Origin of the sequence: Clostridium frigoris (assembly GCF_018861865.1) — a bacterium.
Classification (GTDB): domain Bacteria; phylum Bacillota; class Clostridia; order Clostridiales; family Clostridiaceae; genus Clostridium_AD; species Clostridium_AD frigoris.
Genome location: NZ_JAHLDV010000029.1, coordinates 1 through 46766 on the forward strand (window position 1 = coordinate 1; position 46766 = coordinate 46766).

A 46766-nucleotide genomic window follows, 5' to 3' on the forward strand; every position below is an offset into this window, starting at 1 on the left:
GAATCCTATCAAATTTAAATTGCTAAACTACCATGCTTTTCTTTATTATACATAAAAATACCCTATCGGGTAGACTTTTTTTAAATTGTCTACCCGATAGGGTACATTATAGCATTTGCTGATCTTTTAATATTAGTACCAAATTGATAAAATTATTAGTATATTTTGCAATGTAACACACATAATATTATTATGTGGAAGAAATTTATTATATATGGACTTTTAGGTCTTTTAGGAGAGGTATTTTGGAATGGTTTTGGAGCAATGCTTAAGGGAGATATATTACTTAGGGGCTCAACTTGCATTTGGATGTTTCCTATCTATGGTCTTACTGTGTTTCTTGAACCAGTCCATAATAGGATCAGGCATCTTCCGCTTATTGTTAGGGGAGGCATATATATGGTTCTTATATTTGCGGTAGAATTAATTAGCGGACTATTGCTTAGGTTAGTTTTAGGGGAGTGTCCATGGAATTATGTAAACAAAACATTGTCAATATGTGGAATAATAACATTAGCTTATGCACCAGTATGGATCGCTTATGGAATTGTGTTCGAAAAAATACATGATGTTATTGTAGGTATTGAGAACAAAATTAATCGTAATACTAATTAGGATTAGACTAGATATTATAAATTACAAAAAAATGATGTGGTAAGTTTAATTTTAAAATACATTAAACTTGCTACATCATTTTTATAGCTTATGGTTAGAAGTTAAATTTAATAATAATGAATTAACATCTTCCTTAAGGGTAATCGCATTCTCAAGTGAAAGGCCAGTCGAACAAAAGATTTTTTTTGGTATACCAATAGCCAGTTTTTTTAATCCAGTACCGGAAGGAGTTAAGGTAATATATACATTTCGCTCATCTACAGTATCTCTAGTTCTTTTTATTAGGTTCATGCACTCTAATTTTTTAAATAGAGGGGTTAAAGTGCCAGAATCAAGATGTAAATTTATTCCTATTTCTTTTACGGTTATATTATCCTTTTCCCATAATACTAGTAGAGCGATATATTGGGTGTAGGTTATACCTAGTTTATCTAATTCTGGTTTGTAAAGTTTTGTTATTTCACGGGAACAAGCATATAGAGTGAAACATAATTGATTATCTAATTTAAGGGATTCATCTGTCAAACTTAATCATTCCTTTTCATTTAAAGTAAATTTTGAGTTTATGTTCAATACTCATTAGTTTAATAGGAGATTCAAATCTTACTACCACATTTACAATTAATATCTTTACTATTTTAGTTGATTTTATTCAATTACATAAAATCAAATTGAATAAAATCTAATTATAAATTAAACATATCATGTTAGTTACAAAATGTCAAGTATTAGTCTTACTTGGTTGTCAATATAATTCTTAATCTAAGATAATAAATATATAAAATGATGTTAATTTATCATGGTATAGGTTTTAGTAGCACCAATTTTAATTAGTGGGTTTTGTAACATTAATTTTATTTACCATGAAGCCTGATACATAATCAAATTGGTACCATTTTTCAATTTGAGTTTTATCACCTAAGTAAGTTGATTCAACTGGTGAACTATTATTAATATATAAGTTGGAAGTGGAGTTAAATAAGAATATTCCATCAGCACCAGCTTCATATACATTATTAGCCCGTAATAAGTACTGTGCAATATCTAAATATTCCTTGTTGTTTATATATAATCCTTGTTTTACTAACTCTTCTTCTTCTTTTGTTATATCATGACCACTAACATCTGCAGAAATACCTATATATAATTTTACATTTGTATTTTTGACTATAGATACATAAGAATCAATGGGAAAAGTTTTGTCTTCGCTACCAATGCTTGAAGGTATCAATGTATCGAGTAAACCCTCCTTAACCCAAGTGTTAACATCAAAACCATATTGAATGGGATCTTTCCAAGGTACTCTTATAGTAATAGTTTTATTTTTTGGTAGTTCTTTTCGCAAAGTTCGTAAAAATTCATTCATAATGACTACTTTTTGATCACTTAGAGTTTCACTTCCAAAAATAGTTGGATACCTACAAAAATCTAATGTTACGCCACTTACATTATTAAAAGAACCTGCTTCTATAAGTATATTTTTTATATAATCTCTAACTTTTGGATAGTAATAGCTTAGAGGAAAATTCCCAGGTTGAGAGTATTGTTTGAATTCATTATACATTGATCCGTTTAAAAATCCATAAATAGTTGGATTATAAAACACATCCATCCTAAGTGAAGCATTAACTTTTATGTCTTTATTTGCACCTCTATCAGCTACAACCTCGAGTGGCGACCTTCCAGAGGCTAATATATTTAATATTTGGGATTTTGCTAATTTATCTCCATCTCTAAGCTCAGAATCAAATTCTTCAGTGCCTTCAAATGCATTGCCAGCATATTTACTATTATAATTTAAAGCACCTGTAGTTCCTAAACACCAATTTATTATCCCGACATTTTTGCTGCTAAGCCTATCCACAGTTTTATTTTCAAGTGTTTCTACAGTAGGATATTTACCAGAAAAGAAATCAGAATATCCATCAAAATCATAAATAACTGTTTGAGTGTTTACATTCTGTTTTTGATATAAAGTAACCTGATCAGTTGTTAATCCTATTAGTTTAATATAGGCAATCCTAGCATTTTTGTAAGGAATTGCATTGATTTGAATCGAATTATTACTAAAATTTGATATTATTGTAGATTTTTCATTAAGCCATTGATCACCATATAACTCATTAGAATTAAGAGAAACATCACCCTTTATCTGGGTCATTGATGTAGTATCTGTAGTTCCTATCCTAAAACTATCCGTACCAGTCACATAACCTACATAAACCCTAAACCAGCCATTGAGTGTTACGGGCATTTTTAATGTTAGGGCATTTTCTCCATTGTCAAGTATTGATCCATTTTTATTGTTTTCAGAATCTGCGTATGACCCTAAAGTCCACCCGGAATTCACAGCATTAGTATGTCCTGTTGCTGACATCTTATCCATTTGTGTATATAAATATACGCTTCCTGGGGTTGAACTTATAGTTTGACCTGGATCCAAATTAACTGTTGAAATATTCATTTTTAGATTCTTTGTTGTTTCTTCAATTATCTGGTTACCTGTCACAATTTTTATCACAAGTTTCATATCGCCTGATTGAGTTATATTACTGAGTGTCGATAAAATAGTTTTGCCATCGAGTACGGTTGTAGCTTCTGCTATAATATTATTGTTTTTGTATAGATATGATTTAATACTATACGCCTTAATATTTATAAGAGTTGTATCATCAATAAGTACATTTGTTGAAATATTTATACTCTGGTTCTTTTCGTCAGTGATTACAGTAGAACTTTTTATTACTAAAGGTTTTACTACTGCAAAATCGTCTATATATACTTTATTGGTACCAGTAAGTGAATCAGTCATATCACTATAGAGTATAACCTTATCGGCAAGTCCACCGGCGGATAGTTCTGGATTAGTAAAGTTACCTATAGTTTTTCCATCTAATAATATTGATATAGTTTTGTTGCCATCATTCTTGACTGACCATCTATGAATGTTATTATCATTAGGTAAATATGCATTGAATGTTTGAAAAGGATTTGTTCCTGAACTTTTGCTTAATAAGTTTATGTTTACTTTGTTGTTAGAGTCTTTACTATTAATGCTAAGACGATATCTTTTATTGTTGGCAATTATATCTAGAGCAAAACCTCTCCAACCTTCATTTGTAGAAGGAGTTTGTAAATCTGTTATTTTAGCATCAAATTCTACATTAAAAGGTCCAGCACCTATTGATACATCTTTACTTATTTTTGAAATAGAATTTTGGGTGTTACCATAAAATAAATATTGTCCATAAGGAATATGAGTATTATATTTTTCGCTTTCACTAGTATCTGCTATAAATGAGTCATTAGAATCATTACTTTTACTCCAACCACTAGTAATAATGTTATTGCAGTAATCGTTAAAAATAGTTTTAACATTTTCATTATTTACTGCAAGTATATTATTATTGATTTTAAAAGTCATCTGCAAAGCAGTTTGCAATTGTGTATCGTCTGTTGAATAAATTTCTTTATCCATTTTTAAAGTATACGTTTCGCCTAGAGTGTATCCTTTTACTGGTGGATTAATTAAAATGGATTTTTTATCAATACCGAGCTCCGTTGTTATAGCCGGAGATTTCCCTGTACTATCGACTATAGTTATTGATTTTTTTAAGGTATCATCAAATTTAAGCTCTTTGTTAAATTGGATATTCCAGACCTTATTTGCGCTCACAACTTGATTATTAGTTGGTTCAAAAGCATATGAATTATGAGTAGATATTAATAAAAAACAAAACAATAAAACAAATGTGGTTCTTAATAGTTTTTTCATCTCTTGTAATCCCCCTGTTTAACTTACTTTTATATTTATCTGTATTTTAACACAATTTACCTTATTATATAATAAAATTGGAAAATATTAAATTTACAGATATATATTATTATTGTAACAATATTCAAATTATTTATTGGATAAAATGTTAAACAAAGTTATTTTTTTGTTAATATTAAAAGGAAATATAGGCCAAGATTTAATGAACAAGGCAGTTGTTAAAAGATAAATTAAAAATAAGTAAATAACATATCATAAGTATAATAAAGTAATAAAAAAGCTAAAAGCCCAACTATAACCCAAAAAATAACTAGCTTAAAATTTGTTTTTTTAGGTTTTTTTGTAAAAACATCAATAATTTTATTGAGTGGTTCACTGATTTCAGCATGTATTATTTTCTTTAAATCATCATTCATTTAAGACACCTCATAAATTACTTACTTATATATATTATCTAAATGCAATTTAATATACCTTATATTTAAAATTTGATCAGTAATTAACTGAAACAAATAATTTAGTGAAAGTTTTTTAGCAAATCATATAAAAATAGATTTTAGGTTAAATTACTACGTATAATATTATAAATTTGGAGAGAAAATAATAAAGCAAATGGTTTTGAATGTAATTTAACAAAAGGGGGTTTTAATAATGCCTGATCATCAACATGTTGGTGGTAGTAAAAATAGTAATATCGATATTAAACGTGATAATATTCATAAACCTAAGAAAAGCAATGGAGATAAGAAAAATCAGCCTTTGTATAAAAATTTTAATGGAGAAATTATTGACTAGCTCATAAAATCTGTAGTATGAATTTGATGTGTAAATAAAACATTTGAAAAATATTATCTAAAGGGGCGACGATGATATGCAAAAGGGCAAAGAAAGTGAAACTAATAGTAAGAAGGTTAATATTGGTACTAAAAGAACAGAACCTAGCGATAGACAGAAAAAGGGTGAAAAAGCAAGAAAGAATTAAAGTTAATATATATATGTGTGGAAGTAAAAGGAGAGTGATTTAATGGTTAACAAATGTGATCATTTTATAGATGAAGGTTATAAAATAATGAAATTTGAGAGGGATACTGACAAAATAACTGGACAAGAAATAGGGACAATTGAGGTAAAGGCGTTAGATGGTCAGAGGCAGTATATAACATTAGATGATAACGGTGCTGATGAAATAGAGAAAAGTTTATTTGAATATTTAAAAAACAAATAGAATCATGAAAATAAGGTATGTTAATAATTTGCATACCTTATTTTTATTTATTGTTATTTATAAAATTTCATAAATAAAAGATGTAATTTTTCCAGGTATATTGTAGAATAGAATTTGTTTGTAAAATTCAAACATAAAGTATTAAGCGTAAATATTTACGATTATTTTATTAGATACTAAGATTAGATACTAAGATTAGGAGGTAATTTAAGTGAAAAAAGTTGCGGTTATTTTTAATGGCGGCACAATTTCGATGACACTCGATCCAAGAATAAAGGCAGCAGTTCCAACTCTAAGTGGAGAAGAAATAATGTCTATGGTTACAGGAATTGAAAAGTATGCGCAAGTAGAATCATATACTTTCTCAAGCATGCCAGGTCCTCATATGACGCCAGAAATCATGATGGACTTGTCTAGGTACATACAAAAATTTTTAATTCGGGAGGATATATGCGGGGTTGTAGTGACTCATGGTACGGACACACTTGAGGAAACAGCATATCTATTACATCTAACTATTGATAATTCAAAGCCGGTAATTGTTACGGGTTCAATGAGAAATGGATCGGAACTAGGGTATGATGGTCCTGCAAATTTATCTGCGGCTATTTGTACTGCTATTTCGAAAGAGGCACGTAATAGAGGGGTATTAGTGTGCTTAAATGATGAACTTAATTGTGCGAGTGAAGTTACTAAAACACATTCAATGCATCTAAATACTTTTCAGAGTCCAGAGTTTGGACCCATAGGAATTATAGATAACAATGAAGTAATATTTTATAGAGATAGTTTAAAAAAAGAACATATAACAACAGATAAGATAGAAACTAGAGTGGATTTAATAAAGGCTTGTGCTGGTATGGGTTCAAAACTAATTGATTTTTGTGTAAAGGAAGACGCAAGAGGAATTGTTATTGAAGCTATGGGAAGAGGAAATATTCCTCCAAAAATGGCAGAAGGAGTAAAAGCAGCCATTGCAAAGGGCGTAGCAGTTGTTATGGTGTCTAGGTGCTTTAAAGGAAGAGTACTAGATTCCTATGGGTACCCTGGTGGTGGAAAAGAACTTAGGAATGCTGGCGTTATTTTTGGAGATAGTCTGCCAGGTCAAAAGGCTAGAATTAAACTTATGCTGGCACTTGCGAGTACAACAAATTTAAAAGAAATAAAGCACATGTTTGAAGATGGAAGGTATAAAAGCCGAATTTAATGAGTAGAATATGATTAAATATTCGCCATGGTATTGACGTAAACTTACGTTTTTGATATTATGTTTGTATAAAAAATAAAATACAGAATAGGGGAGAAACATGAAATCAGCAGAAAACATTGAAAAAAGTTCTATATTTGAGAAGCTTTTTAAATTAAGAGAAAATAAAACAACAGTTAAAACAGAAATAATGGCGGGGATAACTACATTCATTACTATGGCATATATTATATTTGTAAATCCTAATATTCTTAAATTTGCAGGAATGAATTTACCTGGAATAAAGGGTGACGGTGCAGCCGGTTTCAACGCATTAAATGATCCAGTTGTAGCATCTGTTTTTGCAGCTACCTGCATTGCAGCAGCTGTGGGTACATTTGTAATGGCTTTTTATGCTAATTTGCCTTTTGCACAGGCACCAGGAATGGGATTAAATGCATTCTTTACTTATAGTGTATGTTTGGGACTGGGATACACATGGCAACAAGCGTTAGCAGCGGTTTTTATATCAGGAATTTTATTTATAATAATAACACTTACATCAATACGAGAAAAAATAGTGGATGCATTGCCACAAAATTTAAAACTTGCTATTTCAGGTGGTATCGGACTCTTTATAGCACTTATAGGATTTAAAGGTGGCGGAATAATTGTAAGTAATAAAGAAACTTTAGTAGCCTTTGGTAAGCTAACATCTCCAAGTGCGATAGTTACATTAATAGGTATAACTATTACGGCAATATTAATGGCTAGAAAAATAAAGGGGTCTATACTATTTGGAATTGTTATAACTGCTATAGTGGGTATTCCTTTTGAAATTACAAAACTAGCAGGTGTTGATGTATTTAGTAAACCACCATCTCTTGCACCAACATTCATGCAGTTTGATTTTGCAGGTCTTTTAGGAGCAGGCGCTGGTAAGGGGATATTTTCAGCAATAATGAGTGTAGTAATGGTTGTAATAACATTTAGTTTAGTGGATTTATTTGATACAATAGGAACACTCGTAGGAACAGCAACAAAAGCTAAAATGCTCGATGAGAATGGACGAGTAAAAAATATGAATAAAGCATTAATGTCTGATGCATTAGCAACTACTGCAGGAGCAGTTATGGGAACAAGTACAATAGTAACTTATGTTGAATCTACGGCAGGAGTTGCAGAAGGTGGAAGAACAGGTCTTACATCAGCTACAGTGGGACTCTTATTTTTATGCTCATTATTTTTTAGTGGACTTGTAGGAGTAGTACCAGCTGAGGCTACGGCCCCAGCACTTGTAATAGTTGGAGTACTTATGATGAGCTCGATTACAAAGATTGATTTTGAAGATTTTACGGAAGCACTTCCAGCATTTCTTACAATAGCAATAATGCCATTTAGCTATAGTATAGCAAATGGAATAGCTGCAGGAATTATTTTCTATCCTATAGTAAAAGTTGTAACAGGAAAGTATAAGGAAGTAAGCCCTATAGTTTATGTTTTAGCATTCTTATTTATAATTAGATTTATTATATTACCTTAATGTTTAAATTATATATTAATATATTAATACGCAATGCAATAAAAAAACATTAAGAGGTTAAACTGGTACTTATAAAATAGATATTTTAAATATCTATTTTATAAGTACCAGTTTATAATTTAAGCCTCTTTTTACTGAAATATTTTGAATGTAACAAAGTTAGCATTATCCGAATAATATAATAAAAACTATATAAAGGATGATACTATGAAAATAAATAATAGACTGTCTAATGTATCCGAATATCATTTCAAAAGAATTGATGATATTAAAAATAAAGCTATTACTGATCATAAGAAAATTATTGACCTTAGTATAGGGGATCCAGATTTACCAGTCAATTCAAAAATCACAGATGCACTAATAGAGGCTCTAAAATGTAAAAAATATAATAATTATCCCCCTTATGATGGAATAATTGAACTGAAAAAAGCAGTTATAAAATACTATAATCACGTTTATAATGTATGTCTAGACTTAGATGAAGTAATAATTCTTATAGGATCAAAAGAAGGTATAAACAATATCATTCCGGCTGTATGTGATATAGGGGATTGTGTAATAGTACCTGAACCTGCATATCCAGTTTATAGCATTTGTTCAAAACTATGGGGCTGCGTGCCATATACTGTGCCATTAACACAAAGCAATGGATATATGCCAAGGCTTGATGATATTCCTGAAATTATTGTTAATAAGTGTAAACTGATGTTTATAAATTATCCTAATAACCCTACAGGCGCAGTAGCGAGTAAAGAGTTCTATAAGCATATTATAAAGTTTTCTTATGATAATAATATTGTTTTATGCAATGATTCAGCATATAATGAGATAATTAGGCAAGATAAAGAACCAATTAGCCTTATGCAATATGACATATTAAGGCGAAATGTGGAATTTGGAACTTTATCTAAGACTTATAATATGACAGGATATAGAATAGGGTATGCTGTAGGTAACGCTGAAGTAATAAATGCTCTTTTAAAAATAAAAAGCAATTGTGATTCTGGTCAATTTATACCAGTTCAAGAAGCTGCAGTTGCTGCTCTTAATTTAGAACGTGATTATGTTCAGAATATAAGAAAAATATATGACGAAAGACGTGAAGTTGCTAAAAGTGTTTTACTAGAAAAAAACATAAAATACTTTGATGCGGAAGCTACTTTTTATTTATGGTGTAGAACACCTAAAAACTATACTACAAATGAATTTTGTGAAGAATTGCTGATTAATCATGGGATTATTGTTACACCTGGTAATGTTTTTGGAAAAATTGGGTATGATTATTTCCGTATAGCTCTTACAAAAGATAAGCATATTATTGAAGAGGCTTTAAAATCTTTAAAAAAATGTGGTGATTAATATTATTATTGGTATAATATAAGTTATATAGGAAATATTTTATTAATAGTATAAGCTGATTTTTAAATATATAAAATTACAGCTTGATGGTATTTTTTAAAATTAAAATCGTAATAAAAGTAAAAACTTATAATTTTAGCTTGAAATTAAGGTAATATTTTATGTATACTTATTACGAGGTCACAATGAACAATGGAAGGATGTCTTGTTATGATTAGAAGTATGACTGGGTTTGGGAGAGGAAACTCTGAGAAAGATGGTAAAAGTTTTACAATTGAGATTAAAAGTGTTAATCATAGATATTTTGAAACTAATATAAGAATGCCTAGAGTATTAATATCTTTTGAGGATAAAATTCGAAAAATAATTGGTGGAAAAGTAAAAAGAGGAAAACTTGATGTTTTTGTAACTCAAGGGAATTATGATAAGGAAGATGTTGAAGCATATTTGAATGAAAAATTAGCTGCAAGTTATATAAATTGTCTTACAGTCTTAAAGGATAAATATGGTTTAAGTGATAATATATCTGTTGCAGCGGTGGCTAAATTACCTGAAGTAATAACACTTAAACAAAGGGAAGAAGATGTTTCACAAACCTTTGAGCAGATTGAGGTAGCATTAACAAAGGCGCTTGGGGCTCTTCTTTTTATGAGAGAAAGAGAAGGCAGAAAGTTACTCGAGGATGTTATGATTAAGTGTGATTTAATTAATGGTTTAGTTGAGAAAGTTAAAGCAAGGGCACCTCTTGTTGTTTGTGAGTATAAAGCAAAGCTAACTCAAAGGCTCAATGCCTTGCATAAGGAAGTTGAGTTTGACGAAAATAGAGTTGCTATGGAGATTGCAATTTTTGCTGATAAAGCAGGAATCGATGAAGAAATTGTAAGATTACATAGTCATATAAATCAAATGAGAGAAACTTTAATAATAGACGAACCAATTGGTAGAAAGCTTGATTTTATTATTCAAGAAATGAATAGGGAAACTAACACTATAGCATCAAAAGCAAATGATTTAGAAATTTTAAATACAGTAATTAGTATGAAAAGTGAAATAGAAAAAATTAGAGAACAAATACAAAACATAGAATAAAATGGAGGCAAATGATGAGTATAAAGTTGATAAACATAGGGTTTGGAAACATTGTTTCAGCGAATAGATTGGTAGCTATAGTCAGCCCTGAATCAGCGCCTATAAAAAGAATAATTCAAGAGGCAAGAGATAGAGGGATGCTAATTGATGCTACTTATGGAAGAAGAACCAGAGCGGTTATTATTACTGATAGTGATCATGTTATTTTATCAGCTGTTCAGCCTGAAACTGTTGCACATAGATTATCTGTTAAAGATGATGACCATTTAGACGAGGTTGAGGAATAATGAAAAGTAGAGGACAGCTAATTGTAATTTCAGGACCCTCCGGTGCTGGTAAAGGGACTGTGTGCGAGGCGCTTCTTAAGAAAAATGATTTCTGGATTTCAGTTTCAGCGACTACTAGAAGCCCAAGAAATGCTGAAATAGAAGGTATAGATTACTATTTTATATCTAGGGAAGAATTTAAGGAAAGAATTGAATCAAAAGACTTTCTAGAATATGCGCAGGTTTATGGAAATTGTTATGGTACACCTAAATCTGAGGTTCTAAAAGTGCTCGAGACTGGTCGTGATGTAATACTTGAAATAGATATTCAAGGCGCTCTTAAGGTGAAAATGGCTTATCCAAATGGTTTATTTATTTTTATACTTCCACCATCTATGGAGGAATTAAGAAATAGAATTACAAATAGGGGCAGTGAAACACCAGAGTCATTAATGACTAGATTTGCGTCTGCTCATGAAGAAATAAGTTTTGTATCAAAATATGATTTTGCAGTTGTGAATGATACTGTGGCTAGTGCATGTGAGAAAATCCAAAGCATTGTAATTGCAGAAAGATGTAGAGTAGATAGAATGAATGGAGATTTTTTAAAGGAGGAAATTATAAATGAATAATTCAATGATTAGTCCATCAATAGTAGATTTATTAAAAGAGGTTGACAATAGGTATTCTTTAGTTGTAGCAACATCTAAAAGAGCAAGACAAATAATAGAAGGTCAAAGCCCACTTGTACAGGTGGACTCAACAAAGCCAGTTACTATTGCTATAGAGGAGATTTATGAGGGAGCAATTGTTGCAATCACAACAAAAGAAGGAATAAAATAGTATGGAAAATACAAAAACGGTAGTTATTGGAGTTACAGGCGGAATAGCTGTATATAAGGCTCTAGATGTTATTAGTAGATTGAAAAAAGAAAATGTTGATGTGCATGTTATAATGACAAAATCCGCTATAGAGTTTGTAAACCCAATAAGCTTTCAATCACTCAGTCAGAATATGGTTATACATGATATGTTTCAGGAACCTAAAGCATGGGAGATACAACATATAGCTCTTGCTAAAAAAGCAGATCTATTTGTTGTAGTTCCAGCAACTGCCAATATAATTGGTAAAGTTGCAAATGGAATTGCAGATGATATGCTTACTACTACTATTATGGCAACTAAGGCACCTGTGATTTTTGCCCCGGCAATGAATGTTAATATGTATAATAATCCTATTCTACAAGAAAATATTCAAAAGTTAAAAAATTTTGGTTATGAGTTTATTTCTCCTGTATCAGGAAGGCTTGCTTGTGGTGACATAGGAGAAGGAAAACTTGCACAAACTGAAGATATTTTTGAAGTTATTATGAGTAAATCATATCCTATAAAGGATATGATTGGTACTAAGGTTTTGGTTACAGCTGGACCTACAATTGCACCTATTGACCCTGTAAGATTTATAACTAATAGATCAACAGGAAAAATGGGATATTCAATTGCGAGAGAAGCAAGAGATAGAGGTGCAGACGTAACTTTAATATCGGGACCATGTAATGAAAAAACACCTTTTGGTGTAAGTATCATTAAGATAAATACTAATGATGAGATGAGGGCCGCTGTAATAAGCAATTATGAAGATAGTGATATAGTTATAAAAGCAGCAGCTGTATCTGATTACAAGCCTAAGTTATACTCTAGTAGTAAAATTAAGAAAAGTGAAAATAGTTTAAACTTAGAGTTTGTACGAGATAATGATATTTTAAAAGAGTTAGGATTACATAAAAATAAGCAAATTTTAGTAGGTTTTGCAGCAGAAAGTAATGACTTACTTAAAAATGCAAAAGAAAAGTTAGTTAAAAAAAATTTAGATTATATAATTGCTAATGATATAACAAAAACAGACAGTGGGTTTGGAACTGAAGAAAATAAAGTAATTATTTTAAGCAAAGATAACGATCCAATAGCATTAGATATAATGTCTAAGAAACAAGTTGCTAGGGAATTGTTTAATTTAATAAAAAAAAAGCGCTAATGCGCTTTTTTATATTATAGAAAATTATAAAATTAAAAGGGTGATTAAGTGTATCAGTATGCTGGAGTTGTAGTGAATAACGATTCAGTTCAGGTAGATAAAATTTTTACATATAAAATACCTACTAATTTATTAGGTGGTTTACAGTTAGGATTTAGAGTTAAAGTTCCATTTGGTAGGGGGAACAGAACATTAGATGCTTTTGTACTGGAACTTTACCTGCAATGTGATAGCGCTATTAATATTAAGGAAATAACTAGTATATGTGATGAAATGCCACTTCTTAAAATAACTGACATTGAACTTGTAAAAAACATGAAAAAAAAGTATCTTTGTACATATCTTGAATGTATAAAAGTTATTATTCCAAGGGGTATAACAAAGGGAATAAAAAAGAAAACATCATTATTATTAACTATAGGGAAGCAAATAGAGGGCAAATTTTTAAATGAACCTTATAAAAATATTTATGATTTGATAGAATTAAATAAAATGAAATATAATAAAAATGAATTTAGTAAAAATTTTAAATTATCATTATCATCAATCAATACAATGATTAAACATGGGTTCTTAATTCAACAAGAAGTTACGATTAATAGGTATAATCAAAAACATTATGCTAAGTACGAAGAAAAAATACTGAATGAAAGGCAACGTCAATCAGTAGATTTTATAATGAATTCTAAGAAAAATAAATTTTTAATTCATGGAGTTACCGGTAGTGGAAAAACTGAAATATATATGAAATTGGTTAGTTATATGTTAAAGGAAAATAAGCAATCTATAATACTTATACCAGAAATATCGTTAACACCTCAAATGGTTGAAAGATTTAAAGGACGGTTTGGTCCTGAAATTGCGGTTTTTCATAGTAGATTGTCAGATGGTGAGCGTTTTGACGAATGGATGAGAGTAAAGCTTGGGAAGGCACAAATTGCAATTGGAGCAAGGTCAGCTATATTTTTACCTTTTGAAAACTTAGGATTAATTGTTATAGATGAGGAGCACGAGGCTAGTTATAAATCAGACAGTGATCCAAAATTTGATGCTCGTGAAATAGCATACATGAAATGTGAACTTGAAGATTGTAAACTAATACTAGGATCAGCTACTCCGTCAGTCGAGAGCTATTATAAGGCTACAATAAATGAACTTTCATTAATTACTATTAATGAAAGAGCAGATGGTGCAGCAATGCCAAAAGTAGAAATTGTAGACATGCGAGAAGAGCTTATGAACAACAATCGCTCGATATTTAGTAGGTTACTATATGAGGGCATTACGCAGTGTTTAAGTAAAAATGAACAGGTAATTTTGTTTCTAAATAGAAGAGGATTTTCAACATTTGTATCCTGTAGAAAATGTGGTTATGTTTTTAAATGTAAAAAGTGTGATATTTCATTAACATATCATAGTGCAGGTGAATACTTAACATGCCACTACTGTGGTGAGAAGGAAAAAATCAGTAAAGTTTGCCCTAGTTGTGGCAGTAGTTATGTGAAATATTTTGGTGTTGGAACAGAAAAAATTGAGCAAGAAATTAATAGAATTTTTCCAAGTGCAAAAACATTAAGAATGGACTTTGATACAACACGGAAAAAAAATTCTTATGAATATATATATAATACCTTTAAAAATAAAGGAGCAGATATTCTAATTGGAACTCAAATGGTTGCTAAAGGTTTAGATTTTAAAGATGTTACATTAGTCGGAGTAATAGCTGCTGATTTATCGCTTAATTTACCGGATTATAGGGCTTTTGAGCGGACATTTCAGCTGCTTACTCAAGTTTCAGGAAGAGCAGGTAGAGGTAGTAAGGAAGGCAAGGTAGTTATACAAACATATAGTGCAGATGATTTAACTATTCAATATGCAGCTAATAATGATTATGATAGCTTTTATAAAAATGAAATTATGATGAGAGAAGTTATGAATTATCCGCCTTTCTCAAGTATTCTAGTTATAACTATGAGTTCTGAGAATGAAAATATGTTAATAAAAAACATACAAAATGTTGGTGTAAATTTAAAATATAAAATTAAAGATAATAATAAAATTACATTGCTTGGACCATGTACCTGTGGAGTTTCTAAAATTAAAAATTTTTATAGATGGCAAATTATTATTAAAGGAGATATTAAAGAAACGATTGCTCTAGAAATAAAAAATTCTGTTTATGAATTAGTAAAAAATGTTTATAGTAGTATAAGAGTTAGTATAGATATCAATCCAAGCAATATGATTTAGTAACGTAAAGCTAATAATTTAGTTAGAAGGAGATTAATACATGGCTATAAGAACAATTAGAATATATGGTGATGAGTTATTAAGAAAAAAAAGTAGAGTCGTAGATGAAATTAACCAAAGAATTTTATTATTAATCAAAGATATGAAAGAAACTATGTATATTTCTAAGGGGATAGGTCTTGCCGCGCCGCAGGTTGGTATTTTAAAAAGAATAGTTGTTATTGATATTGGTGATGGCCTTATAGCACTAATAAATCCGGAAATCGTGAAGATGGAAGGCTCACAAATCGCAGGTGAGGGTTGTTTAAGCATACCAGGAACACAAAAGGATGTAGATAGGCCGGAAAAAGTAAGCGTATCTGCATTAAATGAGATGGGTGAGAAGATAGTAATTGAGGGAGAAGGCCTCCTTGCAAGAGCATTCTGCCATGAAATTGACCATTTAGATGGGGTATTGTTTATAGACAAAGCAATAGAGAGTGAGGAACAATAATATGAAGATAATTTTTATGGGCACGCCACAATTTTCAGTACCATCTTTGCAATCACTTATAAATGAATTTGAAGTTGCGGCTGTATTCACTCAGCCAGATAGGCCGAAAGGAAGAGGTAAAAATTTAGCTATGTCACCGGTTAAACAGTTGGCAACTTCATGTAATGTACCGGTATACCAGCCTTTAAAGCTTAAAAACAATAATGAAATGATAGATAAAATTAAGGAATTAAAACCAGATTTTATTGTAGTAGTAGCATTTGGTCAAATACTACCAAAAGAAATATTGGATATCCCTAAATATGGATGTGTAAATTTACATGCATCTTTATTGCCAAAATATCGGGGAGCAGCTCCTATAAACTGGTGCATAATTAATGGTGAGAGTAGTTCTGGTAATACAACAATGCTTATGGATGTTGGGCTTGATACTGGTGATATTCTTTTAACAAATGAGGTTAAAATTAGTAATGATATTACAGCAGGAGAACTTACAGACATTCTTAGTAATACAGGGGCTAAACTATTAGTTGAAACAATAAATGCAGTAATAAATAATAAAATTCAGCCAATTAAGCAAGAAGATAAGGCTAGTACATATGCGTCTAAGCTAGATAAGAAAATGGCAAGTATTGATTGGGCATGTAGTAATACTAATATTCATAATTTTATAAGAGGTTTAAATCCATCACTAATTGCGTATACTCATTATAATGATACTGTAATGAAAATATATAAATCAAGAATATTAAATGAGTTATCAGATAAGCAAGTTGGATGTATTATAGATGTTTCAAAAGAGGGATTAAAGGTATCAACTGGCAGTGGGGTTTTACTTATTGAGGAAATTCAATTTCCAGGTAAAAAGCCTTTAAAAGTAAAGGATTATATAATAGGTAATAAAATAGATTTAGGCATGATACTTAAATAATTAAATCACATGGGGAAATTGAGGGAAGAGTATGAGTAATAGTAGACTGGTAGCAGTTACAATTATAGAAAAAGTATTAAATGAGAATGCTTATTCAAATATTGTTTTAGGATTAGAACTTAATAAATCAGAGCTAAGCGATAAAGATAAAGCTCTAGTTACAGAAATAGTTTATGGAACGTTAAAATACAAGTATACTATAGATAAAATATTGCAACACTTTGTTAAAAATGGTTTTGATAAATTAGAGAGTTTTGTTTTAAATATATTAAGAATATCAGTTTATCAAATTAGGTATTTAGATAAAGTTCCGAGTTTTGCAACTGTTAATGAGGCTGTAAATTTAACCAAGAAAAAGAGTAACATAGGAGCATCAAAGCTTGTTAATGGTGTGCTTAGAAGTTACCTTAGGGAAACAGGCGAAAAGTATTACAATGAAGAGAATGATATTGAAAGATTATGTTTTGAGTATTCATTTACTAAAGCTTTGGTTAAACTCTTTATAAAGCAATATGGACCTCAAAAAGCTGAAGAAATTCTCAAGGGGTTAAATTATAAGCCAGATGTTACTGTCAGAGTTAATACTCTAAAATTAACTTATAAAGAAATATGGGAAAAACTTATAGAAAATGGTTATAATATAGAAGAAGGTTATGCTTCATCCGAAGCAATACGAATTATTAAGGGGAAAAACATAGAAAATAATATTTTATTTAACGAAGGGAATATAACGGTTCAAGATGAGAGCGCAATGCTAACGGCACCTTCTATGGATCTCAAACCAAACATGAAAGTCTTAGACCTTTGCAGCGCACCAGGTGGAAAAACAACGCATATAGCAGAGATTATGAAAAATACAGGTATAGTCCTTGCGTTTGATATACATAAAAATAAATTGTCTTTAATAGAAGAAAATATAAAACGAATAGGAATTACAAATACAACTTGTGAAGCTCAAGATGCTACTGAATATGTTCCAGATTTGTTTGAATATGCAGATAGAGTGCTTATAGATGTACCATGTTCAGGGTTAGGAATCATCAGAAAAAAACCTGAAATAAAGTGGAGTAAAAATATAAAAGATATAAATAATATAATAGATATACAAAGACGTATAATGGATAATGCCTCAAAATACGTAAAAAAAGGGGGAGTACTTGTATATTCAACATGTACCCTTAATAAAGATGAAAACGAAGGCAATATTGAATGGTTTCTAGAGTCACACTGCGAGTTTAAGATAGAACCTGTATTTTTTGGGGAATTTGATAATATAAAATATAATGACAAAGGATATGTTACTATATATCCAAACGAATATATGGATGGCTTTTTTATAACAAAACTTATAAAGTCATAGCGGCTCTATAAAACTCGTGAGTGTGTAAAATGATTGGGTGTGTAAAATGATAAATATATTAGATATTGATTTATTGGAACTGCAACAGTGGATGAAAAGTAATGGGGAAAGCAAATTCAGGGCTAAACAAGTATTTGACTGGATTTACAAGGATGTTTGGGAATTTGAAAATATGAATAATATCCCACAAAGTATAAGAGAAAAGTTACAAACTAATTTTTATATAGGAATACCAAGTCTTATAGAAGAGTATACTTCAAAACATAATGATACAAGAAAATACCTTTTTGAACTGTCGGATGGTAATTTAATTGAATGTGTTGTTATGAAATATAAACATGGAAATTCTATATGTATTTCTACACAAGTTGGATGTAGGATGGGATGCAAATTTTGTGCATCTACCATCGGAGGAATGATTAGAAATATAACACCGGGAGAAATGCTTTCCCAGATATTAAAATCACAGCATCTGATTAACAATCGTATTTCTAATGTTGTACTGATGGGAAGTGGGGAGCCATTTGATAATTTTGATAATGTAATGAAATTTCTTAAACTTGTTAATTCAGTGAATGGATTAAATATTGGACAAAGGCATATAACTATATCTACATGTGGTATAGTTCCTAAAATCAAAGAGTTTGCCGATTTTAATATGCAAACGACACTTGCTATTTCGCTTCATGCACCTAGTGATGAAATCAGAGTGAAGAGTATGCCAATTGCGAATAAGTATTCTATTGCAGAAATAATTGATGTTTCTAAGTATTATATAGATAAAACTAACAGGCGAATAACATTCGAATATGCTCTTGTTAAGGGTCTTAATGATAGTAAGTCAGATGCAGAAAAATTAAGTGCTTTGTTAAAAGATATGTTATGCCATGTTAATTTAATCCCGGTTAATGAGATTAAAGAAAATGAACTAAAGAGATCTTCAAATGAAAATGTGGCTGAGTTTAAGAGGGTTCTTGAGGATAATAATATTCAGACGACGATAAGACGAGAAATGGGGCTAGATATTAATGCTGCATGTGGACAGCTTAGAAGAAGCCATATTAAAAGTGAAGAACTTAAATGAGGGGGTGTAACAATGATTGGGGTTTTATCAGATGTTGGGAATGTCAGAAAAATAAATGAAGATTCTGTAGGTTATTTAGAAAGCAGTGATTATGATATTTATGTTGTTGCTGACGGCATGGGAGGACACAATGCTGGGGAAGTAGCAAGTGATTTAGCTATTAAGGTTATAATGGAATATATAAAGAACAATCATAAAGGCACAGACCTTAGAAAAGTTCTTTCAGAAGGTATAAAATGTGCAAATAAGAAAATTTATGATATGGCAAGTCAAAATGATTCTCTTAAAGGAATGGGTACAACTATAACAATTTGTTTTAGAAAACAGAATGAAATGGTCGTTGCAAATGTGGGGGATAGTAGTTGCTATATTATAGATAGCAAAAGAAAATTAGTAAAAGTAACAAGAGATCATTCTCTAGTGCAGCAGTTGTTAGATAATGGGACTATAACTGAAGAAAAGGCAAGAAATCACCCCAATAAAAATATTATTACAAGGGCTCTTGGAACAAATGAGTTAGTAGAAGTTGATTTGTTTGACCTTGATTTGACGAGTGTTATCAAATGTATTTTATGTACAGATGGTCTTACTAATGATGTGACTTATTCTGAAATGTATGATATTATTGTTGAAAATGATAATGATACAAGTTGTAAAATGTTAGTTGACTTAAGCAAATTTAATGGTGGACGCGATAATATATCCGTTATCGTATTTGAAGGAGAGTGCAGAGATGATAGGAACCATATTAGGGAGTAGATATGAACTCCTTGAAAAAATTGGAGAGGGTGGAATGGCAATAGTTTATAAAGCTAAGTGCCAATTACTCAATCGTTTTGTTGCTGTAAAAATATTAAAAGAAGAATTCTCAAATAATATAGAATTTATGGAAAAATTTAAAAAAGAGGCACTGTCTGTAGCTAGCCTTTCATCAAACAATATAGTTAATATATATGACGTTGGAAGTGAAAGGGATATTAACTATATAGTAATGGAATATATAAAGGGAAAGACACTCAAGGAAATTATAGTCGAAAGTGGTAGCATGAGTACTGATTTAGTACTTGACTATGGTATGCAAATAGCAAAAGCACTTGAATGCGCTCATAAGAATAACATTATACATAGAGATATAAAACCTCATAACATTCTTGTAACTGAAGATGGAACAGTTAAGGTTACAGATTTTGGTATAGCAAAAGCGGCAAGTTCAGTTACTATAACTAATACTAGTACTGTAATGGGGTCAGCACACTATTTTTCACCAGAACAAGCTAAAGCAAGCTTTGTAGACTGCAGAACAGATATTTATTCATTTGGAATAGTATTATATGAGATGGTTACGGGTAGAGTGCCTTATGATGCAGATAGCCCAGTATCAGTAGCATTAAAGCATATACAAGAAAAGGTTGTACCACCTAAGGAAATAAATAATAAGGTTCCAGAAAATTTGAATAAATTAATACTAAAAGCTATAGAGAAAGAACCAATAAAGAGGTATCAAACTGCAAAAGAAATGTATTTGGATCTTCAGAGAATACAAAATAATAGCGATTATACTATTGCAGGTAATAACATGGATAACGAATACACAAGAGTTATGGCACCTGTAAATCCTGCTGATTATGAAAAAGAAGAAGATGTGGTTGAAAGTCCAGAGCCAATGAACAAGAATAAAAATAAAGATAAAAATAAGAATAAAAATAAAAAAAAGACAATAATTGTGACTTCAATAATTTTATTAATTGTTTTATTCAGTGCTTTAGGTTACGTATATATGAACGGTAATAATGGTGTAGTACAAGTTGAAACAAAGCTAGTAGTTCCTAAAATTATAGGGCTCGATAAGGCAGCTGCAGAAAAATTAGTTGTAGCAAAGGGTCTTAATTTTGTAGTTAATAAACAAGTAAATAGTGATGAACCTAAAGGTGCTGTTACAGCATGTTTTCCTGATGAGGGAACAGAAGTAAAAGAAAACTCAGAAGTTAGAGTTTACGTGAGTAAAGGACCAACAGGTTTTAAAATCCCGTCGGTTATAGGACTTGACCAAAATGCAGCTAACTCTAATATTGAACAAAATGGGCTAGTACTTGGTAATGTTGCAGAAGAATACAGTGAATCAGTTGCGAGTGGACTTGTAATAAGTCAAGATCCTAGTGAAGGTAGCTTAGTTCAAAAAGGCGATAGTGTAACCTTAGTAATAAGCAAGGGACCGAGTGTTAAGATTACAAAGGTGCCAAATTTATTTGGATTATCTTTAGATGATGCATTAGCATCATTGAAAAGTTCAATTTTGACATTAGGTGATAAAAAATCAGTAACAACTACTGATAAATCTCAGGATGGTATAGTCTTTAGTCAAAGTATTGCTGCAAATACTGGGGTTCAGGAAGGTAACTCTGTAGGTGTTAGTTATTATACCTATAAAGAACCTGAAAAACAGCAAGTTGATGTTCCAAACTTTATGGGAAAAACAGTTAAAGATGCAAAAGATTTAGCTGATCAAAATGATATAAAGATATCAGTATCTGGCAATGATGAAGATATAATTCAAACTCAAGATAAGGATGCAGGAACTAAGGTCAGTGTTGGTGATACTATAACTTTAACAGCGGAGGCTGCGACTCAGGATCCAACGAAAACCGATCCAACGACAAATAAAAATTCTAAAACTGATTAGTAAAAAGAATATAAAATTAAAGGTAAATGGTGGAGGATATATGCAGGGAGTAATCACAAAAGGTATAGGTGGTTTATATTTTGTAAAAGTTAAAGACAGAGTAATAGAATGTAAGGCAAGGGGAAAGTTTAGGTACACTGGACTTTCTCCTGTTATTGGTGATAAAGTAGAAATAATGCTAGAGACGGATGATACCAAGGGTGTAATTGAAGAGATTTTTGCAAGAGACACAGAGATGATACGCCCAGTAGTTGCTAATGTTACTCAAGCATTTGTAGTTTTCGCATTTAAAAAACCTGATTTAAATATGGAATTGCTCAATAAATTTTTAGTGCTTTGTGAGAATTATAGACTAAAGATAGTTCTTTGCTTAAATAAATTGGATTTAGTTGAGAAAGTTGATGAGGATCTTATAAAAGAATTAAAAAGTGTTGGATGCGATATAGTGTTTTTAAAAGCAAAAGAGGGAGAGGGACTTGACGAGCTAAGGGCGAAGATAAAAAATAATATATCTGTTTTTTGTGGACCGTCTGGAGTCGGAAAGTCAACTATACTTAATAGCATAATTGGAAGAGAAGCCATGAAAACTGGAGACATAAGTAAAAAATCGCAAAAGGGAAAACACACCACACGTCATAGTGAACTTATTGAATATGAGGAAGGATTCCTACTAGATACACCAGGTTTTTCATCATTAAGTTTGGATTTTATAGAGAAAGAACAATTACAGCATTGTTTCCCTGAATTTGAAAAATATAGATGTGAATGTAGATTTTCTAATTGTATGCATTATAAGGAACCTAATTGTGGAGTTAAGGAAGCTGTAGAAGCTAATGAAATTTACAGAGATAGATATAAATTTTATGTAAAAACTTTAGAAGAAATTATTGCTAGGGGGAATAGAAAATGATAAAAATAGCACCATCAATATTGTCAGCTGATTTTTCAAGGCTAGGAGAACATATTAAGCAATTAGATGCATATGGTTCTGATATGATTCATATTGATGTAATGGATGGTATGTTCGTACCTAACATTTCTTTTGGCGTTCCAATTATTAAGAGCATTAGAGAACTAACAAGACTTCCATTTGATGTACATCTTATGATAGAAGAACCGTCTAGATATGTAGAAGAATTTGTACATGCGGGTGCTGATATCATAACTGTTCATTATGAAACTGATAGGCATATTGATAGAACTATTAACTATATAAAAAGTTTTGGGGTTAAAGTAGGAGTTGCATTAAACCCTGCCACTCCTGTGGCCTTAATAAAGCATCTGATAAGTAATGTTGATATGGTACTTATTATGACAGTAAATCCGGGATTTGGAGGACAAAAATTTATTGAATACTGCTCGGATAAAGTTAAGGAAGTCAGAGCTCTTGCAGATATTTATAATAAAGATATTATGATTCAAGTAGATGGTGGAATTGATGAATCTAATATCCATGATGTTGTGAGTAGTGGTGCTAATGTAATAGTAGCTGGGTCAGCTGTATTTAGAAATGGTGAAATCGAAAAAAACATAAAAAAATTAAGAGCTGAAATTTAATAATAATTGTGTGATAAACAGCTTCGAAGGTGATGATTGACATGAAGGTTATAATAATATCAGGAGGTGCACCTCCCTTAAAGGAATTACTCATGAAAGAAATTATAGAGGATACATTTTTAATTGGAGCTGACAGTGGCGCCAATTGTTTGTATCACTATAATATTAAACCGGATTTACTTGTAGGAGATTTTGATAGTATAGATAAAGAAGTACTTAATTATTATAAAAAAAACAATTGTTTTTTAGATATTTATCCGACAGAAAAAGATTTTACTGATACTGAAATTGCAGTTAGAAAGGCTATAGGTATGAATCCAAGTGAAGTAGTTCTGTTAGGATGTACTGGCAGTAGAGTTGATCATCTACTTGGAAACATTGGAATGCTTAAGATTTGCTTAGAAAATGGCGTTAATGCATGTATTAAAGATAATAATAATATTATTACGTTAGTCAATGCTTCAACACTATTAAATGGTATCGTAGGTAAGGTATTTTCAGTTCAGTCTTATGGCGATGAAATAATTGGATTAACAATAGAAGGAGCTAAGTATCCTTTAGATAATTACAATTTAAAGATTGGTGAGAGTATAAGTATTTCAAATGAGTTTGCATGTCCTCAAGTTAAACTTAAATTTAAATCTGGAACGCTTATGATAATATTATCAAAAGATTAATATTTATATAAAAAACTATTTTTTATTGATTACTTCAATAAAAAATAGTTTTTTATTTTGTAAACATTATTAAAAATAAATCATATAATACTATTGGAATACTTTGAGAGGAGAACAACTTATGAAAAGGTGGTTTAGGTGTTTACAAAGGCAACTTGGAGTAATCATTGCATGTTTAGGCATAGGAATTTTAACAGTAGTAATAGTTCCATTTTGGTGGTGGATAATTGTTGTGGGAGGAGGAATTGTTTATTTTGGTTTTAGTATAATGGATCATAATGATCATTGTTAGCGATATGTAGATTATATGGGGGTTTTAATAAATCAATAAAATTTAGGGATACTTAATTTGTAAAAGATTATAATTAAATATTTTTAGTTTGGGAGGTAAGAAAAATGAGAATTATGGCTATTAAATTACCGAAATTTATGTCCCGAATAATCAGATTCTTTTTAAAAAAATAACATAGAAAAGGTGAAATTAGGTTTTGAAATTGAATTTTTATAAGAAATGCAACTTTTTAGTTGAATTTAAATAAAAAATGCAGCTAAAAAGCTGCATTCTTATTTCTTAATTATATAGCACGTTGTACTTTACCTGAACGAAGACATCTAGTACATACATGTATAGACTTAGGCGTTCCGCTAACTATAGCTTTAACTTTTTGAATGTTTGGAGCCCATTTTCTTTTTGATTCACGGTGTGAGTGACTATATTGACTACCTGAAACAACACCTTTATTGCATATTTCGCATTTTCTTGACAATGAAAACACCTCCTTAAGACTATGAAGAACAAATTCTTCTCAATTGAAACACGCATTATTGTAACATAGATACTACTACTCTTGCAAGTTAAAAACTAAATAATTACTAAGGATAGTAATTATAAAATTAATTTTGTTGAATAAATTAGTGATATAATATAAAATAATCTATATAGCTTTATAAGGAGGAATTACAATGAAAGGTAACATTACAAACGAGAATGGTATTATATATTATTCAGAGGAAGCGTTAGCTAATATAGTTGGCATTTCTACAACCGAATGTTATGGAGTTGTCGGCATGGCGCTTAAAAATGCTAAGGATGGATTTTGGCAATTAATTAAAAGTGATGGTTTAAATAAGGGAGTTAAAATTAATTCTAAAGAAAACAAACTGTTTATCGAATTATATATAATTGTTGAATATGGAACAAAAATTTCAATAATAGCAAATAATATAATTCAAAAAATACGATATAACGTTGAAAATTATACAGGACTAAAAGTTGCAGAAATAACGGTAAACGTACAAGGTGTAAGGGTTTAAGGGGGGCATAGAAAGTGGAATACTTAAAGATTAATGGACAACATTTCCGAAACATGGCAATTAACGCATCAAATAGGTTAGAAGATGAGAAAGAATATGTGAATTCTTTAAATGTGTTTCCAGTTCCAGATGGAGATACAGGGACTAATATGTCAATGACATTTAAAGCTGCAGTTCAAGAAATTGAGAATATACAAACTGAATCTATTTCTGAGATAGCTAAAATACTAGCTAGAGGAGCGCTTATGGGCGCACGGGGTAATTCGGGAGTAATATTATCACAAATATTTAGAGGCATTGCAAAGGGCCTAGAAGGCATAACAGAAGCTACGTCTGAAGAGTTTGCTAAAAGTATTTTGGAAGGTGCTAAGTTTGCATACAAAGCTGTTATGAGACCTACTGAAGGAACTATTTTAACTATTATTAAGACTGCGGGTGAAAGTGCAGTTAATAGTGGGGCTTCAGATGTTGTAGAGCTTATGAATGAGGTTTGTGAGCATAGTGAAATAATGCTAAATAAAACTCCCGATATGCTTGCAGCATTAAAAGAAGCAAAAGTAGTAGATGCAGGTGGCATGGGGCTTCTCATATTGTTTAAAGGTATGAGGGAAGCTATAAGCAATAATATTGAGGCTCAAGTTTATAATACAAATAAACAAAGTACTAAAAAAGAAACTGTTGTATCTGCAGCAGGAGACGCTGTTGCAGAAATAAAATTTGGATATTGTACTGAATTATTAATTATAGCCAAAGATGTTGATACAAATAGATTAAAAGAGTATTTAGAGAAAATTGGAGACTCAATGGTAGTAGTTTCACAAGATGAGTTTCTCAAAATCCACATACACACAAATGATCCAGGGCTTGTGCTTTCTAAAGCAGTAACACTAGGGGAACTCTCTAAGGTTAAAATTGAAAATATGAGAGATCAACATAGAAACTTATTAGGCATAACTGATGAGAAAGTAGAAAAATCAATAGAGAAAGATATAATAAAAGCAAATGTAATAGAAAATAAAAAATATGGATTTATATCTGTTGCCCTTGGAGAAGGAATAAAAAATATTTTTGAGGATTTAGGTGTGGATGTTGTTATAGAAGGCGGACAAACTATGAATCCGAGTATACAGGATATAATAGACAGCATAAACAAAATTCACGCTGAAAACATATTTGTACTACCTAACAATAAGAATATACTTATGGCAGCACTTCAAGCAGCTGAATTGTCAGATAAAAATATAGTGGTCATTCCATCTAAAACTATTCCACAGGGAATAACGGCTGTAACAATATTTAATGCAGATGTTAGTGTAGAGGAAAATGAGGAAAAATTAAAAGAAGCAATAAAGAATGTTGCGACTGCTTCGGTAACATATGCAGTTAAGGATACTGAATCTGATGGAAAATTAATAAAACAAGGAAATATTTTAGGTTTAGTTGAACAAAAAATTTGTGAGGTTGGAACTGATATTTATAAAGTTTGCGCTGATATTATTGAAAGTATGGTAAATGATAATAGCGAACTTATTACAATCTTTTATGGAGAAGATTGTATTTTAAGCGAAGTAGAAAAGCTTATTTCTGAATTAGAGCTTAAATACCCCAATTTAGACATTCAACAGTATAATGGAAAACAACCACTATATTATTTTATTGCTTCAGTTGAATAAAAGCCCTCGGGCTTTTTTTCATGTAAATTAAATCATCTCCTGGTGAGCTGCATCAGCTTCGAAGAAGATACATTGACGACTTCAGAAGGTAATTTATACTCTCACTTAAGTTTTCTATTTGTTAGGGTAAGTAACTCCTACTTATTGTAGGTACTCTTACTTATATAAGTGGAAAACTTTCCTTCTGAAATGTCGTTAAACTGCGAGAAATGAAATTAATAGAACCATTAATAAAATATATTTCAGGGGTGGTATTTATGGATACTTATAGCGATATAAAATATGTAAAGGGTGTTGGCCCTAAAATGGCAGAAAGTTTGAATAAGTGTGGGATTTTTAATGTGCTAGATTTGTTATTATATTTTCCACGAGACTATGAGAATGTACCTGTACGTAAAAGCATCTTAGACTGCGAAAAAACTGAGAAAGTAATTATTGAGTGCACCGTTTTAAATATATTAAAGGACATTAGGTTAAAAAATAATAAAACTCTTTCTACCATAATTTTCTGTCAAGGTGATAATAAATTTAAAGGTAAATGGTTTAATCAAACTTATGCAAAAAATAGTTTTAAAACCTCAAACAAGTATCTTATAACAGGTAAAGTGGATAAATTTAAGGAAGAAATCACAATTATGAATCCTAAAATAGTAAAAAATACGTCGATGGATGAAAATGAAATTATTGCTACATACCCTCTTAAAAATAATATTACAAATAATTTTTTTAATAAGATTATTTCCGATGTACTCTGTAATATTATAATAAAAGAGAATTTGCCGAGTGGTATAATAGAAAAATATTGTTTTTGTTCTTTAAATGACACTATTCGTAATATTCATAGTCCTAAAAGTTTAGACCTCCTTAATGAAGCCAAAAGAAGACTAAAATTTCAGGAGCTTTTTACATATTCATTAAAAATATTAATGTTAAAAGAATTTATAAAATCTCATAATAATGGTATCCAATTTAAAATGACAAAAGAACTTACAACTTTAAAGGAAAAGCTTCCTTATAATCTTACTAAGGCACAAAGTAAAGTTGTAAGAGAAATTTTAATAGATCAAAAAAAGAATATTGGTATGAACCGATTGCTTCAGGGGGATGTTGGAAGTGGTAAAACTGTAGTTGCTATTATTACTATGTTTAACGTTGTAAAAAATGGTTATCAAACAGCTATGATGGCACCAACTGAAATTTTAGCAAAACAACATTATGAAGAAATTAAAAATATACTAAATGACTTTTCATTAAATATACAAATATTAAGTGGAAGTACAACTGCTAAAAACAAACAATTAATTAAACAAGATTTAAAAAGTGGAATTATTGACATTATAATTGGTACTCATGCACTTATTGAGGATAATGTAGAATTTGAAAATTTAGGTATGATTGTTACTGATGAGCAACATCGTTTTGGGGTATCACAAAGAAATAGATTTTCTAATAAAGGGAAAAACATAGATATTCTTGTAATGACAGCTACTCCTATTCCAAGAACTTTATCTTTATATTTATATGGTGATTTAGATGTATCTATTATAGACGAATTACCACCAGGTAGGCAGAAGATTGATACATCTTATGAAAGTATGGATAATAGTGATAAAGTATATGAATTCGCTTTAGATGAAATTAATAAGGGAAGACAGGTTTACATAGTTTGTCCACTCGTGGAGGAAAATGAAGAAATGAAGTTAAGCTCGGTTGAGATGCTTTATGAAAAATTGAAAAGAGAACAATTTAAATCTATAGAGGTAGGAATGGTATATGGCAAAATGCCTAGCAAACTTAAAAATGAAATTATGGATAAATTTAAAGCAGGGGAAATTAAAGCTTTGGTTTCAACTACAGTAATTGAAGTTGGTGTAAATGTACCAAATGCTACAGTTATGATAGTTGAAAATGCAGAAAGATTTGGACTTGCTCAGCTTCATCAACTTAGAGGAAGAGTAGGAAGAGGAAAGTATAAATCTTATTGTATACTGCTTGCAAATATCACAAACAATATAGTAAGAAGAAGACTTGGAATACTAATAAAAAGTAATGATGGCTTTTTTATTGCAGAAGAAGACTTGAAAACTAGAGGTGCAGGAGAATTGTTTGGCATAAGGCAGCATGGTGAATCAGGTTTGATTTTATCAGATGTAATTGAAGATATCGGTATTTTAAAACTCGCCAATAGTGAAGCAAAGAGGTTGATACAAAGTGATAATGCATGTGATACTAAGGTAAAGAACGAAATATTACAAAAAATTGAGCAAACTTCTAGCTATATTTGCTTTAATTAGGTGAAAATATCTTTGTATAAAATACATATATATGTTAAAATATTATCGAAACTTGGTTAAATGGAGGAATAAACATATGAGAATTATAGCGGGAAGTGCAAGAGGTAGAAAATTATTGTCACCTGTTGGGATGGGAACGAGGCCAACATTAGATAGAATAAAAGAAGCTATATTTAATATAATTCAAAATAGAGTACGTGATGCAATAGTTGTTGATATGTTTTCAGGTACAGGTAGCTTAGGACTAGAAGCGGCAAGTAGGGGAGCAACTAAATGTTACCTTATTGATATGGGAGATACTACATTTGAAATGTTACAAAGTAATGTAGAAAATTTAAAGTTTAATGATATATGTAAGTGTCTAAAAGGTGATACGTATAAATACATGGAGCAGTTTGCAAATGAAGGAATCGTGTTTGATATAATTTTTATAGATCCACCATATGCAAAAGATATGATTCCACCTGCTATTGAAATAATTTCTAGAAATAGTCTTCTAAATAAAGATGGAATTATAGTTTGTAAAATAGATTCATCTGAAGAAATATATGAGGGGAATGATATTATTCATTTGTCTGATTCGAGAAAATATGGTAACACTACTGTATTGTTTTATAAATATAAGGAAACTAGTAATTAAAAATTATTAGTTTCTTTTAGAAAATACATGGGGATAATTAATAATTGTAATCACCCTTGAGGAAAACATGGAGGAATAACATGAAAAAAGCAATTTGCCCTGGAAGTTTTGACCCAATAACAAATGGACATTTAGATATTATTGAAAGGGCGTCAAGAGTTTTTAATGAATTGATTGTAGGAGTAGTTGTTAATCCTGAAAAAAATTGTCTATTTTCAGTAGATGAGCGGGTAGCACAAATAAAAAATGTAGTTAAAAATTTGCCTAATGTACGTGTGGAGAAGTTTAGTGGTTTACTTGTTCACCTTATGAATAAAGAGGATGCTAGGGTTATTGTTAAAGGTCTTAGAAGTGTTTCAGATTTTGAATATGAGTTTCAAATGGCAGCAATGAATAATAAACTTGATCCAAGTAAGGAGACTGTGTTTATGATGACAAAAACGGAGTACTGTTATATAAGTTCTACTTCAGTTAAACAAGTTGCTATGCTTGGGGGATCTATTAAAGGGTTAGTACCTGAGGAAATTATTCCGGAAATTATAAGGAAAATTAATTCTAAATAGGGGGGGGAAATATGGATGTTATAAAGCTTTTAGAATATCTTCAAGGAATTATTGAGAGTTCGTCTAAAATACCTGTTACTGGTAAAGCAGTTATAAATAAGAGAGAAATATTAGATATAATAGATCAAATTATAAATCATTTGCCAGATGAATTTAAGAAGGCACAGTGGGTTTGTGATGAAAAGGAACGAATCTTAGTTGATGCAAAAAAGCAAGCTAAGATTTTTGAGGAAGAGACAGTTGACAAGATAAGAAGAAGGGTTGAAAAACAAGACTTAGTTAAAGAAGCATTAAATCGATCTGAAGAAATTATAGCATCAGCCCAGAGAGATGCTAAAATTATGAGACTGGGAGCTAAGGATTATGCGGATGAAATATTATCCCAATTGGATAAAGAAATTGAATTAAAAGGACAGAAAATGCTTCATGAAATTAAAGGTGATGTCCAAGATTTCTTAATACTTATGCAGGAAGAAGTTACCAATACTACAACTTCGATAAGGGAAAATGTAAAAGAATTAAGAGGTATGAAATAATTTAATTATAGTTATAAGTAATGATGGTATAATTAAAATTATTAGTATTAATAAATACAAATTATAATTTTTATATATGCTCATATTATTGAAAGTAAAAATGGATGAAGCATTTAAAAAAATATAATATAATATTATTGTTAAAACTGAAGAGATTATACCTTGAAAAAATTTTCTTATAATATATTTTTTTATTGAAACAGTATATTTATATGTATAGCTATACACTTGAGAAATTATAGATAGACCACTAAAAGCAATTAAAAAACTCAAAACTGGAAGTTTTGTATAAAGATTTGAATGACTAGAGGATATTAAATAACACCCATTAGTCATCTCAAGCATCCCGAGAAGTATTCCTTCTATAAAATTACCTGAAGCACCAATAATTAAAGATAATTTGTTTATGACAATGTTAAATATGACATTGTCTTTAATTATGCCTGTTATTACTGAGAATATCACAATAAAACCACCTATACTTAGCGTGTTTTTAATTGCATCTTCAATACTGTTTTTAAATATAATACCAATATTTAGACTGTTTGACTCAGCTTTAGAAAAATTGTTACTTCTATACTTAATTCTAAAAGCATAATTTTTGGAGGGAATAATTAATCCCATAAAAACACATGATAGAATATTGGATAACAATAGTATATAGCCCAATTTAGGACTAAACATCATAGATGTGCCTACTGATCCTAAAATAAAAAGTGGGCTTGCATTAGAAGCAATATTTAATAATCTTTCACAGGAATCTAAATCGATTATGTTTTTTTCATATAAATCGCAAGTATAACGTGCACCTAGTGGATATCCACATAGTACACTAACTAAAAGTGCAAAGTTGCATTCTTTTGGCAATTTTAATGGCCTGCATATTAAATTTCCTAGTAATTTAGAATAAATATGAATACCGTCATAGCCTATTATAATATTTATTACAACTAAAAATGGAAAAAGAGATGGGAAAATTGCATTGAAAAACAATTTTGCACCAGAAATAGTGTAGTGGATACAAATACTCGGAGCTAATATTATTTGAAGAATAATAAGGGAACAAATCAGTGTCACAGAGAAATTTATTTTTAAAGTTTTAAACAGCTTGAATATTAAAAACAATATAGAGATTAATAATATAATTAACAGTAATTTCAATTTTAAGCCCCCTCCTTAAAGTACTACTATACTAAATATATTTGAATTTAATAAACTTATGTATTAGAAATACTAATTTTAAATATAATAAATGCGACTATCGAATTATGATAGTCGCATTTATTATTATTTTACAATAATGGGGGATGTTAAAAAGTCACTATTCGGATCTATGCTTCTATTTAAGATGCTATAAGCCCTTGTAGATTGAATGTCAAGGCTTAAGGTTTCATTAAATTTCTTAGAAATTTTAGTATAAAGTGGAATGCTGCTATTTGTTTTTATGGATTTCAAAATTGACTTTCCTTTTGAGTTAAATCCCAAAACTCTGGCATAAGGGCAAGGTTCTGATCTTAATCTGGTAGTATCAAAATGATCAAAGCCTATAAAATATTGACATAATATTCTACTGATCCGACTATAAGTATAACGTTTGCTTTTTATATCTTCAAGCGTACTTGCGTAGGTCAAATTATTTTGTAAGGATTTAATAATTCTATTATCAAGGCCCTCAGATACATCTGGTAAATTTATAAAGGAATTTTTGGATGTAGCCGATTTATATTTTATGTAGGGGAACATAGAGTCTTCAAATATAAACTTAGTGTGTTTAGAGTATAAATTTCTAATTTCAGTAAACACTGAATATGGCACATAATCTTTAAAATTTGTTGAAATACCATTTTCTTTTACAAATCTTCTTATAGCGGTGGCACTTGAAAACTCATTATTTATAAAATCACTGTTGTAAGTTGAGCCTATTCTTTTTAAGGTATAAGGAGTGATTGAACTATTGAGCTTTAGTAAGCTTTTACAATACTCTATACCTAGTATATTATTAGAAGAATTTAAAAAATTGCCTAACAATAAGTTTGATATGAACATGTTTGAATTTGTAGAATATTCATAAAGTGCTTTAGCTCTTGCTAAAGGGTATGTAATGCCTTTGGATAAATAGTTTTTTAATAGAAGTCTATATTCAACAGGCTCTTTAAGTAATATATTTGAAATATTATATATATCATTAATATCACCATGTTCACTACCAAAGCAGATGTTATCTACTATTCCTAAACTGTTTAAAAGACTAACAGCACCTTGTGCAAAAAATTCTGCGGAGGACACACTGTAGATACTCGGTAACTCTAGTACTAAATCTACACCGCTGCTTAAGGCCATTTTAGTTTTTGTCCATTTATCTATACTAGATGGGATACCGCGTTGAGTAAAATTCCCACTCATAACACAAATTAAGACATCACAATTTGTTAGTTCTTTAGTTTTATTAATATGATATACATGTCCGTTATGCAATGGATTATATTCAACAATTATACCTGAAACATTCATTAAATCACCTCGTGGAAATTTATAGTAATTATAAGTTGATAATTTATACAACGAGAAAAGTTATCACAAAATATATATCAAGATAATATTTACTTTGATTAATATATTAAATCTATAATTGAAATGTTACTCATGCATATTATATAATATACAACCAATTATTAAAAGTATATACTATCTAAAAAAAGAATAAAATCATACAATAAAAAGAAAACATAATATATTTAATTATATTGAAATGTATAGGCAAAATAGTGTATATTATTTAGAAAAGGGGAGATTTGATGAAAATATTAGTTATAAATTGTGGAAGTTCATCGCTTAAGTATCAATTAATTAATATGGAAAATGAACAATGTTTAGCCCTGGGATTAGTTGAAAGAATAGCGGCAAAAGGATCAATATTAACTCAAAAGGTTAATGGAGAAAAGTATATTATTGAAGAAACAATGAAAAATCATACAGATGCAATTAAATTAGTCCTTGCTGCGCTTGTAGACAGGAAACATGGTGTTATTAAAGAATTGAATGAAATAGACGCAGTAGGACACAGAGTAGTTCATGGTGGAGAAAAATATGCAAAGTCAGTTATAATTAATGACGGAGTAATGATAGGACTAGATGAGTGTACAAAACTTGCACCCCTTCACAATCCAGCTAATATAATGGGTATAAATGCATGCAAAAAATTGATGCCTAATACGCAAATGGTTGCTGTATTTGACACTGCATTCCATCAAACTATCCCAGAGGTTGCATATATGTATCCGCTTCCGTATTACCTTTATACTGACTATGGTATAAGAAAATATGGGTTTCATGGAACGTCTCATAAATATATTTCTGTTAGGGCTGCAAAAATGATGGGCAGGGACATAAAAGATTTGAAATTAATAACTTGTCATTTAGGAAATGGGGCGAGTGTTTCTGCTGTTAAGGATGGCAAATCTGTGGAAACAAGTATGGGATTCACTCCACTTGAAGGGTTAGCTATGGGAACTAGATGTGGAAGTATAGATCCAGCTATATTAATATATATTATGAAAGAATTAAATTTAACAATTGATGAGGCAAATGATTTAATGAATAAAGAGTCAGGATTTTTAGGAGTATCAGGGGTAAGCAGTGACTTTAGAGACGTAGAATCAGCTGCTATGAATGATGGGAATAAAAGAGCACAATTGGCAATTGATATATTTTGTTATGGGGTTAAGAAATTTATAGGTGCTTATGCTGCAGTAATGGAGGGAGTAGATGCGATAATATTTACTGCTGGACTTGGTGAAAATTCTCCTAGAACAAGAGCGAGAATATGCAAGGGATTAGAATTCCTAGGAGCAGTTTTAGATAAGACAAAAAATAATGCTGTAGGAATATGTGCAGAATTAAGTACTGATGATTCAAAGATTAAAATATTAGTTATACCAACAAATGAAGAACTAGTAATTGCAAGAGACACCAATGCTCTTATAAAATAAATACCAAATTTAATCATAAATAATTCTTGACTTTTTATTGAATTGTTTATATAATAGACTGTGTTTGATGTAAGTAAAAAACAATTTAGTTAGGAGGGACGCAGAAGCTTTGCTCGAGCTGTATAATTTTTTTATACAAGATATAGAGAGTTTTCTTTATATGAGAAAAATTAATTAGTATTTAGTTTTTCAGAGTGGATAGTATGGTAATAGACGTTTCAGAATTATTTAGTAATAAAAGAGCAAGAAAAGAAATTGATTTAGATTTAGAAAAAGCTAAGTTTTGCTATGATAATGAATTTATACAATTTTCTAAACCAGTTAAAATGCATTTGATTTTAAAATCTAATGATGATGATATAGATTTAACTGGAAGTATTGATACAGAACTATTACTTGCTTGTTCTAGGTGTCTTGAGACCTTTTCTTATTTAATACATATTGAATTAAATGAAAGATTGTCGAAAACTCTAAAGAGTGAAGATGAGGATATTATTTTTATTGAAGATGATAGATTAGATTTAAATGAGATTGTGGAAAATAATATCATTTCTATTCTGCCTATAAAAAGACTTTGTAATAAAGATTGTAAAGGCTTATGCCATCAGTGTGGAATCAATTTAAATCATAGTACATGTAATTGTATTATTGATGATATTGATCCAAGGTTGGCAAAATTAAAAAATTTGTTTTCAACTGATTAAGGAGGTGTTACAATGGGAAATCCTGCTAGAAAATTTTCTAAAGGTAGAAGAGATTCTCGAAGAGCGCAAACATTTAAACTTGGTTTACCAGGAATAGTTGAATGTCCTCAATGCCACGATATGAAGCTTGCTCACAGAGTATGTAAAAACTGTGGATATTACAAAAATAGAGAAGTTGTTTCAATGGAACAAAAATAAAAAGGAAAGTCGAAAGACTTTCTTTTTTATTTTTACATATAAATATAATTATATTTGTATGTTAGCGTTACTAATACTATAGATATTTAAATAATATGGTATATAATATAAGTAAACAAATAAATAACCCAATAAACAAATTAATAGTTTTATATTTGTTTATTGGGAAGGTTTAAAGTGAGGGCTTAAAATGGTAGTTGTTGTAGATGGAATGGGTGGAGATTTCTCTCCCAATGCTGTAGTTGAAGGATGCGTTGCGGCTATAAAAGAATATGAGATAGATATATTAATAACTGGTAGTGAAGAATTAATAAGTGAAGAGTTAAAGAAATATACCTATGATACTAATAAAATAAAAATTATTAATGCTACAGAAATTATTAATGTAAGTGAACATCCGGTAATGGCTCTTAAGCGTAAAAAAGATTCTAGTTTAGTAAAGGCATTAAATCTTGTAAAAAGTGGAGAGGCAGACGCTATTATCTCAGCCGGAAGTACAGGCGCATTTTTGGCTGGATGTACACTTATAGTGGGAAGAATAAAAGGAATAGATAGACCGGCTTTAACACCAGTATTGCCTGGTAAAAAAATGCCTTTTATGATTATTGATTGTGGGGCAAATGCAGAATGCAAGCCTAATTATTTATTACAATTTGGACTTATGGGAAAAATATATTTTGAAAATATTTTAAATGTAATTAATCCATCGGTAGGTCTTGTAAATATAGGGAGTGAAGAAGAAAAAGGTAATGAACTTTCTAAAACAGCTTTTAAGTTATTGAAGGAAGCAAATTTAAATTTTGTAGGAAATGTGGAAGCTAGAGAAATTCCAACTGGTGACGTTAATGTTTTAGTGTGTGATGGATTTACGGGAAATGTGATTTTAAAATTGTATGAAGGTACAGTTGCTACAATATTTGATTTATTAAAAACAAGTATAATGGCATCATTTAGGACTAAGATTGGTGGTTTGTTATTAAAACCTGTTTTTAAAAAGTTTAAAAAAGACTTCGATTACAAAGAATATGGTGGAGCTGCGTTTCTTGGAGTAAATGGTATTTGTATAAAAGCTCATGGAAGTTCCGATGCGAAAGCTTTTAAAAATGCAATTAAACAGGCAACAATATTTTATGAAAATAATGTTGTTGAAAAATTAAAATTGGAAATTGAAAAACTATCAGATAAATAAAAAATAAAAATTGAGTTACTAGTGCTTATTATGTAGTACATACAAATACAAGGAGGTGAAGGATTATGTTTGAAGAAATTAGAGCGTGCATATCATCACAATTAAATATAGATGAGGAAGAAATAAAAATGGAATCATCTTTTATGAATGATTTAGGTGCTGATTCACTTGATATTGTAGAACTAATTATGCAACTTGAGGAAAAGTATGATATAGAAATTCCAGATGAAGATGTTGAAAAAATTGCGACAGTTGGTAATATAGTAGAATATATTAAAGCACATTCCGAAGAATAAACGATATAACTACAGATAAAGGATTAAAAATAAACTTCCGAAAAGGAGTAATAATAATGAAAAGTGATCTACAGTTACAGGAGCTTGAAAATAAACTGAAACTAAATTTTAGTGATAAAGATTTATTAAAAACAGCAATAACACATAGTTCTTTTGCAAATCAGAAAAAAAAGGTTGAGTTTAATGAAAGATTGGAGTTCTTAGGGGATTCCGTATTGCAACTTATAATATCTGAACACTTATACAGTCGTTTTACCCAGAAGCCTGAAGGTTATTTAACCAAAATCAGGTCATTAATAGTGTGCGAAAATTCGCTTTGTGATATAGCTAATAGCTGGGAACTTGGAATATATATGAATATGAGCAAAGGAGAAGAAATTACTGGTGGTAGGAACAGAGTGTCAATACTTGCCGATTGTGTTGAAGCAGTGCTTGCTGCTATATATCTGGATAAAGGAATAGAGTATTCTAAGGCATTTATACTTAATAACTTTAAAACAACTATTGAGAAAGCAATTAATAATGAAATAATTTTAGATTATAAGACGAAACTTCAAGAGATATTTCAGCAAAATGGAGAAGTGAATATTTGTTATGAGCTTGTAAAATTTGAAGGTCCACCTCATAGACGAAAGTTTTTTGTTAATATTTTGATAAATGATTGTGTAAAAGGTTCGGGACAAGGATTTAGCAAAAAAGAAGCAGAGCAAAATGCGGCTAAAGAGGTTATGGAAAGTGCGGATGATATACGTGAGTAACTTGCATTATATTATTCCTATATTTGTTCCACATGAAGGGTGCCCACATGAGTGTGTGTTTTGTAATCAAGATAGTATAACAGGCACAAAATCGAAAGTTAATGCAGTATATGTGGAAAAAACAATAAATGAATATCTTGAAACCATAAAGAGTGATGATGCTGTTATTGAAGTATCTTTTTTTGGAGGAACATTTACAGCTATAAAAATAGAAAAACAAATAGAATTATTAACTGTTGCTAAAAAGTTTAAAGATAATAATAAAATAAAATACATTAGGCTATCTACAAGGCCAGATTACATCGATGATAATATATTAAGAAATTTAAAAAAGTACTCTGTAGATATTATAGAACTTGGGGTCCAATCCATGGATGAAGAAGTTCTATTAAAATCAGGTAGAGGGCATACAGCATTAGATGTAGAAAATGCATCTAAGCTTATAAAGCAGTATGGTTTTATTTTAGGGCATCAAATAATGATAGGACTTCCAGGAGATAATATAACTAAAGATATTGAAACAACTAAAAGGGTTATTGCCCTTAAGCCCGACATTTGCCGTATATATCCAGCTCTTGTGATTAAAAATACTCAAATGGAAAAAATGTACATACATCATAAATTTGAACCTTATTCATTAAGTGAAGCGGTAAATATAAGTAAGATTATTTATATTATGTTGACTCAAAACCATATAAATGTTATTAGAATAGGATTACAGCCTACTAGTGAAATATCAGAGGGACATGATTTTGTTGCTGGCCCACTTCATCCTGCATTTAGAGAACTAGTTGAGGGTAGTATATATAGTGATTTAATATATGATGTTATCATGAATAGTTTTAATAAAGAAACTGTTAATGAGTTGGTTTTAGTAAAAATTAATCCAAAAGATATTTCAAAGCTTTATGCTAATGGAAAAATTTACTTTAATGAACTGAAAAATAGATTGAAAACAATTTCAATAGAGATATCACAAGACATTACAGTTAATCGTGGAAGTATTAGCATAAGAATAAAAGGACAGTGTATTATTATGACTATATATGAGTACGTGTCTATAAAGTATAAAAAAGGATTTTAATTAAAAAATTTAAATACGAGGTGAAGTATGAAAAAAGCGAAAAGAGATAAATATACAAAAGTAATAATCTACGGTATTGTATTCATTTTTACTATAGGTTTTGTATTGCCGATGTTATTCAGGTAAAATAGGAGAGTGTTTCATGTTCTTAAAATCTATTGAAATAAGAGGATTTAAATCCTTTGCAGATAAAACGGAGTTAACATTTGAAAAAGGTATTACAGCAGTAGTAGGGCCAAATGGAAGCGGAAAAAGTAATATCTCAGATGCTGTAAGGTGGGTACTTGGAGAGCAAAGTGTACGAAGCCTAAGAGGCGATAAAATGGAAGACGTTATATTTGCAGGCACACAGTTTAGAAAACCCGTGGGACTCGCTCAGGTGTCCTTAACGCTTGATAATAGTGATTGTGAATTGGATATTGATTATTCTAATGTAACTATATCGAGAAGATTATATCGCTCAGGAGAAAGTGAATATTTAATAAATAATACATCTTGTAGGTTAAAAGATGTTCAACAGCTTTTTATGGATACCGGCATAGGAAAAGAAGGATATTCAATTATTGGACAAGGTAAAATTGATGCTATTTTAAGTGGTAAAACAGAAGATAGAAGAAAATTATTTGAAGAAGCTGCAGGAATTGTTAAGTATAAAACAAGGAAAGAGGAAGCAGAAAAAAGACTTGATAGCACCGATCAAAATTTAATTAGAATAGGTGATATATTAAGCACTTATGAGGAACGATTAGAACCACTAATGAATGAAAGTGATAAGGCAAAACAATTTTTAAAGCTTTTCGAAGAATTAAAAAGTAAAGAAGTTAGCATAATTATTGATTCTATTACTAAAGTTGAAGAGAAAATGAAAGGATTACATGAGGAATTAGATAAATTACAGGTAGAGGTTGTAAAGACTACAGAAGAAAAAACATCTTTTAAGAAAGAGGTTGAAGTCTTAAATGAAAAGTTTGAAGAGTTTGAAAATAAAAGCCAGGGCGAAAAACAATTATTTTATGATAATAAGATAATATATCAAAACAATATTTCACAAACAAATATTCTTCATGAGAGGATAGATAATTTAGAAAAAGTCATTGATAAAACAACAAGTGAGAGTAGTATAACTCATAATAATTTGTTAGAACTTAAAAATAATAACATAAAAGCCGAGGAATCATTAAATGATATAAAAAATACTCAAACAGAAATAGATGAAGAAATCAAATTAGAAGAAATAAAAATAAAGAATATTCAGGGAAACATAGAAATTGAAAGTAATGAAATTAAATCTCTTAATGAAGAAAAACAAAATAATATTAACAAAAATATGGTGTCTAATAATAGTTTATTAATCTTAAATAACAACATAGATATATCTAAAAGTAGAATAATTATGTTGAAAAACACTATTGAAGATCTTGAGAATTTATTAAAAGTAAATGATAATACAAAAATAACTTTTGAAAGTGAAATGAAAGAAGTAAGACAAAAGATAATACAATATGAAAGTAAGCTTGATAAAAATAAAATCGAAATTAGTAAACTTCAAAATATTTTATCTATAGATGAGAAACAGATGAAGAATTGTAGTTTTAAAATTAATAAAGCTGAAGCTAATTTTAATGTGCTTACAATACTCGAGAAAAAACATGAAGGTTATAATAAATCTGTAAAGAACTTAATGCAAAATGTTAATGAAGGTAAAATAGGTAATATTAATGAATGTTTTGTACTTGGTGAAATTATAAAGGTAGAAAAATATTTAGAAGTGGCTTTAGAAATTGCTTTGGGTGGAACTATATCACACATAATAACTAAAGATGAAAACGTGGCAAGAATATTAATAAATTACTTGAAAGTAAATAAACTTGGACGTGCAACGTTTTTACCTTTAAACATTATTAAGGGCAGAAAGATTTCAATTGATAATGAAACTAAAAGTAATCCAGGATTTATCGGGATAGCAAGCGAACTTATAGAGTATGATGAAAAATTTAGTGAGGTTATGGCATTTATTTTAGGTAGAACGATTATATGTAAAGATATGGATTCAGCTTTGCATATATCAAAATGCAATAATCATAGAATTAAAATTGTTACGTTATCTGGTGAGGTTATAAACGTTGGTGGATCACTAACTGGTGGAAGCATATATACAAAAACATCAAGTATAATCGGAAGAAAAAGAGAAATTAAAGAATTAGATAAGGAAATATCAACACTAAAAAAAGAGAATATTGTTTATCTTGAAAAAATAAAACAAGGTAAAACTGAAATTTTAAAATTTGACAATGAAAATTTAAAGATAAGAGAAAAAATTCACTTTGAAAATATCGAGGTAGCAAAAAAAGAAGCTAAAATAAATTCAATAGTAGATGATACAAATAGATTAAAGAGCGATAGCAAAAATTCAAATATTGAAAAGTCTTCAGAGGATAGTAAACTTAAACAAGGGTATATAGAAATCGAAGAAAAAAATATGCTAGTTACTAAGTTTACACATGCAAAAGATGAAATAGAGCAAAATTTAAATAGAATTGAATTTAAATTGAAAGATAAATTACAAGAGATTGAAAATATAAAAGAAGTGATTACAGGGGCTAAGATAAAAAAAGCTCAAGTCTATGAGGCGTTACGTAATAAGGATGCTGAAATCAAAAGATTGAATGTAGATATATTATCTTTCAGCGAAAAAATAATTGTATATTCTAAGGAAATAGAAGAAGCCATAAAAAATAAGGAAACAAGTATATGTTTAATTGGAATTGTAGATAAAAAGGCAAATGAAATAATGATTACCATAGAAGAAATGAAAAAAAACTTTAAGGATTATGAAATTCAAAGGATTAAAATTAAAGACAATATAAAAATAAATGTGGGTCAGTTTGATAATGTTACGTCGATGCTTGAAAAAATAGAAAAAAGTTTATATAAGTGTCAATTAGCTCTAGCAAAAGTAAGCATGGAAAAGGATAATTACTACAAAAAATTGAATGAAGACTTTGAACTAACATATGCAGAGGCACTAATATTTAAAAAAGAAATTGACGATATTTATAAGCTTAAAAATGAAATAGCAACATTAAAAGAGACTATTAGACTGCTTGGTAAAATAAATGTAAGTGCTATTGAAGAATATAAAGAGGTCAAGGATAAATATACATTTATGAATGATCAAAAAGAAGACTTAGTATCAGCTAAAAACGAATTATTAACTGTAATAAGTGGAATGACTGAGAAAATGAAAAAAATCTTTGCGGAAAATTTTATTATATTAAGACAAAATTTTAATGAGACATTCATGGAGCTATTTAAAGGTGGTAGCGCGGATTTAATACTTACACAGGGTGATGAACTTACAGCGAAAATTGATATAAATGTACAACCACCAGGAAAAAAACTTCAAAATATAAGTTTAATGTCTGGTGGTGAAAAAGTTTTATCTGCGATTGCATTATTATTTGCAATACTCAAGATGAAGCCAACACCATTTTGTATTTTGGATGAAATAGAGGCAGCACTTGACGATGCAAACGTTGTTAGATACGCAGAGTTTTTAAGGAGATTTGCCGATAATGTTCAATTCATTATAATAACCCACAGAAAAGGAACTATGGAGGCTGGGGATGTATTATATGGTGTTACCATGGAAGAGAAGGGTGTATCAAAAATAGTATCAATTGATTTAAAAAAGTAAAGACTTATAATAATCGTTTTGTACATCAAAGGAGAAACAAGGAGGAATAGAAATGTTTGAAGGATTTTTTGATAAATTAAAAGATGGATTAGCAAAGACTAGAAATAGTATTACAGAAAAAGTTAGCGAAGTATTAAACTTAGCAATTACAATTGATGATGAATTGTATGAGGAGCTAGAGGAAATATTAATTACAGCAGATATTGGTGTAGATACTTCTGTTTATATAATTGAAAAACTTAGAAAAAAAGTAAAGGAATTAAAAATAAAAGATCCATCAGATATTATACCTTGTTTAAAAGAAGTTTTAATGGATATATTAGGTGAAGAGGAAGATCAAATAAAAAATGTACAGCTACCAAAGGTAATTTTGATAATAGGAGTTAATGGAGTCGGTAAAACTACCTCTATTGGTAAAATAGCATCATCATTAAAATCTAAAAAGTATAAAGTCCTTATTGCTGCAGCGGATACATTCAGAGCAGCGGCAATTGAACAGTTAGAAATTTGGAGTAGTAGAGCAGATGTTGCATTAATAAAACACAAAGAAGGTTCTGACCCTGCGGCTGTAGTTTTTGATGCTGTTCAAGCAGCTAAAGCGAGAAAAGTTGATGTACTGATTTGTGATACGGCAGGAAGACTTCATAACAAAAAAAATCTTATGGATGAATTAGCAAAAATAAATAGAGTGATTATAAGGGAGTACAGTGAAGCTCATCTGGAAACACTACTAGTTATTGATGCAACTACTGGTCAAAATGGAATTCAACAAGCTAAACAGTTCATGGAAATATGTCCAATTGATGGTATTATACTAACTAAATTAGATGGTACTGCCAAAGGTGGCGTTGTAATATCAATTAAGAATCAACTTAATATACCTGTTAAATATATAGGGGTTGGTGAGGGTATTGATGATTTACAAGAGTTTAATTCGAAAGATTTCGTAGAGGCTTTGTTTTAAAATGCAAGTTAAAAACATAAAAATATGTGCCTGTTAAGTAAAACTACTTGACACCGCATTTAAACTCTGATATTATATGATTTGTGAGTCGGTGATGAAATGGAAAAAAGATTTGAAATTTCACTATTATTAGATTTTTATGGGGAATTACTTACGCAAAAGCAACGAAACATAATGGATTTGTATTTTAATAATGATTTATCTTTATCTGAAATAGCAGAAATAAATAATACTAGTAGGCAAGCTATTCATGATACTATAAAAAGATCTGATAATGCGCTTTTAGTATATGAACAAAAATTGAAATTATTAAATAAAGACCATGAATTAAAGAAAACCTTTGAAAATATAATATTAGAATTAGATGAATTACAAAATAATATAAAAGATAAAAATATGAATCAGCTTATATGTGATATAAAAACACAAATTATCGAGAATATTTAGGAGGTTTATTATGGCTTTTGAAGGGTTATCTTCTAAGTTACAGGATACCATAAGAAAATTAAAGGGTAAGGGTAAGCTTTCTGAAAAAGATATTAAAGATGCTATGAGAGAAGTAAAATTAGCATTATTAGAAGCTGATGTTAATTATAAAGTAGTTAAAGATTTTGTGAAAAATGTAAGCGAAAAGTGTTTAGGTAATGGAGTGTTACAAAGTTTAACACCTGGGCAACAGGTTATTAAAATTGTTAATGATGAGTTAACTAGTTTAATGGGTAATTCAGAAAGTAAGTTAGAGTTTTCAACTAGTGGGTTAACAGTTATAATGCTTGTGGGGCTTCAAGGTGCTGGTAAAACAACAATGGGTGGTAAACTTGCGCTTTCACTTAAAAGAAAAAATAAAAAACCTTTATTAGTAGCTTGTGATGTATATAGGCCAGCTGCAATTAAACAATTGCAAGTTGTAGGAAAACAAATTGAAGTTCCGGTATTTACAATGGGAGACAAAGTTAGTCCTGTAGATATAGCAAAAGCATCAATAGACTTTGCTCGTGAAAATGGTAATAATGTGGTTATATTAGATACTGCAGGAAGACTTCATATAGATGAAAACTTAATGGAAGAACTTCAAAATATGAAATTAAGTGTAAAGCCAGATGAAATAATGCTTGTTGTAGATTCCATGACTGGTCAGGATGCAGTTAATGTAGCAGATAGTTTTAATTCACAGTTAGATATAACTGGAGTCATTTTAACTAAATTGGATGGAGATACAAGGGGTGGTGCAGCACTATCAATTAAGGCAATAACAGGAAAGCCTATAAAATTTGTTGGTTCTGGTGAAAAAATGAATGACCTGGAAGTTTTTTATCCAGATAGAATGGCATCGAGAATACTTGGTATGGGAGATGTACTTTCATTAATTGAAAAAGCACAAGATTCTTTTGATGAAAATGAAGCAAAAGAACTCAGTAATAGGATGTTATCTCAAGAATTTAATTTTGATGATTATTTGGCATCAATGCAGCAAATGAAAAAACTTGGACCACTTAATAAAATAGTTGAAATGATTCCAGGTTTAAATAAAAAAGAATTGCAGGGTGTAGACTTATCTCAAGGTGAAAAACAAATGGGAAAAAGTGAAGCTATAATAAAATCAATGACTGCAGCAGAAAGAAAACATCCTAATTTGGTTAGCGGATCTTCATCTAGAAAAAAGAGAATTGCTAACGGATCAGGTACTTTAGTCCAACAGGTTAATAAGGTTATAAAAGATTTTGAAATGATGAAAAAATTTATGAAACAAGCAAAAGGATTCCAAAAACCCGGTAAAAAGGGAATGTTTGGTAAAATGCCTTTTTAATATAACACTTGATAGATTAATAAATTTAGATTTAAGGAGGTGATATACATGGCAGTTAAAATAAGATTAAAAAGAATGGGCGCTAAACATGCTCCATTTTACAGAGTTATCGTTGCAGATTCAAGATCTCCAAGAGATGGTAAATTTATTGAAGAAATAGGATACTATAATCCAACAACAGAGCCAACTACTATTAAAATAGATGTTGAAAAAGCAACTAAGTGGATGAAGAATGGTGCACAACCATCTGATACAGTTAAAAGGTTACTTAGCAAAATAGCAGTCAACTAGAAAAGTTTGTAAGTAATGAATGGAGGAGTTTTCCATGAAGCAGTTACTTGAAGTATTGGCAAAGTATTTAGTTGATAAACCAGAAATGGTAGTAGTAAACGAAGTAGCGCATGAGCATACAGTTCTTTTAGAATTATCTGTAGCGCATGAAGATATGGGGAAAGTTATAGGAAAACAGGGTAGAATAGCGAAAGCTATTCGTACCGTTGTAAAAGCAGCTGCTGTTAAAGAAAATAAAAAAGTGGTTGTTGAAATAAAGTAAGAGTTAGGTTCTTCCTAACTCTTATTTTATTTAAATACTGAGTTTTAACGACATTTCAGAAGGAAAGTCTCCCATTTATATAAGTGGTGGTTACATACCCTAACAAATGGAAAACTTTAGTGGGGGGATAACAATTGAGAATTGTTATCTACTCCAGAGAACTACAAAGGGGTAAATCTCCTTCTGAAGTCGTTAATGCATCTTCTTCGAAGCTGTTGCAGCGACCCAGGAGATGATTTATTTATAACATAAACAAAATAAATAATATTGGATAGTGTTAACTAACCTATGAAAAAACTAGATTGAAAATTTTAAGATTTAAATTGTACTTTGAAAAGTGAAAATATATCTAAAAGGAATGAAACATTAGTTTTGTTAT

At 30.0% G+C, this 46766-nt stretch carries 47 protein-coding genes; 41 read left to right on the top strand and 6 right to left on the bottom strand.

All coding sequences use genetic code 11. The features are described from left to right. The first annotated feature begins 192 nt into the window (after nucleotides 1-192). Nucleotides 193-615, top strand: coding sequence for a putative ABC transporter permease (locus tag KPL37_RS12290; protein WP_216149776.1), 423 nt, complete (start codon nucleotides 193-195; stop codon nucleotides 613-615). Between the two features lie 81 nt (nucleotides 616-696). Here KPL37_RS12290 and KPL37_RS12295 read toward each other — a convergent pair whose 3' ends face one another. From KPL37_RS12295 to KPL37_RS12305, 3 genes are all read right to left on the bottom strand, one after another. Further along, nucleotides 697-1140 (bottom strand): MarR family winged helix-turn-helix transcriptional regulator, encoded by a 444-nt coding sequence (locus tag KPL37_RS12295; RefSeq protein WP_216149778.1) that lies wholly within the window; start codon nucleotides 1138-1140, stop codon nucleotides 697-699. 301 nt (nucleotides 1141-1441) lie between these two features. Then, entirely contained in the window at nucleotides 1442-4390 is a 2949-nt protein-coding gene (locus KPL37_RS12300; protein ID WP_216149780.1) for a glycoside hydrolase family protein, read from the bottom strand. 230 nt (nucleotides 4391-4620) lie between these two features. Then, complete coding sequence (locus KPL37_RS12305; RefSeq protein ID WP_216149782.1) at nucleotides 4621-4806, bottom strand: hypothetical protein; 186 nt, start codon at nucleotides 4804-4806, stop codon at nucleotides 4621-4623. A gap of 235 nt (nucleotides 4807-5041) precedes the next feature. Here KPL37_RS12305 and KPL37_RS12310 point away from each other — a divergent pair, with 235 nt between their 5' ends. The 21 genes from KPL37_RS12310 to KPL37_RS12410 all read left to right on the top strand — a co-directional run bounded on the left by KPL37_RS12310 (nucleotide 5042) and on the right by KPL37_RS12410 (nucleotide 24420). Beyond that, complete coding sequence (locus KPL37_RS12310) at nucleotides 5042-5185, top strand: hypothetical protein (RefSeq protein ID WP_216149784.1); 144 nt, start codon at nucleotides 5042-5044, stop codon at nucleotides 5183-5185. Nucleotides 5186-5414: 229 nt separating this feature from the next. Continuing rightward, the gene (locus KPL37_RS12315) at nucleotides 5415-5615 is read left to right on the top strand and encodes a hypothetical protein (protein ID WP_216149786.1); all 201 of its coding nucleotides are present in this window, start codon (nucleotides 5415-5417) and stop codon (nucleotides 5613-5615) included. Nucleotides 5616-5826: 211 nt separating this feature from the next. Then, nucleotides 5827-6822, top strand: coding sequence for an asparaginase (locus KPL37_RS12320; RefSeq protein ID WP_216149788.1), 996 nt, complete (start codon nucleotides 5827-5829; stop codon nucleotides 6820-6822). Nucleotides 6823-6922: 100 nt separating this feature from the next. Next, nucleotides 6923-8344 carry an NCS2 family permease gene (locus tag KPL37_RS12325; protein WP_216149790.1) on the top strand — a complete coding sequence of 474 codons (1422 nt, stop codon included), beginning with the start codon at nucleotides 6923-6925 and terminating at the stop codon, nucleotides 8342-8344. A 207-nt stretch (nucleotides 8345-8551) separates the two neighbouring features. Continuing rightward, complete coding sequence (locus KPL37_RS12330) at nucleotides 8552-9706, top strand: aminotransferase class I/II-fold pyridoxal phosphate-dependent enzyme (protein WP_216149792.1); 1155 nt, start codon at nucleotides 8552-8554, stop codon at nucleotides 9704-9706. Nucleotides 9707-9916: 210 nt separating this feature from the next. Further along, entirely contained in the window at nucleotides 9917-10795 is an 879-nt protein-coding gene (locus KPL37_RS12335) for a YicC/YloC family endoribonuclease (protein ID WP_216149794.1), read from the top strand. A 14-nt stretch (nucleotides 10796-10809) separates the two neighbouring features. Further along, nucleotides 10810-11082, top strand: a complete 273-nt coding sequence (gene remA / locus KPL37_RS12340) for an extracellular matrix/biofilm regulator RemA (protein ID WP_071613272.1) — start codon at nucleotides 10810-10812, stop codon at nucleotides 11080-11082. Beyond that, nucleotides 11082-11693, top strand: coding sequence for a guanylate kinase (gene gmk, locus KPL37_RS12345; RefSeq protein WP_216149796.1), 612 nt, complete (start codon nucleotides 11082-11084; stop codon nucleotides 11691-11693). Before remA ends, gmk begins: the two co-directional genes overlap by 1 nt. Then, nucleotides 11686-11904, top strand: coding sequence for a DNA-directed RNA polymerase subunit omega (gene rpoZ, locus KPL37_RS12350; RefSeq protein WP_216149798.1), 219 nt, complete (start codon nucleotides 11686-11688; stop codon nucleotides 11902-11904). Before gmk ends, rpoZ begins: the two co-directional genes overlap by 8 nt. Before the next feature lies 1 nt (nucleotide 11905). After that, complete coding sequence (coaBC, locus tag KPL37_RS12355) at nucleotides 11906-13096, top strand: bifunctional phosphopantothenoylcysteine decarboxylase/phosphopantothenate--cysteine ligase CoaBC (RefSeq protein ID WP_216149800.1); 1191 nt, start codon at nucleotides 11906-11908, stop codon at nucleotides 13094-13096. A gap of 48 nt (nucleotides 13097-13144) precedes the next feature. Next, nucleotides 13145-15346, top strand: coding sequence for a primosomal protein N' (gene priA / locus KPL37_RS12360; protein ID WP_216149802.1), 2202 nt, complete (start codon nucleotides 13145-13147; stop codon nucleotides 15344-15346). A gap of 40 nt (nucleotides 15347-15386) precedes the next feature. Beyond that, nucleotides 15387-15839, top strand: coding sequence for a peptide deformylase (def, locus tag KPL37_RS12365; protein ID WP_216149804.1), 453 nt, complete (start codon nucleotides 15387-15389; stop codon nucleotides 15837-15839). Nucleotide 15840: 1 nt separating this feature from the next. Beyond that, complete coding sequence (gene fmt / locus KPL37_RS12370; protein WP_216149807.1) at nucleotides 15841-16770, top strand: methionyl-tRNA formyltransferase; 930 nt, start codon at nucleotides 15841-15843, stop codon at nucleotides 16768-16770. Nucleotides 16771-16801: 31 nt separating this feature from the next. Beyond that, on the top strand, nucleotides 16802-18130 hold the full coding sequence (rsmB, locus tag KPL37_RS12375; RefSeq protein WP_216149809.1) for a 16S rRNA (cytosine(967)-C(5))-methyltransferase RsmB: 1329 nt from the start codon (nucleotides 16802-16804) through the stop codon (nucleotides 18128-18130). A gap of 46 nt (nucleotides 18131-18176) precedes the next feature. Further along, a complete protein-coding gene (rlmN, locus tag KPL37_RS12380; protein ID WP_216149811.1) occupies nucleotides 18177-19214 on the top strand; it encodes a dual-specificity RNA methyltransferase RlmN in 1038 nt (345 codons plus the stop codon). Nucleotides 19215-19226: 12 nt separating this feature from the next. Next, complete coding sequence (locus KPL37_RS12385; RefSeq protein ID WP_216149813.1) at nucleotides 19227-19973, top strand: Stp1/IreP family PP2C-type Ser/Thr phosphatase; 747 nt, start codon at nucleotides 19227-19229, stop codon at nucleotides 19971-19973. Next, nucleotides 19948-21894, top strand: coding sequence for a Stk1 family PASTA domain-containing Ser/Thr kinase (gene pknB / locus KPL37_RS12390; protein ID WP_216149815.1), 1947 nt, complete (start codon nucleotides 19948-19950; stop codon nucleotides 21892-21894). Before KPL37_RS12385 ends, pknB begins: the two co-directional genes overlap by 26 nt. Before the next feature lie 40 nt (nucleotides 21895-21934). Next, nucleotides 21935-22804, top strand: a complete 870-nt coding sequence (rsgA, locus tag KPL37_RS12395) for a ribosome small subunit-dependent GTPase A (RefSeq protein WP_216149817.1) — start codon at nucleotides 21935-21937, stop codon at nucleotides 22802-22804. Continuing rightward, a complete protein-coding gene (gene rpe / locus KPL37_RS12400; protein ID WP_216149819.1) occupies nucleotides 22801-23451 on the top strand; it encodes a ribulose-phosphate 3-epimerase in 651 nt (216 codons plus the stop codon). Before rsgA ends, rpe begins: the two co-directional genes overlap by 4 nt. A gap of 41 nt (nucleotides 23452-23492) precedes the next feature. Beyond that, nucleotides 23493-24128, top strand: coding sequence for a thiamine diphosphokinase (locus tag KPL37_RS12405; RefSeq protein WP_216149821.1), 636 nt, complete (start codon nucleotides 23493-23495; stop codon nucleotides 24126-24128). A gap of 121 nt (nucleotides 24129-24249) precedes the next feature. Further along, entirely contained in the window at nucleotides 24250-24420 is a 171-nt protein-coding gene (locus tag KPL37_RS12410) for a hypothetical protein (protein ID WP_216149823.1), read from the top strand. Between the two features lie 283 nt (nucleotides 24421-24703). Here KPL37_RS12410 and rpmB read toward each other — a convergent pair whose 3' ends face one another. Beyond that, a complete protein-coding gene (rpmB, locus tag KPL37_RS12415; protein WP_216149825.1) occupies nucleotides 24704-24895 on the bottom strand; it encodes a 50S ribosomal protein L28 in 192 nt (63 codons plus the stop codon). Between the two features lie 196 nt (nucleotides 24896-25091). Between rpmB and KPL37_RS12420 the strand changes: the two genes are divergently transcribed. From KPL37_RS12420 to KPL37_RS12445, 6 genes are all read left to right on the top strand, one after another. Continuing rightward, nucleotides 25092-25442 carry an Asp23/Gls24 family envelope stress response protein gene (locus tag KPL37_RS12420; RefSeq protein ID WP_216149827.1) on the top strand — a complete coding sequence of 117 codons (351 nt, stop codon included), beginning with the start codon at nucleotides 25092-25094 and terminating at the stop codon, nucleotides 25440-25442. Nucleotides 25443-25456: 14 nt separating this feature from the next. Then, on the top strand, nucleotides 25457-27115 hold the full coding sequence (locus tag KPL37_RS12425) for a DAK2 domain-containing protein (RefSeq protein WP_216149830.1): 1659 nt from the start codon (nucleotides 25457-25459) through the stop codon (nucleotides 27113-27115). Nucleotides 27116-27372: 257 nt separating this feature from the next. After that, nucleotides 27373-29409 (top strand): ATP-dependent DNA helicase RecG, encoded by a 2037-nt coding sequence (gene recG / locus KPL37_RS12430; RefSeq protein WP_216149862.1) that lies wholly within the window; start codon nucleotides 27373-27375, stop codon nucleotides 29407-29409. 76 nt (nucleotides 29410-29485) lie between these two features. Continuing rightward, complete coding sequence (rsmD, locus tag KPL37_RS12435) at nucleotides 29486-30049, top strand: 16S rRNA (guanine(966)-N(2))-methyltransferase RsmD (RefSeq protein ID WP_216149832.1); 564 nt, start codon at nucleotides 29486-29488, stop codon at nucleotides 30047-30049. A gap of 80 nt (nucleotides 30050-30129) precedes the next feature. Beyond that, on the top strand, nucleotides 30130-30612 hold the full coding sequence (gene coaD / locus KPL37_RS12440) for a pantetheine-phosphate adenylyltransferase (RefSeq protein WP_216149834.1): 483 nt from the start codon (nucleotides 30130-30132) through the stop codon (nucleotides 30610-30612). An 11-nt stretch (nucleotides 30613-30623) separates the two neighbouring features. Next, nucleotides 30624-31148: an ATPase gene (locus tag KPL37_RS12445; protein WP_216149837.1), complete on the top strand. Its 525-nt coding sequence runs from the start codon at nucleotides 30624-30626 to the stop codon at nucleotides 31146-31148. Here KPL37_RS12445 and ylbJ read toward each other — a convergent pair. Together ylbJ and KPL37_RS12455 are read right to left on the bottom strand one after the other, a co-directional pair. Continuing rightward, complete coding sequence (ylbJ, locus tag KPL37_RS12450) at nucleotides 31131-32309, bottom strand: sporulation integral membrane protein YlbJ (protein ID WP_216149839.1); 1179 nt, start codon at nucleotides 32307-32309, stop codon at nucleotides 31131-31133. The genes KPL37_RS12445 and ylbJ overlap by 18 nt on opposite strands. Nucleotides 32310-32435: 126 nt before the next feature. Next, nucleotides 32436-33659: a nucleotidyltransferase gene (locus KPL37_RS12455; RefSeq protein ID WP_216149841.1), complete on the bottom strand. Its 1224-nt coding sequence runs from the start codon at nucleotides 33657-33659 to the stop codon at nucleotides 32436-32438. Between the two features lie 284 nt (nucleotides 33660-33943). Here KPL37_RS12455 and KPL37_RS12460 point away from each other — a divergent pair, with 284 nt between their 5' ends. The 13 genes from KPL37_RS12460 (at nucleotide 33944) to KPL37_RS12520 (ending at nucleotide 46387) form a co-directional block, all read left to right on the top strand. Then, entirely contained in the window at nucleotides 33944-35137 is a 1194-nt protein-coding gene (locus tag KPL37_RS12460) for an acetate/propionate family kinase (protein ID WP_216149843.1), read from the top strand. Nucleotides 35138-35340: 203 nt separating this feature from the next. Continuing rightward, nucleotides 35341-35841 carry a YceD family protein gene (locus tag KPL37_RS12465; RefSeq protein ID WP_216149864.1) on the top strand — a complete coding sequence of 167 codons (501 nt, stop codon included), beginning with the start codon at nucleotides 35341-35343 and terminating at the stop codon, nucleotides 35839-35841. Between the two features lie 12 nt (nucleotides 35842-35853). Further along, nucleotides 35854-36039, top strand: coding sequence for a 50S ribosomal protein L32 (gene rpmF, locus KPL37_RS12470; protein WP_071613246.1), 186 nt, complete (start codon nucleotides 35854-35856; stop codon nucleotides 36037-36039). A 190-nt stretch (nucleotides 36040-36229) separates the two neighbouring features. Beyond that, complete coding sequence (gene plsX, locus KPL37_RS12475; RefSeq protein WP_216149844.1) at nucleotides 36230-37228, top strand: phosphate acyltransferase PlsX; 999 nt, start codon at nucleotides 36230-36232, stop codon at nucleotides 37226-37228. A gap of 62 nt (nucleotides 37229-37290) precedes the next feature. Further along, entirely contained in the window at nucleotides 37291-37524 is a 234-nt protein-coding gene (acpP, locus tag KPL37_RS12480) for an acyl carrier protein (protein WP_343216265.1), read from the top strand. Nucleotides 37525-37580: 56 nt separating this feature from the next. Next, the gene (gene rnc / locus KPL37_RS12485) at nucleotides 37581-38282 is read left to right on the top strand and encodes a ribonuclease III (RefSeq protein ID WP_216149849.1); all 702 of its coding nucleotides are present in this window, start codon (nucleotides 37581-37583) and stop codon (nucleotides 38280-38282) included. Continuing rightward, nucleotides 38266-39366: an elongator complex protein 3 gene (locus tag KPL37_RS12490; RefSeq protein ID WP_246578262.1), complete on the top strand. Its 1101-nt coding sequence runs from the start codon at nucleotides 38266-38268 to the stop codon at nucleotides 39364-39366. The genes rnc and KPL37_RS12490 overlap by 17 nt, the downstream gene beginning before the upstream one ends. Nucleotides 39367-39508: 142 nt before the next feature. Beyond that, a complete protein-coding gene (gene smc, locus KPL37_RS12495) occupies nucleotides 39509-43063 on the top strand; it encodes a chromosome segregation protein SMC (RefSeq protein WP_216149853.1) in 3555 nt (1184 codons plus the stop codon). 52 nt (nucleotides 43064-43115) lie between these two features. Further along, on the top strand, nucleotides 43116-44027 hold the full coding sequence (gene ftsY / locus KPL37_RS12500) for a signal recognition particle-docking protein FtsY (protein ID WP_216149855.1): 912 nt from the start codon (nucleotides 43116-43118) through the stop codon (nucleotides 44025-44027). Between the two features lie 99 nt (nucleotides 44028-44126). Continuing rightward, complete coding sequence (locus KPL37_RS12505; protein ID WP_216149857.1) at nucleotides 44127-44474, top strand: putative DNA-binding protein; 348 nt, start codon at nucleotides 44127-44129, stop codon at nucleotides 44472-44474. Nucleotides 44475-44484: 10 nt separating this feature from the next. Continuing rightward, nucleotides 44485-45834, top strand: a complete 1350-nt coding sequence (ffh, locus tag KPL37_RS12510) for a signal recognition particle protein (protein WP_216149858.1) — start codon at nucleotides 44485-44487, stop codon at nucleotides 45832-45834. Nucleotides 45835-45882: 48 nt separating this feature from the next. After that, complete coding sequence (rpsP, locus tag KPL37_RS12515) at nucleotides 45883-46125, top strand: 30S ribosomal protein S16 (protein WP_216149860.1); 243 nt, start codon at nucleotides 45883-45885, stop codon at nucleotides 46123-46125. 34 nt (nucleotides 46126-46159) lie between these two features. Further along, the gene (locus tag KPL37_RS12520) at nucleotides 46160-46387 is read left to right on the top strand and encodes a KH domain-containing protein (protein WP_071613236.1); all 228 of its coding nucleotides are present in this window, start codon (nucleotides 46160-46162) and stop codon (nucleotides 46385-46387) included. Nucleotides 46388-46766 lie beyond the last annotated feature (379 nt).

Excerpts from the sequence above, each read along its gene's own strand:
- KPL37_RS12290 (WP_216149776.1), top strand. The coding sequence starts at position 193 with ATGTGGAAGAAATTTATTATATATGGACTTTTAGGTCTTTTAGGAGAG.
- KPL37_RS12300 (WP_216149780.1), bottom strand. The coding sequence starts at position 4,390 with ATGAAAAAACTATTAAGAACCACATTTGTTTTATTGTTTTGTTTTTTA.
- KPL37_RS12305 (WP_216149782.1), bottom strand. The coding sequence starts at position 4,806 with ATGAATGATGATTTAAAGAAAATAATACATGCTGAAATCAGTGAACCA.
- KPL37_RS12310 (WP_216149784.1), top strand. The coding sequence starts at position 5,042 with ATGCCTGATCATCAACATGTTGGTGGTAGTAAAAATAGTAATATCGAT.
- KPL37_RS12315 (WP_216149786.1), top strand. The coding sequence starts at position 5,415 with ATGGTTAACAAATGTGATCATTTTATAGATGAAGGTTATAAAATAATG.
- KPL37_RS12325 (WP_216149790.1), top strand. The coding sequence starts at position 6,923 with ATGAAATCAGCAGAAAACATTGAAAAAAGTTCTATATTTGAGAAGCTT.
- KPL37_RS12330 (WP_216149792.1), top strand. The coding sequence starts at position 8,552 with ATGAAAATAAATAATAGACTGTCTAATGTATCCGAATATCATTTCAAA.
- KPL37_RS12335 (WP_216149794.1), top strand. The coding sequence starts at position 9,917 with ATGATTAGAAGTATGACTGGGTTTGGGAGAGGAAACTCTGAGAAAGAT.
- remA (WP_071613272.1), top strand. The coding sequence starts at position 10,810 with ATGAGTATAAAGTTGATAAACATAGGGTTTGGAAACATTGTTTCAGCG.
- gmk (WP_216149796.1), top strand. The coding sequence starts at position 11,082 with ATGAAAAGTAGAGGACAGCTAATTGTAATTTCAGGACCCTCCGGTGCT.
- rpoZ (WP_216149798.1), top strand. The coding sequence starts at position 11,686 with ATGAATAATTCAATGATTAGTCCATCAATAGTAGATTTATTAAAAGAG.
- coaBC (WP_216149800.1), top strand. The coding sequence starts at position 11,906 with ATGGAAAATACAAAAACGGTAGTTATTGGAGTTACAGGCGGAATAGCT.
- def (WP_216149804.1), top strand. The coding sequence starts at position 15,387 with ATGGCTATAAGAACAATTAGAATATATGGTGATGAGTTATTAAGAAAA.
- fmt (WP_216149807.1), top strand. The coding sequence starts at position 15,841 with ATGAAGATAATTTTTATGGGCACGCCACAATTTTCAGTACCATCTTTG.
- rsmB (WP_216149809.1), top strand. The coding sequence starts at position 16,802 with ATGAGTAATAGTAGACTGGTAGCAGTTACAATTATAGAAAAAGTATTA.
- rlmN (WP_216149811.1), top strand. The coding sequence starts at position 18,177 with ATGATAAATATATTAGATATTGATTTATTGGAACTGCAACAGTGGATG.
- KPL37_RS12385 (WP_216149813.1), top strand. The coding sequence starts at position 19,227 with ATGATTGGGGTTTTATCAGATGTTGGGAATGTCAGAAAAATAAATGAA.
- pknB (WP_216149815.1), top strand. The coding sequence starts at position 19,948 with ATGATAGGAACCATATTAGGGAGTAGATATGAACTCCTTGAAAAAATT.
- rsgA (WP_216149817.1), top strand. The coding sequence starts at position 21,935 with ATGCAGGGAGTAATCACAAAAGGTATAGGTGGTTTATATTTTGTAAAA.
- rpe (WP_216149819.1), top strand. The coding sequence starts at position 22,801 with ATGATAAAAATAGCACCATCAATATTGTCAGCTGATTTTTCAAGGCTA.
- KPL37_RS12405 (WP_216149821.1), top strand. The coding sequence starts at position 23,493 with ATGAAGGTTATAATAATATCAGGAGGTGCACCTCCCTTAAAGGAATTA.
- KPL37_RS12410 (WP_216149823.1), top strand. The coding sequence starts at position 24,250 with ATGAAAAGGTGGTTTAGGTGTTTACAAAGGCAACTTGGAGTAATCATT.
- KPL37_RS12420 (WP_216149827.1), top strand. The coding sequence starts at position 25,092 with ATGAAAGGTAACATTACAAACGAGAATGGTATTATATATTATTCAGAG.
- recG (WP_216149862.1), top strand. The coding sequence starts at position 27,373 with ATGGATACTTATAGCGATATAAAATATGTAAAGGGTGTTGGCCCTAAA.
- rsmD (WP_216149832.1), top strand. The coding sequence starts at position 29,486 with ATGAGAATTATAGCGGGAAGTGCAAGAGGTAGAAAATTATTGTCACCT.
- coaD (WP_216149834.1), top strand. The coding sequence starts at position 30,130 with ATGAAAAAAGCAATTTGCCCTGGAAGTTTTGACCCAATAACAAATGGA.
- KPL37_RS12445 (WP_216149837.1), top strand. The coding sequence starts at position 30,624 with ATGGATGTTATAAAGCTTTTAGAATATCTTCAAGGAATTATTGAGAGT.
- KPL37_RS12455 (WP_216149841.1), bottom strand. The coding sequence starts at position 33,659 with ATGAATGTTTCAGGTATAATTGTTGAATATAATCCATTGCATAACGGA.
- KPL37_RS12460 (WP_216149843.1), top strand. The coding sequence starts at position 33,944 with ATGAAAATATTAGTTATAAATTGTGGAAGTTCATCGCTTAAGTATCAA.
- KPL37_RS12465 (WP_216149864.1), top strand. The coding sequence starts at position 35,341 with ATGGTAATAGACGTTTCAGAATTATTTAGTAATAAAAGAGCAAGAAAA.
- rpmF (WP_071613246.1), top strand. The coding sequence starts at position 35,854 with ATGGGAAATCCTGCTAGAAAATTTTCTAAAGGTAGAAGAGATTCTCGA.
- plsX (WP_216149844.1), top strand. The coding sequence starts at position 36,230 with ATGGTAGTTGTTGTAGATGGAATGGGTGGAGATTTCTCTCCCAATGCT.
- rnc (WP_216149849.1), top strand. The coding sequence starts at position 37,581 with ATGAAAAGTGATCTACAGTTACAGGAGCTTGAAAATAAACTGAAACTA.
- KPL37_RS12490 (WP_246578262.1), top strand. The coding sequence starts at position 38,266 with ATGATATACGTGAGTAACTTGCATTATATTATTCCTATATTTGTTCCA.
- smc (WP_216149853.1), top strand. The coding sequence starts at position 39,509 with ATGTTCTTAAAATCTATTGAAATAAGAGGATTTAAATCCTTTGCAGAT.
- ftsY (WP_216149855.1), top strand. The coding sequence starts at position 43,116 with ATGTTTGAAGGATTTTTTGATAAATTAAAAGATGGATTAGCAAAGACT.
- KPL37_RS12505 (WP_216149857.1), top strand. The coding sequence starts at position 44,127 with ATGGAAAAAAGATTTGAAATTTCACTATTATTAGATTTTTATGGGGAA.
- ffh (WP_216149858.1), top strand. The coding sequence starts at position 44,485 with ATGGCTTTTGAAGGGTTATCTTCTAAGTTACAGGATACCATAAGAAAA.
- rpsP (WP_216149860.1), top strand. The coding sequence starts at position 45,883 with ATGGCAGTTAAAATAAGATTAAAAAGAATGGGCGCTAAACATGCTCCA.
- KPL37_RS12520 (WP_071613236.1), top strand. The coding sequence starts at position 46,160 with ATGAAGCAGTTACTTGAAGTATTGGCAAAGTATTTAGTTGATAAACCA.